We start from the raw sequence: 56445 nt of genomic DNA on the forward strand, positions 1-56445 counted from the left end.
GCCGGCGTCGGCGAGCGCTTTGGCACCGGAGATCAGGGTGCCGTCCGCGCTGAACGCCTCACCTTCCCCGATGGCAACGGCGGCGACGGCGGCAAGTTGAGTCAGGTCCGACGAGCCCACCGAACCTTCACTCGGGATGGCGGGGAACACGCCTCGGTTGAGCATTTCAGCATAGAACTCGGCGGTTCCGGGGCGCACGCCGGAGCCGCCGCGGCTGAACCCAATCAGCCGGGTGAGGATCACGGCCCGGGCGGCAGGACGGTCCAGATACGAGCCCACCCCACTGTTGTGATACCTGATCACCTGGACCTGATAGGCAAGGAGCGACTTCTCCTCCACAGCGGTGTCCCGGCCGGAGCCCAGCAAGGTGTTGAGGCCGTACACGCGCTGTCCGGAGGCCGCGGCCAGCTCCACGACTTCCCTCGACTTTTGCAGCAAAGACAACGCATCCCGGTTGAGTTTCACGTGAAACGCGGGATCCTCGGCGACAAGTGCCACATCCGCAGCCCGCACCGGAGATGTACCAATCACCAAGGTCCGCGGCTTCCCGGACACCATTAGAAGTCCAGGAGGTTCTGCCGGAACCCGCCGTTGCCGTAACTCTTCCTCAACAGGCCGCGACGCCGCAGTTCGGGCGTGAGCTTGTCCAACACGCTGTGCACTGTCACCGGGTCCACAAAGCCGGAGAAGAGGAAACCGTCGCCGCCCACCTCAGACCCTGTCTCTTCGAGGTAGTCAGCGATTTCGCCTGCTGTGCCGATGATTGAGTCGCCCGCGCCGCCGCTTCGTGCTTGGAGGATCTGGCGCAGCGTGGAACCCGGAGGTGCGGCCTTGGCGAAGTGCTCCAGGGTGCCCTGGTTGCTGTTGGTGCTCAATTCAGGCAGTGGAGCGTCCAGGTCGAACTGTTTGAAGTCGATCACAGAGAGGTAGGAGATGGAGTTCAGTTGACTGTCGATGTCGCGTTGAGTGAGTTCCCGCCGCCGGGCCCGCAACTCCTCGGCCTCGGCCGGGGAACCAACGACGGTGGGCTTCAGGACGAAAAGTACCTTGACGTCGTCGGGATTGCGGCCGGCCTTCACAGCTTCTGCGCGAATGGATTCCCGGTAGGACTTCATCCCGTCAACGCCACGGGCCAGCGCAATGGCCACGTCAGCATTGCCGCCGGCAAATGCCTTGCCCCGGGGAGAAGCACCGGCCTGAACCAGCACAGGTTCCTCGGGTAAAGGCGCAGTGTTCAGTGGGCCCCTGACCTTGAAGAAGTCACCCTGGTGATCAATGGGGTGCACTTTGCTGTGGTCCGCGAACACCCCCGCGTCAACATCCTCAAGCACGGCGCCCGGTTCCCAACTGCGCCAAAGCCGCCTGACGACGTCGACGAATTCCTCCGCTTTCTCGTACCGGAGGTCATGCTCAATCTGCTGGTCCAAGCCGTAGTTCTGCGCGGCGAGGTCACTGCCGGACGTGACAACATTCCAGCCAAGCTGCCCTTCGGAGAAGTGCTGCAGCGTTGCCAGGAGCCGGGCGGCAGTGAAGGGCGGGTAGAAAGAGGCGCTGACCGTCGGGACGATGCCAAGGTGCTCAGTGGCGGAAAGAAGGTAGGGGACCAACGCCAGCGGGTCATGTTTCGGGGCGAACGACGCGTGCGCCAGGGACACCTCGGCCGTGCCGCCATAGGTGTCCGGAACCGTGAGGGAATCTTCAATGATGAACAGGTCCAAGCCGGATCGCTCAAACGCCCGGACGGCTTCCTGATACAGGGCGGGTTTCTTCCAGTCGTAGCCCAGGCCATAGCCGGGAGTCCCCCAGCCCTGAACACCAAAACCGTGGCCTACGAACCATCCAAAGTGCAGCATGGGCTTGAGTGTAGAACTGCTTTGTCCGTTCACCGCGACCTGATTTCATGCGAAGTTACAGGGGGTCGTACTGGGTCAATTATGCTCCCGGGACGTCACATTTGGGCCGGACTCATGATGGTGGCATTTTCCACATACAGCGTTCCCCTTGTTCCGCAAACACCATGGGTCCGGAATGATCGCTGTATGAGTTCAGCCACCCGCACTTCTGCCAAGGACCGCCTTTCGGGCGTCTGGGCACTCAAGGGGTACAAACGTGAATGGCTGCGGCACGACGCCGTGGCGGGTGCAGCACTGTTTGCCCTGCTGGTGCCTGCCGGCATGGCGTACGCGCAGGCGGCCGGTTTGCCGCCTGTCACCGGGCTCTACGCCACGGTGATCCCGTTGCTGGTTTACGCCGTGGTGGGGCCGTCCCGCATTCTGGTCTTGGGACCCGACTCATCCCTTGCCCCCATGATCGCCGCAGCCATTGTTCCGCTTGCGGCCGGCAGCAGTGAGAGATCGGTGGCACTCGCCGGGCTGTTGGCTGTGTTGATCGGGGTGATCATGCTCGCGGGCTCCGCCCTGAAACTCGGTGCCATCACCGGTCTGCTGTCCAAACCCATCAGGCTCGGATACCTGAACGGAATCGCCTTGCTGGTGGCGTTGTCCCAGCTCCCGGCGTTCCTGGGGGTAGAGGCCGACGGCGACATCTGGCAAAAGCTCGCGAAGGTCACCACCGGGTTGCTGGGCGGCGGGGTCAACATCACCGCGCTCCTGCTGGGCATAGGTTCACTCGCGCTCATCTGGATCCCCAAACTTCTGAAATGGAAGGTGCCCGGCGTCCTGCTGGCGGTGGTGGTTTCATGCGTTGCGACGGCTGTTTGGGGCCTGAACGACGACGTCAAGGTCACCGGGGTGTTGCCTCAGGGGCTGCCGATGCCCGCACTCGGCGGAATAGGCTGGGCTGACGCGCTTACGTTGCTTCCGGCTGCCGCCGGTATTGCCCTCATGGTCTTCGCCGACACTGGCGTCCTGTCCCAAACCCTGGCAGCCAAGGAAGGGAAGAAAGTCTCGGGCAACAGGGAGATGGCCGCCCTTGGGGCAGCCAATGCAGCCACCGGCTTGCTGGGCGGGTTCCCTATATCCGGCAGTACCTCGCGGACGCCCGTGGCTGTGGACGCCGGCGCCAAATCCCAGATGACCGGGGTGGTTGGAGCGGTGCTGGTTCTGGCTTTCATGCTGTTGGCTCCCGGAGTTACCGGGTACCTCCCTTCGGCGACCTTGGCCGCCGTCGTTATCGCCGCGGCGATTAGTCTGGCAGACCCTGCCGGCGTCAAGCGGCTCCTCAGCCTGAGCCGGAGCGAATCCGTGGTGATGCTGGCGGCGTTCCTGGGCGTCCTTACCGTGGGTGTGCTGCAGGGAATCGTCGTAGCCATAGCCTTGGCACTTCTGGACTTTGTTCGGCGGGCTTGGGATCCCTACCGGACAGAACTCGGAGCGGAAGCTGGGCTCCCCGGCTATCACGACCTCGAGCGGCACCCCGACGGCGAACGAATCCCCGGACTCCTGATCCTCCGTTTTGATGCACCTCTGTTCTTCGGCAACGGGCAGGTTTTGGCGGCCTTTGTCCGGGAGCAATTGGACGAAGCCCCGGAGGAGACTGCGCACCCGATTACGCACGTCATCCTCGCCGCAGAGCCCATCACCGGGATCGACACCACCGCACTGGATGACCTCGTCACGCTGGACGAATGGCTGGCCAGCAAAGGCGTGGACCTCGTGTTCGCCGAACTGAAGGGACCTGTAAAGGACAAATTGATCCGGCTGGGCACGGCAGCCCGGTTTACGCCAGACCATTTCTTCCCCACTGTGGGCGCCGCAGTGCGTGCACTGAAACACGTATAAGGGAAGCTGCCCCCGATTACGCAACATGACGGCCGGACTACAGCCCGCAAGTGCAGCCCGAGGCCCGTGGATGTTACGTTTTTCTTGAGTAATGAGTACCAGCGCAAAGCCCTGACTTGCTGGTCGGCAACCCTCTCTCCGGCGGGGTGCCTCAGGTGACTACTCGGCGTATCGACAATTCGAACTGCAAGCGTGACTGAGGAGCACCAGCTATGCCTGAACCCACTGAAGAAAAACTTTCCTATCGCCTGATTACAGGCCCTGACACCCGTGATTTCTGCGAGCGGATCCACAGTGCCCTCGCCGAGGGCTATGTGCTCCATGGCAGCCCGGCAGCCACCTTCAACGGCACGGACGTCATTGTGGCCCAAGCAATTGTGCTCCCCGCCGCTATCGCCAATGCCGATGCCGCAGTTGCCACTGCAGTGGACCAGCTTGAGAACTACGACGACGAAGCGTTCGAGGGCCACGCATGAGCTACGCAGGTGACCTGACCCCGCAGGATGCGTGGGCCAAGTTGGAAGAAGGCGCCATCCTGGTGGACGTCCGCACTGAGGGCGAGTGGGCCCACATCGGAATTCCGGACACCAAAGCCACGGAGAACGACCCCCTGTTCATTCAGTGGAACCTTGCCGGCGGTATCCCCAACTCCCGCTTCATCGAGGATTTGCGTCAGCAGGCCCCCGAGGACGACGGCGTTGAGCTGGTGTTCCTGTGCCGTTCCGGCCAGCGCTCCATCTCCGCCGCCATCGCCGCAACGCAGGCCGGCTTCACTTCCTACAACGTCCTGGAGGGCTTTGAAGGAGAACCGGACCGCTACGGCGAGCGCACAGTCAACGGCTGGAAGAACCGTGGCCTGCCGACGAATTTGGGGACCGAGTAAGTGACTTTCAATCCCGACGCCGCCGGTTGGAGCCCCGACACCCAGGCCGTCCGCGGTGGCCTTGACCGTACTAATTTTCAGGAAACATCCGAGCCCGTTTTCCTGAACTCCGGTTTCGTCTACGAATCCGCCGCTGCCGCCGAGCGCGCCTTCACTGGTGAGGACGAACGTTTCGTTTACTCCCGCTACGGCAACCCCTCCGTCGCAACGTTCCAGGAGCGGCTGCGGCTGCTCGAAGGAACCGAAGCGTGCTTTGCGACGGCGTCAGGTATGTCCGCGGTCTTTACTGCTTTGGGTGCCCTGCTGGCTGCCGGCGACCGCGTGGTTGCCGCCCGCTCCCTGTTCGGCTCCTGCTTTGTGATCCTCAATGAGATCCTGCCGCGGTGGGGCGTTCACACGGTCTTCGTGGATGGCCCGGATTTGGAGCAGTGGCGCGAAGCCCTCTCCGAGCCCACTACCGCAGTCTTCTTCGAGTCTCCGTCCAACCCCATGCAGGAGATCGTGGACATCGCTGCAGTCAGCGAACTGGCGCATGCTGCCGGGGCCACTGTGGTGGTGGACAACGTCTTTGCCACTCCCCTGCTGCAACGCTGTGGAGAGCTGGGCGCCGACGTGATTGTGTACTCGGGCACCAAACACATCGACGGCCAGGGACGTGTGCTTGGCGGCGCAATCCTGGGCACCAAGGAATTCATCGACGGCCCGGTCAAGCAGCTCATGCGGCACACCGGTCCTTCACTGTCCGCGTTCAATGCCTGGGTGCTGACCAAGGGCTTGGAGACCATCGGACTGCGTGTGAACCACAGCTCGGCATCCGCTCTGAAGATCGCTGAGTGGCTTGAGCAGCAACCCGCCATCAGCTGGGTCAAGTACCCGTTGTTGAAGTCTCACCCGCAGTACGAGCTTGCTGCGAAGCAGATGAAGGCGGGCGGCACCGTCCTGACCTTTGAACTGTCTCCCTCGGCCGGGCGTTCAGCCAAAGAGGCTGCGTTCGCCTTGCTCGACGGCCTCACCGTCATTGATATCTCCAACAACCTGGGCGACTCCAAGTCCCTCATCACCCATCCTGCCACCACCACCCACCGGGCCATGGGACCGGAGGGGCGGGCGGCGATCGGACTTTCCGATGGTGTTGTCCGCCTGTCCGTAGGGCTCGAAGACGTGGACGACCTCATCTCGGATCTGGAGAAGGCCCTCAAACAGGTCTAACCTTGCTGCCATGAGCGGGAACCATCCCTATCGCCGTGCCGGAGCGGTCATCGTTGCCGGCACGGTGGTGTGGTTCGTCGGAATCTCGCCGGTCTCCCGTGTTTACATCACGCCCGATGACGCCGAGCGGCTGCGCATGCTGACAGCTGGCCAGCGCGGATGGATTGTTGGCCAGCACCTGACCGCCGTGGGAACTGTCGCCGTGCCCGTGGGATTCGCCGCATTCGCCCGCGCTGTTCAGGACAAGAGCGCTGTTCGGGACAAGAACACTGTTCGGGACAAGAACACTGTCCCGGAGCAGGACCGTGCACCGGATAAGAGCGCCGGGGCCGGGGCGAGTGATCGTCTCTGGGCGAAACACATTCTCGGGCAGTGCATCGCGCGGGAGAGCGAAGAAGTGGGCTTTCGCTGCATCCGCCGCCTTACTCGCCGGCGCCCCGTTCTTCGTCTCAAGCCTCGCCCGGCGGGCTTCTGACATCGAAGGGTTCGCCTATCGCAGGGGGTCCAGCGCGCCATTCCTGGTGTATTCCGGACTTCACGTCGTGGCGTTGGCCGCGCTCGGAGGGAGTCTTCTTTCCTTGCCCACAAACCGCTGGATCGGTGTCATGGCTGCCGCCAGCGCACCCGTCTACGGCGCCGTCCTTGTGGCTAAGAAGGACATCCCGCCGCTCTTCTTCTACTTGGTGGAGGGGACCATCGGCGCCTACCTGATGACATGGGAAGAGCAGGAAGCTGAAGTCTCCTGACCAGCTCCAGCTCGCCTTGGCCGGCCCCTCCGCCGTTGCGCACCCGTTGCCGCCATCCGCACCAGAGGTAATTGGCGCAGATGGCGGAAACTGGAGCACCACATGGCACAAACGGGCGCGGCTGGCGCGAACGGGCGCGTCGGGCGCGTCCCTCGCGAACGGGCGCGTCGCGTCCCGCAGCGCCAGTGTCAGTCCTGGAAGTACTCGATCTTCGCGCCAATGGTGTTCAGGCGCTCCGCAAGGTCCTCATAGCCGCGCTCGATCACGTAGATGTTGCGCAGCTCGGAGGTTCCCCTGGCGGCCAACATCGCCAGGAGCAGGCAAGCGGCCGGGCGGAGGGCCGGTGGGCAGCCGATTTCCGCGGCACGCCACTTGGTGGGTCCGTTGACGTAGATCCGGTGCGGGTCCAGTAGCTGCACCTGAGCGCCCAGCTTGTTGAGTTCCGTCAGGTAAATGGCACGGTTCTCGTAAACCCAGTCGTGGATCATGGTCTGGCCCTCGGCATTACCTGCGATCACTGCGAAGAACGGCAGGTTGTCGATGTTCAGGCCAGGGAACGGCATGGGGTGGATCTTGTCCTGCGGGGCGCGGAGCTCCGACGGCTTGGTGGTGACGTCCACCAGCCGGGTGCGTCCGTTGCGCGCCATGTACTCGCCGGAAACCTCGAGGTTCTGGCCCATCTGCTCCAAGGTGGCGAGTTCAATTTCCATGAACTCGATGGGAACCCTGCGGATGGTGACCTCGGAATTGGTCACAATGCCGGCGGTGATCAGGCTCATGGCCTCAATCGGGTCTTCAGACGGGAAGTACTCAATGTCCACATCAATGGCCGAGCGTCCGGTGATCTTCAGCGTGGTGGTTCCCACGCCGTCAATCTCCACACCGAGGCCCTGGAGGTAGAAGCAGAGGTCCTGCACCATGTAGTTGGGGCTGGCGTTCCGAATGATGGTGGTGCCTTCACGGTGGGCCGCCGCCATGATGGCATTCTCTGTTACGGTGTCGCCGCGTTCGGTCAGGACGAAGGAGCGATCGAGATCGTCGGCGGGAGGCGCAGTCACGGAGTAAAAACCGGACTTCGCCTCTACCTCCAGGCCGAACTGGCGAAGCGCCTGCATGTGAGGTTCCACCGTGCGCGTTCCGAGGTCACAGCCACCGGCGTAGGGAAGAAGGTATTCGCTGGTTTCATCCAGGAGGGGACCCAGCAGCATGATGACGCTGCGGGTACGCCGGGCGGCGTCAACATCCATGGACTCAAGATCCAGGACCTCGGGGCGCCGGATGCGGAGATCACTGCCGTTGAGCCACGTGCATTCCATGCCGATGGAGGTCAACACCTCAACGATCCTGTTGACTTCCTCGATCCGGGCCAGCCGACGCAGCGTGGTGGTGCCGCGGTTAATAAGGCTCGCGCACAAGAGGGCCACGCCGGCGTTCTTGCTGCTGTTCACGTCCACTTCGCCGGAGAGGGTTCGGCCGCCCTCCACGCGGAGGTGAGTCATCTGCGGTTTGCCCACTTTGACGATGGAGCGCCCAAAAATGGCTTCGAGGCGTTCAATCATTCGGAGGCTGAGATTCTGTTTGCCCTGTTCCATCCGGGCGATTGCGCTCTGGCTGGTTCCCAGCTCAGTAGCCAGCTGCCCCTGCGTCCAGCCTTTTTCGCCACGGGCGTCGCGGAGCAGGAGGCCTACATGTTCGGCGGTAGGTTGCGTCATATATAATAAATATCACAGATGAGCTAGAAGTTTGGCGCAACATGCCAATTCAGCGGTAAACATCACATCGTACCCGTCCTGTGCGATATAGAGCACGACGCCGGCGGCTCGCCGTGGGCGAACGCTTTCCCTCAGTTTCTTCAAGGGTAGAGCTCCCCATTGTGCCCTAACGGGAGTTCGCGAAGGATGTACAGGAAAGCTCAGGGGGAAATATGCCTTTCTACGGCGCCGACGTCGATCAGCTCAAAGCACTATCAAAAGCCCTTGCCAGCGGGGCCTCGCTGCTGACCACCCGCGCCCGGGAGCTCGACTCCCTGATCACGCAGGGCGCCCATTGGCAGGGACAGGATGCCAAACGCTTCGCCTCCGACTGGCAGGGCCACTTACGGCCGCTGCTTGAAAGGACTTCGCGGGGGATAGAAGAAGCGTCCAAGTCTGTGCTCACCAATGCGGACGAGCAGTCGAGCGCGTCCACTGAGGGCGGCGGCAGCTCAGGCAGCGGGAGCGGCGGCAGCGGCACCGGTTCAGGGAACTCCAGTCAAGGAGACTCCGCCAAACCGGCGAATGACGCCACGACCAAGACCACCGACCCCACCCAGCCCACACCCCAGGAAATCCTGGAGAAGTACCAAGTCAGTGACGCGGAGACCACCAATTGGCCGGGCGACTGGGATCCGTTGCGATTCGTGACGGACCAAAGAGTAGTGACCGAGAAGGAAGCTGAACTTCTGAATGGTCTGGGACCTTTCGAGCTGAACGCTTTCAAGGGCATTCACGACGACGCTTTCAGTGTTGCCGATGAGCGTTTTCCCAGCGAAGACCGCAACGATGACCAGAATGACGCTTTCCGCCACGCCTACTGGAACGCCCTCATGGTGAAAGAGTTCGGCGCGGACTGGGCCGAGGACTACGCCACCGCCCACGAGCAGCTCCCTGGAAATCCGGCTCCGCGCGAAGCAATGGATCTATACAACAATGAGGTTGGCCGCAATGTGGCCATTGCCAATCCGGATGCCAGTGCTGAGGAGCTTGCAAACTTGATCGAGGAAGCCGTCAACAACGGAGACACCGTGGTGGTGGGACCTGACCTGTTGCCGCACCCGTCAAACCAGATCCCCGCTGACCAGACGGGCGACGCCGGCAATGCCGAGCCTGCCCCTGGCGAAGATCCGGAGTTCAATGACGAGTCCAGGACTACGTCGTGAGTCTTCCTGCCACCACCAACGTACGACGCCGCACCAAGACTGCGATGCCCCGCGTCGCCCTTAACAGCCTGCTCACCTTAGTGCTGGCCTGCGCCTTGGCCGCTTGTTCCCTTGGAGGATCCGTCATGCCAGAAACGAACGACCACCTCAACAATCAGGTCCTGGAGTCCGCCACGAACGGCACTGCTCTCAAGCTGTCCGATGCCACGGACTTCGAATGGGACCAGGCCGGTTTTGTCACGTCAGGAACCCCGGCCAAGGACATCGAGGAAACCTTTGGGGAACCCCTCACCAAGGAGAGCCGCTACACCGCGTCACCGGCACTCTTCGTCTTCCTGAAAGACGGCAAAGTAACCAAGGCGGTCCGCATCGTGCCGGACGCCTTCTCCGGGGCTGACGCCAGGAAGAAGTATGGCCGTGACGTGGTGCTCACGCCGCCGGAGGGGCAGAAGGGCTTCCTTAACTGGCGCGAGTAACCCGCCAGTCGCTAGACCCGCCAGTACCCCAGCGCATCAATCCGGTGCTTATCCACGCCGAGGTCTTTCCTCAGGTGCTTGACGATTGCCCGCGTACTTGATGCTTCGCACGCGATCCAGAAGAAGTCGTCTCCTACGGAAACAGTGTCTGCCGTGAGCGCAGCGCAGACTTCCTCCACCAGGGCGGCACCGTCACGTTTGCGGGGAATCCAGGTGACGACGTCGGAACCGGAGGTACGCACCTCAAGCGAGGGGTCGGCGTCGTGCTGGTATTCAAGCCAAGCCGTCACGGGAGCCGCGCCTGCAGCAACACGCCGCCGCTCGTCCAGCAGTGAATTGATGGCAGGGATGGATGCGGGATCTCCCACTACCCAGATCCGGCGCGGGGCGGGCTGCGGGAAAGTGAAGGAGCTGCCTTGAACGGTGGCATCGATCGTGTCGCCGGGCTGCACTGTGCGGGCCCAATCCGCGGCAACGCCGTGGTGCATCGCGAAGTCCATGCTGAACGTACCGTCTGCAGGGGCGGCGTTGACCAGGGTGTAGGCGCGCTGGTGGGCCTTCCCGGAATCGTTGAACCAGAGCCGGATCCACATGGTGGGATGCAGGCCGCTGCGCTCCAGGAGTCCGCCGTCCCGCACGTGCACGCGGAGGAAGTCAGGGGTGATCTCTTCACTTCCCGTGACCTCCAGGGTGAAGTCCTTGGCGCCCATGACTTTGAGGACGACGCCTTCCCAATTGCGCTTCAAGCAACACTCCTTCACGAATGTCCACGATTTGTGAACGAGGCCAAAGCCATTTATCTTGAGCTTAAGTAAGCCTAACCTAAGCTCGAAAGCGGCCAGAGATTATGACGCCTGCCCCGACGCACCATACCGCCCCGGCAGGCGGCTCCGGAACCTACCGGGATCAGTGGGGAATCCCGCATTTGTGGGCTGATTCAGCCGACGAACTCGCCTTTCTGCAAGGGCTGAACGCGGCCACGGACCGCTCGTGGCAGATCGAGCTGGAACGGTGGCGTTCGGAAGGCCGCACGGCCGAAATACTGGGTGCAGACGCAGTGATCTGGGACCGATTCGCCCGCCAGGCGCAGCTGGATGACACCGCGCGCCGCTGCTTTGAAAACCTCGACGCCGCCACTCAACGCTGGTGCGGACAGTACGTGGCAGGCATCAATCAAGCACTGACGGACGGCCATCGGGGCGGAACCGAGTTCCAAAAGTCCGGTTGCGAACCTGAGCCGTGGAATCCGTGGACCCCGCTGGGCGTCTTCCTGGTGCACCACATCCTCTTCTCCACGTTCCCCAACAAACTGTTTCGGGCACACGTCGCGCGGACGCTCGGCGATGACGCCGTCAGCCTGTTCAGCATCGAGGCGCCCGTGTGGTCAGGCAGTAACGCCTGGGCCGCCCACGGCTCGACGACGGCAACCGGCCTGCCGCTGATAGCCGGCGACCCCCACCGCCTCATGGAACTTCCCGGCGTCTACCAACAAATCCGGCTGGCCTGCCCCGAGTTCGACGCAATCGGATTCGCCTTCCCCGGTGTTCCCGGCCTTCCACATTTTGCCCACACCGGCAGCACCGCCTGGGCCATCACCAATGCCATGGCCGATTACCAGGACCTCTTCGTGGAGGAGCTTCGACGGATCAGCGATACCTTCGGTGATCGCGTCGAGGCGCGGGGAGCGGAAGGCTGGGAACCCGTCGTCGTGAGTTCCGAAACCATCACCGTCCGCGGCGGTGAGGCGGTGTCCGTTGAGATTATTGAAACGGCGCGCGGTCCGGTCATCTCCGAAACGCCCGACGGCGGCGCGCTCAGTTTGCGTTTCCCGGCCAGGGTGGAGGGGCGGCTGGGTTTCGAGGCCCTCCTGCCGCTGCTGCGGAGCCGGAGTGTCTCCGAGGTGGAAGCCGCGTTCGATGCTTGGGTGGAGCCCGTCAACAGCGTGGTGGCGGCCGAAGTTTCCGGGTCAGTACGGCATTTCGTTGCCGGGTTGGTTCCGCAACGGAATCTGGCCAACCGGCGCTTACCCGCCCCAGCCTTCTCGGCCCGCCACGAGTGGGAGGAACAGTACGTGGTCCTGCCCCGCACCGAGGTCCAGCGGTTTGCCGTGAGCGCGAACGACCGCGAAGCAGGCGGCGGTGATGCCGTAGCCATGGAGTTTGCGCCTGCGCACCGCGCGCTGCGTATCAGGGAGTTGTTGGAATCGACTCCCGGGCCTTTGTCCGTGGACGCGATGCGGGCTATCCACACGGACACCTTGCTGGGTCCGTGGCCGTTGTTCCGGTCCGTGCTCTCAGGCATGGCCGCCGAGGACCTGTCCGGGGAGGCCAAGGCCCTGCGTTCGCTGTTGTTGACGTGGGGTGGCCTGATGGATGCCGGCAGCCACCAAGCTGCTGTCTTTGCAGCCTGGCGTGGAGCCATGGTCCAGCGCCTCGCCCGGCACCCTGCGCTGGCTCCCCTTAAGGAGCCCACCGGGTACTCTCCGCTCTTCGGGCCGTGGTTGTCCGTGGCATCCCGCATTGGTTTCGCGGTGGAGACCTTGCTTGTTCGTGGCAACGAACTCGGCATCAGCGTTGGAGTGGAAGCTGCCGCCGCTCTTGAAGACGTTGCGTTGGAGGAATCCATGCTCAACGGCGCTGCCTGGGGTGACCGCCACAAGCTTCTGGCCGTTCATGTCCTCCCCGGACCGCTCGCATCATCCGCGCCCACGGCCGACCTCAGCGGAGACACCGGATGCGTTCTGTGCACCGAGAGCCTGCCAGGCGTAGATGACCGAAGCTTCCGTGGCCCCGTAGCCCGTTACATCTGGGACCTGGCCGATCGGCGCAACAGCCGTTGGATCGTGCCTTTCGGTGCTTCCGGCACACCGGGACACCAGCACTTCGCCGATCAGCTCCCGCTCTGGACCGCGGGGCAACTCGCCCCGGTGGTCACTGACTGGCCTGAACTGACCAAAGATCGTCCCTGACCCAGCCCGTTCCCCGCATCCCGCATCAAGCTCGAATTACTCCGCATCAACCCGCATCAGCCCGCATCAGCCCCGAAGGAAGCCATGACCACCACCACCCAGGACTTCTCCGTCCGCACTACCATCTACTCCGAAGACCTCGAAGGATGGGGCGCGCTGCGGCTTGTCCCGCTGATTCCTGCCGAGGACATTGACCTCATCTTCGAATGGGTCACCCAGCCCCGCGCCAAGTTCTGGGGCATGACGGAGAACTCCCGGGAAGAAGTCTTGGAGATCTACGAGTTCCTTGACTCCCTGGAAACCCACCACACGTTCCTGGCCATCCTTGATGGCGAGCCGCTGGCCCTCTTCCAGACTTACGAGCCGCTGCACGATCCCGTGGGCGAGGCCTACCCGGCCCGCGAGGCGGATATCGGCATGCACTTGCTCCTGGCCCCCGCCACACGGCCTATCCCGCATTTCACTCCGAAGCTGGGCACGTCCCTGATCAAGTACATGTTCTCCCTGCCGGGCAAGGACCGGATTGTGGTGGAACCGGACTCCCGCAACGCCAAGGCCCTCCGCCGCCTGGAAGCGACGTGCTTTGAGCTGGGTCCCATCATTCAGCTCGCTGAGAAGGAAGCCCAGTTGGGGTTCCTGACCCGCGCAGGCTTCGACGAAATCCAGGAGCAGCAGGCTACGTAGCCACCTCTGAGCAATGTAGCCACCTCTGAGCAGTGAAGTGCCGCCGGCACCCCCAACAGGCCGGCGGCACGCTGGGTGCCCAGCTCACCAACGCCTCCAGCGCTAGCGCCAGACGAAACTCCAAGTTCCGGCCCCTACAGCTGTCAGCACCGCACCGGCCGCTATGACCAGTCCGCCAAGGACCACCCACGCGTCCAGCATCGAGTACGTGGATTCACGTGCCCACGTCCGTTGTCCGCCGCCGAAACCGCGCGCTTCCATGGTCACTGCCAGCCGGGAAGCCCTGCGGACCGCTTGGACCAACAGGCCAAAGCTCTGGCCGAGGGTCGCTTTCAGCCGTTGGAACGGGCTGCCTTGGGAACCCACCCCACGGGCGCGGCGGGCCATTCCGATGGTCTGCCATTCCTCAGCCATAAGCCCCACCAGCCTCATCGCCGCGAGGGAGCCCAGGACAAAGCGGTGCGGCAGCTTCGCCTTCTGCGCCAAGGCATCAGCCAGGTCGGTGGGATCGGTGCAGGTCATCAGAAGGATCGCCGGCAACGCAATCGCCAAACCGCGCAGCATGAAACCCAGCCCCAGCTCCAGGGAACCTTCACTGATGGACCAGAGTCCGACGTCGAGCAATACTGCGCCGCTGTCCGCCGCCACAATCGCGGTGCTCCAGCCGCCGATCGCTGCCGCGATGATCAAGGGCCAGGCCCGCTGCCACAAAAGCCTGAGGGTGAGGCCGGCCAAGGGGAAGAGCGCAAGTTCCGCAAGGAGTGCCGTTGAGGCCGAGACCCAGTCGATGGACAGGGCCAGCACCAGGGAAATCAGGAAGACGGACGCGAACTTGGCCAAAGGGTTGGCCTTGGTCAGGAGGGCGTGGTTCCCGCGCAGGTTCAGGGCGTCCCTCATGCTGCACCCGCTTCCTGGCGCGTGGTTTCAGCCTGTGGGACCGGGCCGAGCCGCAATTCCGTTCCGCCGAGCACAGCACTGAATTCTTGGTCGTGGGTCACAGAGACCACTGCGGTTCCGGCGTCCAGCAGCTCTGAAAGGAACGACGCCAATTCTGCCCAGGTATTAGCGTCCTGACCGAAGGTGGGCTCGTCCAGGACCAGCACTTTCGGGTGCGCCGCGAGAACCGTGGCCACCGAAAGCCGCCGCTTCTCCCCGCCGGACAACGTGTACGGGTTGGCATCCACGAGGTGCGTCAACCGCAACCTCTCCAGCAGTTCATCCACGCGTTCCTCGCCGTGGCCCAGATGCTTCGGACCAAACATGAGCTCATCCAGGACGTTGCCTGTGACGAACTGGTGCTCAGGTTCCTGGAAAACCGTCCCGATGCGGGAGATCAGCTGCTCGGCTTTCCACTTGTACGGGTCAATGCCGGCGCCCTCGGAAAGTTCGACGGCGGCACTGACCTTGCCGTCCACCGGCGCCAGAAGGCCGGCCAACGTGAGCGCGAAAGTGGATTTGCCGGCACCGTTCGGACCCGTAATGGTCAGTGCCTGGCCGGCCCTGACCTGCGCACTGATGCCCGTTTGAACCGGCACGGGCGGGATGGTCTTGAACCTCTTGCGTCGTGGCTTTTCCCGGGAAACTGCGAGGTCCTGCGCCGCGAGGAGGAGCTGCGCGGTGTGGGGTTCGGCGTGGGGTTCGCTGCGCCGTTCCCGGGTCGCCGGGACGTACCCCGGCACCCAGACGCCGGCTGACATGAGCATGGTGCGGGCTTCTGAAAGGACTTGGTCCGGCGGCCCGTCCAAGAGAACGCCCCCCGATGCCCGGCCCGGTACCAAACGGTCTGAGCCCGCCGCCTTTGTGGACCCCGGCTGCAGGACCACAATCCGGTCCACCAGGTCCTTCCACACGGACACGCGGTGTTCCACCACCACAAGGGTGGCACCGGTCTTGTCCAGGCACCGCCCTACCGCATCACGGACCTCCAAAACACCTGCCGGATCCAGGTTGGCTGTTGGTTCGTCCAGCAGGATCAGGCCGGGTCGCATCGCCAAAATGCCTGCCAGCGCCAGGCGCTGCTTCTGGCCTCCGGAGAGTGCCGCCGTCGGGTGATCCAACGCCAAACCGCCGCCTGCCGCGGTACGCAACCCCACGTCGTCGAGCGCTTCATGGACGCGCGCCCAGATTTCGTCCCGCGGGACGGCGAGGTTCTCCGCGCCGAAGGCTACATCGTCCCCCACCCGGGAGAGGACCACCTGTGTTTCCGGGTCCTGTTGCATCAGCCCGGCACGGCCACGCTGCTCGCGGGGAGCAACGCCGTCGATCAGGAGCGAGCCGGTCTCATCCGAGTCGTCTTCCTCATCCCCCAACACCCCGGCGAGGGCATGCAGGAGCGTGGACTTGCCGGCACCGGAAGGACCCAGCAGCAGCACGCGCTCCCCCGGTTCAATCCGAAGGTCGAGGCCCTGAATGGCAGCTTGGGCCCGGCCGGCATGCCGCCATCCCCAGCCCTCGGCTGAGATGGCAGCAGGCCGCACCGCGCCGCTTTGCGTGGCGGACATCAGTTGAAAACTGGCTCCGAAGCGGCCTTGCGCGAGGCGAAGGAACTCAGCACACCGGTCTTGGCCAGCCCGCGCGTCGCAACCCAGGAGAGTGCGCCCGCGATGATCGCCCCGGAAATGGTGGTGAAGGTGATGTACGCCAGCTTGTCCACGGCTTCGTAAGCGATGTTCCAGCCCCAAGGAAGGAAGGAGTCGTTCAAGCCGCAGAAGAGGCCCGCACCGGCACCCGCAAGGAGTGCCGTGGGAAGGTTGAACTTCTTGTACCGGAAGGCAGCGAAGATGAGCTCGGCGCCCAGTCCCTGCAGAACGCCGGAGATGAGCACGGTGGTGCCGTACTGCGAACCCATGATGAGCTCGCCCGTGGCGGCAACAGCTTCGCAGAACAACGCTGCACCCGGCTTGCGGATAATAAGCATGCCCAGGACCGCGGGAATCATCCAACCGCCGGCGATCAGACCGGTAAGCGGCGGATACGTCGCGTTCATGGGGATGGAAACCAGAGCCGCACCCTGGGACCATGCCCAGAAGATCACGCCGCCGGCAATGGCGATCAAAGCCGCCACAACAATGTCTACAACACGCCAGTTATAACTGGTCTTCTTCACGTTTACCGTGGTCATTTTCTGCCTCCTGAGGTTACAGGAGGGGAAAGTGCTCCCCGGAACCCGGTTGGCCTGCGCCGCCCGGATCCGGACACTCTGAGAAGCTCGACTCCCTTGCGCCGGTACTAACCGGATCAGGTTCGAGGGTCTGCGGCTGTCCGCACTCTCAGCGCCCTCGCGTCTTCTGCATCTCTGCAGAGTCCGACGGCGGCGCTCCCCTGTCGTTATCAAATCTGCCCTGATGGGCTGGTTCAGTTTACACCTGAGCCCGTGGCGGTCGCTGCTGTCCAGTCACAATCGCCTTCCGGTCTCCGCGGGGTGCGTTGACGGGGTGCGTTGCGTGGGTGCGTTGCGGGGCCCACTCTGCGCCCCACCTACGTGCACAACCACGCACACCAGGCCCCACAAACCGACCTGAGAGAATGAACCAGCAGACTTCACCGCGGCAAAGGGGCGCATTTCATGACTGACCTTCCTCAGCAGGACCTACCCGGCGCTGAAGGTGCCGTGCCACAACCACGCCTGGCCGCGAGCGTTATCCTGCTCCGTGATGCCCCGGACGGGCTTGAAGCCTTCGTCCAGCACAGGGTCAGCACCATGGACTTCGCCGCTGGCATGGTGGTCTTCCCGGGAGGACGAGTGGACCCGGCGGACAGGTCCGGGTGGGACTACCCTGCGGGACTGCTCGAACGGCACGCGGCAGACTGGGACCAAAGCTCCATCGGCGCGGAGCCGGGCGAAGCAGCGGGAAACGCCGGGACAATACTCACAGCCGCAATCCGCGAGGTCCGTGAAGAAGCAGGACTGAGCATCCACGCCGCTGATCTGCGTCCGTGGGCCAACTGGGTTACCCCGACGGACATGCCCAAGCGCTTCGATACCTATTTCTACGTCGCCAAGCCTGCCCCGGGGGCTGAGCCCCAGCACCAAACCACGGAGGCCTGGAAATCACTGTGGATGCCGGTGGACGGAATTCTCTCCGCCGAGGCGGCTGGCACCCTGAAGCTGATGCCACCCACGTATTACCTGCTCAAGGAAATTTCCGGGTTCCTGACCGTGGACGACGTATGGTCGGCCGAACACAAAGTTGTCCCGGTGTTGGCACCAGTTGGTTCCATGGCCGCGTTCCTCAAGGAACGGGAAAACCGCCGCTGACGGTGTTCGCCCTGCCTTGCAGCTAGGCTGGGGACATGAATCTCTTCCTCAAGCTACTGGGTACCGGAGTGAGCCTCGGAGCGGGCTTCGTCGGAACCAAACTCGTCAACAAAGGGTGGGAAAAAGCCACCGGCAACAAGCCGCCCACAGGCAACGATGACGTGGAGACGAGCCTGCGCTCGGCCCTGACTTTCGCCCTGATTTCGGCGTTCGTGAGCACCCTCATCCAGGTCCTTGCCAACCGCGGAACGCAGCGTGCCATCGCCCGCTTCGCCAAGTCCCAGGACATCGTCTAGATATCAGGACATCGTCCAGATACCAGCCAGCAACAACAAGCGCGGGTCCACCTCAGTGGACCCGCGCTTGTTGTGTTGCCACGCAGTTTAGTTTTCGCTCCGTGGTTCCTGGCCGGCAGCCGCCCTTTGGACCACGGCCTCCAGTTCATCCTTGGTGAGCTTTTCGCGGTGTCCATGTTTGGTGCGGTAGGCGGAGCGGCCCACCATATGGGCAGAGACGGGTGCTGTGAGGAGCTGAAAAATCCATGCCACCAACAGAACCGGCCACACCCACCATGTGCGCATCTGGAGTCCGATCGCGGCCAACATGAGGAACAACCCCAGGACCTGCGGTTTGGTGGCTGCGTGCATGCGGCTCATGAGGTCCGGGAATCTCAGCAGACCAATGGCTGCGCCAAGGGACATCAAGGCTCCCACTACCAGGAACACGGCGGTGACAGCATCAATAACAACGTCAAGGCCGGAGGCGTCAGGACTCATTGTTCTGCTCCCTCCGCTCGGCCACGAACCGGGCAACAGTCACCGAGCCAATAAATCCGATCACCGCCAGGGCTACCAGAAGCATCAGGTTGTTCAGGTGTTTGTTCAGTGCCATGTCGATCGCCAGGGCAGCACCGAGGATGGCCAGCAAAACATCTGATGCCAGAACGCGGTCCAGAAGGGACGGACCGATGGCGATGCGGACAATCGCTCCTGCGGCGGCCAGGCTGAGAATCACGGCGGTAACCACCAGGACTACTTCCTTCACAGCGGTGCCCCTTCCAACCCGGGACGCTGTTCGGCCCTGAGTGCCTCGACTTCTTCGCGCGTACCCATAATGCGGATCAGTCCTGCCTCAATTTCTTGGGTTTCCTGACGAATCTTGTCGATGTCCGCCTCTTCGTAAATGTTGAGCGCGTGCAGGTAGAGCGTGGATGTGGAGCGGTCCACCTCCACCACCAGGGAGCCCGGGATCAGCGAGATGACGTGACCGGTGGCCGTCACCATGAGGTCGGAATGGCTCCGCAACGGGACGGCGACGACGGCGCTGCGGACCCTGGGTCCTTTGGCTACAGCCAGGTACAGCACCAGGAAGCTCGCTGCCACCACTTTGGCGAGGAACATCAGGGCAAAAGGTATGGCGCGCAGGACGTTGAACCTGCCGCTGAGCTCCACCGGCGGAAGGTAGAAAAACTTGGCCACCAGCACAGCAATCAAGGCGCCGAACAGGAGGTTGCCCGGGCTGAAGTCCCGCCACAACGCACCCCACACAATCACCAGCCAGATGAGCAGCGGCAGTTCCGTGCGGAAAGAGATTGGTTTACGGCTCATTTGGCATCCCCCGTCCGCGCGTCATCCGCTGGGCTTTGATCCTTCTGCGCTTCATCCTTCTGGGCCAGCGGCGGCACCACCACCGAATCTCCCAGAACCGAGTGAATATAAGCGGAACGGTCCAACATGATCCCGGCGGAGCCGTCAGCAACCCTGAACAACGGACCTGCGAAGACCGTCAGTGCAACGCCGAACACCACCAGTCCAGCCGTGGATCCCACCATGGTCCGTGGAAGTACTCCCACGTTCCCTGGGGTTTTCAACACGGGGTCCGGGTACTCAGCGTCCTCCGGCTTGCGCCAGAACGCCCTGTTCCAGACGCGGGCGATCGCCAGCAGTGTCAGCAGGCTGGTGACCACGCCACCCACCACCAACGTGATCGCCAACGGTGTTCCCAACTCCACACCCGCTTGCAACAGCCCCAGCTTTCCAAGGAAACCGGAGAACGGCGGAATGCCTGCCAAGTTCATTGCGGGGATAAAGAACAGCAAGGCCAGCAGCGGTGAGAGCTTCGCCAAGCCACCCAAGCGGTCTATGGAGGAGCTTCCACCGCGCCGCTCAATGAGACCCGTGACCAGGAACAAACTGGTCTGGACGGTGATGTGGTGGGCTACATAGAACACGGCGGCGCCCAGTCCGGCCACGGAACTCATGGCGAGGCCAAACACCATGTAGCCGATATGGCTCACCAGGGTAAAGGACAAGAGACGTTTAATGTCGCTCTGGGCCAAGGCACCCAGAATTCCGACAATCATGGTCAATAACGCCACCACCATCAGCGGGACGTTGAGCGTGTCCCCCGGGAACAGAAGAGTTTCCGTGCGGACCATAGCGTAGACGCCCACTTTGGTCAGCAAGCCCGCGAACACAGCGGTCACAGGAGCGGGGGCGGTGGGATAAGAGTCCGGAAGCCAGAAGGACAGGGGAAAGACTGCTGCCTTGATGCCGAACGCCACCAGCAGCATCACGTGCAGCAGGTTCTGGGTGCCCTGATCCAATTCGGCCAGCTTGATGGCCAGGTCCGCCATGGTGATGGTTCCGGTGGCTCCGTAAATCATGGCGATCGCAATGAGGAACAACACGGACGACACCACTGAAACCACCACGTACGTGACGCCCGCACGGATGCGCGGACCCGTTCCGCCCAGCGTCATCAAGACGTAGCTTGCCGTCAGCAGGATCTCGAAACCGACGTAAAGGTTGAAGAGGTCACCGGTCAGGAACGCGTTGGATACGCCCGCCACCAGGATCAGATAGGTGGGGTGGAAGATCGAGACCGGGGCTTCCTGGTCGCCGTCGGCCATACCCTGCCCCGTCGCGTAGATCAACACCGCAAGGCTCACCACGGTGGAGACCACCAGCATGAGCGAGGAGAACTGGTCCACCACCAGGACCACGCCCCACGGCGGCAGCCATCCGCCCAAAGTGACCGAGGTGGTGCCCCCGTCCCAGACCGAGATCAGGAGCAGGCATTCGAGCAGGAGGGTTGCACTGAGGATGCCAATGCTCACCACCCGCTGGGCGCTGTGGTGGCGGATCAGCAGGAACGCGAGGGCAGCACCCAGAATTGGCAGGAGGACAGCTAGCGGCGACAGGTTCGCGAGGTTCACGCGCTGCCTCCTTCCTGGGTTGTTGCCGTGTTGGGGGTCTCGGTGGCGTCCGGTTTTTCGCGATCCGCCGGGCTTGCAGGAGTGACCGCGAACTCCGAGGTTTCCAGCGGGACAATGGCGTCGTCCTCGGCGTCGAAGCTCGGTGTCTTAGCCACGCGCACGTCTTCGAGGTCATCTTGGATCTCGTCCTGTCGGGCCAGGACCCAGGTGCGGTAGATGATCCCCAGCATGAAGGCTGTCACGGCGAAGGAAATGACGATTGACGTCAGGATCAGCGCCTGGGGCAGGGGATCGTTGTAGGTCTCCGGGTTCGTTTCCTTGCTGAACAGCGGCGCCAGGCCGGCATAACCTCCGGTGCTCAGGATGAGGATGTTGGTGGCGTTGGCCAGCAGCATCAGCCCCAACAGCACTCGCGTCAGGCTGCGTTCAAGGATCAGGTAGATGCCGCAGGCGTACAGCACGCCCATGACAATCAACAGGGTCAGGTTGATGCTCATGCGTTACCCTTCCCGAGCGCAGCGGACTCGGCGGCTTCGTGGGCAAGTTCCGGATGCTCGGCGGCATCTTCCTCCGCCAGCGGCGCGCCTTTACCTTCAAAATGCTCATCGATTTCGGCTCCGAGGCTGCGGAGGACGTCCAGCGCCAACCCCACCACCACGATGTACACGCCGATGTCGAAAATCGTGGACGTGACAAACTTGACGTCGCCAAACACCGGCAGCCAGAACTCGATGATCGCGCTCTGGAATACCTGTCCTCCAAGGAAGAGCGGAACAACACCGGAGGCTGCCGCCGTCGCAAGTCCCGTCCCCAAAAGCGTGCCGGCACTGATGGTCGCTGCCTCGCTCAACTCGAATCGGCCACCAGCCAGATACCGGATGGTGAGGGCCAGGCCCGCGGTGAGGCCGCCCGCGAAGCCGCCGCCTGGCAGGTTATGTCCGGCCAGGAGAAGGTAAATGGAGAAGACGATCATCGAGTGGAAGATCAGCCTCGTCACTACTTCAAAGATGATCGAGCGTCGCTCAGGTGCGAGCGTGCGTCCCGCCACCAGCCACGCGTCGCGGGTGACGTCGGTGAACTTCTTGGCAACGGCCAGAGTGGCGCCGTCGCGTGAATCACGGTCGACGCCGGTGCGGCGCCCCACACTGCCTTCCGGCACGGCCTCCGAGGCCTTGATCCGGTCACCGCGGCTGCGGACGAAGATCAAACTCGCTACACCAGTGGCGGCAATCGCCAGCACGGAAATCTCGCCAAAGGTATCCCATGCGCGGATATCCACCAGGGTCACGTTGACCACGTTCAGACCGCCGCCGCCTTCATAGGCCAACCGCGGGAAATCAAGGGAAATGGGAGTAGCCACGCGGGCGCCCATGGCGTAAATGGCCACGAAGATCATGGTGATACCGAATGCCGCCCCAATGATCACGCGGATCACCCTGAGCCTGCCTCCGGTCCGGTCCCTGAGCTCTGCTGGCAGGCTGCGCATGGCCAGCACGAACGCCACCAGCACAATGGTTTCCACCAGCATTTGGGTGAGGGCGAGGTCCGGAGCGCCCTGCAAAGCGAACATCAGGGCAATGCCATAACCGGTGACGGACACCATGAGAACGGCGAGGAAACGCTTGTTGGCACGGACTGCGGCCAGCGCACCCACAACGATTCCGGCACCTGCCACAAGCTGCAGTGGAGAGTTGGGGTCGATGAAGTAGATGCCATCGGGCAATGGCTTGTTGGCCATGATCAACGCGGTCGCCGGCACAGCGAACGCAACCGTCAGAATTACTGCCAGATAGAAGTACAGGGAACCACGCTGCGTGCGGCCGGTGACCCAGACCGCGACATCGTCCAAGGCCCCGATGGTGTTTTGGTAGGCGCGGTCGCCGTCCACCCAGTCCGGGACCAAGCCTTGAGCGCGGGAGACAAGGTTGCGCCCGTAGAACATCGCGGCGCCAGCCGCGAAAGTTATCGCTGTCAGGCCCAGTGCGGGGGTGACGCCATGCCACAAAGCCAAGTGTCCGGCGTCGACCGCGTCCGGACGGTCGGCGAACAACGCCGCGTAAGGCTGGATCCACGTGTCCACGGGGGCCGGCCAGAGGCCGTACACGATGGTGAGCAGGCTGAGGATGGCCGGGGCGGCAAGGAACGCGGGCTTGATGGGTTTGAAAGGTGTGGGTTCAACACCCGGCTTGACCGCAAACGCGCCCCACATGAAGCGGGCACTGTAGGCGAAAGTGAGGATGGAGCCGATGACCAGCCCCATAAGGATCCAGACGCCCCACGCCGGAGCATGATCGCCGGTGCCGTAGTGGACGAAGGCCTCGAAGACCGACTCCTTGGCTACGAAACCAGCCAACGGCGGCACGCCGGCCATGGACGCAGCCGCAATACCGGCCACCACTCCCAGGGCACGCGAAGAACGGAAAACTCCGGATAGCTTACGGATATCGCGGGTGCCGGATTGGTGGTCGATGATGCCCACCACCAGGAACAGGGCCGCTTTGAACAGGCCATGGGCGAGCAGCAATCCGAGCCCGGCGAGAGCAGCGTCAGGACGGCCCAGTCCCACCACCATGGTGAGGAATCCGAGCTGACTGACGGTGCCGTAAGCGAGGATGAGCTTAATGTCGGTTTGGCGAAGTGCCCGGTAGCCGCCAACCAGCATGGTGGCCAGGCCCAGCCCCAGAACCACCGGAAGCCAGAACTCCGACGTCGAAAAGCCCGGCGCCAGACGCGCGACAAGGTAAATGCCGGCCTTGACCATCGCCGCCGCATGCAAGTAAGCGCTGACGGGCGTGGGAGCGGCCATCGCGCCCGGCAGCCAGAAGTGGAACGGAACAAGCGCCGATTTGGTCACCGCGCCAGCCAGGACAAGGACGACGGCGGCAGCCACCGCTCCTTGCATCGGTCCGCTCATGAGCGTCCCGGCTTGGTCCAGAATCGCTGAAATCCGGTATGTTCCTGCAGCTTGGCCCATGATGATGAGGCCTACGAGCATGGCCAGCCCACCCGCGGTGGTGACCATGAGGGCCTGCAACGCCGATCGGCGTGCAGCCAAACGGGTGCGCGCATAGCCGATCAGCAGGTAGGACAGGATGGTGGTGAGCTCCCAGAAGATGAACAGCATCAGGAGGTCATCGGAGGTCACCAAACCGAACATTGCCCCGGCGAAAGCAAGGAGCTGAGCTCCGAATCCGCCGAGGTCCGCGTCCTTGTTCTTGAAGTAACGGGCGCAATAAACCAACACCAACGATCCGACGCCGAGGATCAGGAGGGACATGATCCAAGCCAAAGGATCCATGCGGAAGGCGAGCTCAAGCTTCAGGCTGGGGATCCACGGAAGGACCTCTTCTATGCCGCCGCCGGAATATACGGCGTTGTACTGGAAGAGCAGCCAGATAAAGGCGCCTGCCGGCACCGCTGCAAGGGCGTAGAACGCGTTCCTGCCGAGTTTGCCGAAGATCATGGGCGCCACAGTTGCCGCTACAAAGGTGATGGCGAGAACTGTGATCACTGTTATCTCCGCAAAGTCAGGAACATATTGTCAAAAGTTGGAGCAGGCGGTCATACGTTGGGTTCGGTTTACCTAGTTTATCAAGGCGGACTGACAGATTTCGGCATCGGAACCCGTCTGCGCGCACGGCTTAAAGCGGCGTTGTCCACAACCCGGTCTGTCATGCGTCCACCTGTATCCCCGCCCCTATAGCATTCAAGCTATGAACGCGGCCGCAGTTCCCGAAGCCTCCCACCCAACGTCTGAGCTTGCCTCCGGACCCGTCGCCTCAAAAAAGGCGCAAATACTCGCTTGGGCATCCTGGGACTGGGGGTCGGCTGCCTTCCAAGCAGTCATGACCACCTTCGTTTTCACCGTGTACCTGACGTCAAATGCCTTCGGCGGGGAAGACGCCGCCTCGGCAGCCCTCGGTGCCGCCCTGGCCATTGCAGGCCTCGCCATTGCGCTGCTCGCTCCCGTCACCGGTCAACGTTCGGACGCCGGAGGGCGCCGCAAGCTCTGGCTGGGCGTCAACACCGCCGCCACGGCTGTCCTGACTGCGCTGTGCTTCTTCGTTTTCCCGCAACCTGAGTTCCTGCTCCTCGGCGTCTGCCTGATCGCGGCCGGCAACATCTTCTTCGAGTTCGCAGGTGTGAACTACAACGCCATGCTGGCCCAGATCTCAACCCCCAAGAACATTGGCAGGGTCAGTGGCTTTGGCTGGGCCATGGGATATCTCGGCGGAATCGTGGCGCTCCTCCTTGTCCTGCAGTTATTTGTTCAGCCCTCCTTTGACTGGTTCGGCTCGTCCACTCAGGACTCCCTCAACATCCGCCTCGTTGCCATCTTCTCCGCCCTGTGGTTCTTCATCTTTGCCCTCCCCGTGATGTTCGCCGTGCCGGAAGTTTCCGTGAAGAAGGACACCGCATCGCTTGGATTTGTGGCCTCGTACAAGTTGCTGTTCCGCCGCATCAGGGCAATCTACAAAACCAGTCCCCACACCATCTACTTCCTGTTGTCCAGCGCCATCTTCCGCGACGGCCTGGCGGCCGTGTTTACCTTTGGCGGCGTCATTGCCGCCGGTACCTTCGGCTTCGAACTCAAGGACGTCATCTTCTTCGCCATCTTCGGAAATGTAGTAGCGGCTGTCGGCGCAATCGTCGGAGGCTTCCTGGATGACAGGATCGGGCCCAAGGCCGTCATCATCCTCTCCTTGGTTGGGCTCCTTATCGCTGGCACAGCCATCCTGGTTCTCGGCAACGGCGATTACGTCTTCTTCGGAAACGATTGGCCCGGAACCTCCACGTTCTGGGTCTTCGGCCTGCTGCTCTGCTTGTTCGTGGGACCAGCCCAATCGTCTTCACGGGCCTACCTGGCAAGGCTCGCCCCCGCTGGGGAATCCGGTGAACTCTTTGGCCTGTACGCCACAACGGGCAGGGCAGTCAGCTTCCTCGCTCCCACCCTCTTCACCCTGTGCATCACCATCGCCTCGCCGCTTGTTGCAGAAGGTGAAGCCCAACGCTGGGGCATCCTGGGAATTATGGTGGTGCTGCTTGCAGGCCTGCTGGTGATCCTGCCGGTGAAACCACCGGCCAAGGTGGAAATAGCCGTGGTCCCAGAGCGTTAACTACATAGGACTGGCTGGGCATAAACGCCGTACCGGACCCGTACAACAGAGTTAGGGTGGAGCTATGAACGTGGATGAGACAGAACTCCCGGGCCTCGGGATCCGCAAGGATTTCGTCACGGCCTCGGGCCGTCGCATCGGTGTCGTGGAACTTCGTGAGGGCGAGACAGAACTTTTCGTGTCCACCTGGGATGATCCTGACACGTGCCAGGCATCCATCCCGCTGACAGCCGATGAAGCATCGACGCTGGGGAACCTCCTGGGTGGCCAACACATCGCCATGCGCTTGGCCGAGGAGCATCGCGAGATACCGGGCATCGTCACCCGCCAGTTCTCCATCACCCCTGAATCGCCCTTCGCGAACCAGCCCATGGGCAAGGCACAGATACGCACGCGCAGCGGTGTGTCCATCGTGGCGATCATGCGCGAAGGCGAGGTGGTCCCGTCGCCGGCACCCGACGTCGTACTTCACACCGGCGATTTGCTCGTAGCGGTCGGCACGCAGGAAGGTCTTGACTCGGCAGCCGACATCCTGCGCAACGGCTAACCGGAATGGATCCGCTCGCATTAGCCCTCGTTGAACTGGGGGCCGTCGTCTTCTGCCTCGGTCTCCTTGCTCGACTAGCGGGCCGGATAGGCATGTCCCCCATTCCTCTCTATCTGGTGGGGGGCCTGGCTTTCGGAGCCGGCGGGTTCGTCAAGCTCGATGGCATGCACGAGTTCGCCCATCTCTCAGGAGAAATTGGCGTCATCCTCCTGCTGCTGATGCTCGGACTGGAATATACGGCCTCGGAGCTCGTCACGGGCCTCCGGCGGTCGTGGCAGGCCGGAGTCATGGACTTTGTCCTCAACTTCATCCCGGGCGCGGGTTTGGCCTTGCTTCTGGGCTGGGGGCTCGTGGGCGCAATCGTCATGGGTGGCGTCACCTACATCTCGTCGTCCGGTATCGCCGCCAAGGTGATCACCGACCTCGGCCGTATCGGTAACCGCGAGACTCCCGTAGTGCTTTCCATCTTGGTCTTTGAAGACCTCGCCATGGCCATCTACCTTCCCATCCTGACCGCCATCCTTGCCGGTGTAGGGTTCCTGGGCGGATTGCAGACCGTGGGCATTGCCCTGGCGGTGGTCACGGTGGTGTTGGTCATCGCCCTCAAGCACGGTCACCGCGTCTCGCAAGCGGTGCACAGTGAGAACTCTGAGGTCTTCCTGCTCAACGTGCTGGGCCTCGCACTCCTCGTGGCAGGCATTGCCTCCGCCCTCCAAGTGTCGGCCGCAGTGGGGGCCTTCATGTTGGGCATCGCCATCTCAGGCGCTACAGCTCACAACGCCACCAGGATTCTGGAACCGTTGCGGGACCTCTTTGCTGCGATCTTCTTTGTAGCGTTCGGGCTCAACACGGATCCCACTTCCATTCCGCCGGTCCTTGGGTGGGCTCTGGTGTTGGCAGTCATCACCGCCGCAACCAAGATGCTCACGGGAATATGGGCCGCCAAGCGCGCCGGCATCGCTGTGCCGGGCCGCTTCCGCGCAGGAGCGGCCTTGATCGCGCGTGGTGAGTTCTCCATTGTCATTGCGGGGCTGGCAGTTGCTTCCGGCGCAGTGCCCGACGAACTCGCAGCACTCGCCACGGCTTACGTCCTCATCATGGCAATTCTCGGTCCACTTGCGGCCCGCTTCGTGGAACCGGTGGTCAAGGCCATCAGGAAGACACCGGGAGCCCCACCGCGTACGCCTGAGCGCGCCCCGGCGTAGCGAGCGCGTCACCTCTCCTCGCCGAGGGGCGGGATCTAACCCCTCGGCAACAAGGAGAGACGCTAGATGGACGTCCGGTGGAAGTTCTGGTGGCTGCGGCTCGCGGTGGGTCCACGTTGGCCTTGGTAGCGGTTGCCGTATTCGCCGGAACCGTAGGGGTGCTCCGCTGAGGAGGTCAGCCGGAAGAAGCACAGCTGGCCGATCTTCATGCCCGGCCACAGCTTGATGGGCAACGTGGCAACGTTGGAGAGCTCCAAGGTCACGTGACCCGAGAACCCGGGATCGATGAAGCCGGCCGTGGAGTGCGTCAGCAGCCCGAGGCGCCCCAGGGATGACTTCCCCTCGAGGCGCGCGGCGATGTCGTCGGCCAGGCTGACAGTTTCGTACGTGGAGCCGAGCACGAATTCTCCCGGGTGAAGGATGAACGGCTCGTCGCCCTCCACTTCCACCAACCGGGTCAGTTCCGGCTGTTCCTCGGCGGGGTCGATGTGGGCGTATTTATGGTTGTCGAAGAGCCGGAAGAACCGGTCAATCCGCACGTCCACGGAGGACGGCTGAACCATCGCGGGGTCGTACGGTTCAAGAACAATCCGTTGGGAGTCTATTTCGGCACGAATATCGCGGTCAGAGATCAGCACAGCATCAAAAATACCCCATGCATTGTCCGCGCCGCCCCATGGGACTATAGTTCCCGGACATGTAGAACCGCGCCCGTACTTGGGGGCAACGAGCATTCGCGGGGTAATTGTGAGAAAACTGGCTGCGCCTGCCGCTATTGTGCTGGCCTGCACGCTGGCTCTCGGGGTGGTCGCTTCCAGCCAGATTCTTCCTTCAACGCAGACCATTCCCGGCCCCACTTCCACCCCTTCGGCGGCTGTCCCGTCAGGACTGACGGCATCGAAGGAAAGCTCGACGGCGGACCCCGCACCTTCCGTGCCCCTCCCGGCGGCCGGCAACGCACCCCAGCCGGCCCCGGTGCCCACCCCGGACGCCGGGCCCTTGGAGCCGACACCAGGGGTCTCCACGGGAACCGATTCGGACAGCGGACCCGTCGCAGTGGATCCCGTCTTTGAAACTCCACCGCCTTTGCCCAGCATCGGGCCCTCGTGGGGTCCGGACAACCCCTCGAACGCTGGTACCACCGGACCACCAGCCACGGAACCGGCTCCACAGGGGACCACTGGCGCCGTCCCGGGTGAAGTCCCGGGTGAAGTCCCGCCGACCGCCCCGGCCGCAGGACCGAACCCATCAGACTCACCTACAGACCCGGCCTCCCCAAGCGAAACCCCTTCACCCTCCCCGAGCGAAACCGCCTCATCCGAACCGACCGCAAGCGCGCCATCCACAGCACCGGCGGCACCCACAGCACCGGCGGCAACTCCGACGCCCACGGCAAACGCCAACCCAGCCCCTTCATCAGCACCGGCCACGCCCTTCCCAGGCAAGAGCCCCAGCGGCGACGTCAATCCCGACAATGGCGCCCTGGCTCTCCTCCCTGACAGCAACGCGGCAGCAATCCTGACGGTGTTCAACGCGATCAACAGCTACCGTGCCTCGCTTGGCCTGGCCCCGGTGAAGTACCACGCAACGGTGGCCAGCCTGGCCCAGGATTGGTCCAACAACATCGCCACGCGTGAGGTGATCCAGCACCGTGCCAATTTCTGGACAGATCCCCGGGCGCTTAATCCAAACAATGGCGCGGGTGAGGTCATCGCTGTCCGCTGGGACCGTGACGCGGCACAGCTTGTGGAGTGGTGGAAGGGTTCCCCTGGTCATGATGCCCTTTTGCGTGATCCCCGGTTCAACGTCATGGGCATCGGTATCACGTACACGGATGGCAATTGGCAGACCACCCCGAACCGTTTCACGCTCTGGGGCGTGGTGAATTTCTTCGGCTACACATCGTTGCCGGCGGGGACCACCACAAGCCCGGGCGGCACTGTCCAACCGCCTACCGACCCCGTGGGCGTCTGCGAACCGAGCGACAAACACCAACCGCCAACACTGGACTTGAGTGCTGCGTCAATCGGTAGTGCTGCCGATCTTGTGTCCATCGGCCCCGACGGTACCGTGTACTCCTATCCATCCTTGGGCAGCGCCAAGTACGGCGGGGCCCGCAAGATCGGCATCGGCTTCACCGGGTTGAAGGAACTCTTCGTCTCCGATTGGGACCGTGACGGCGTCTTCGACCTCATAGCCCAACGCTCAGACGGTGCCCTTCTTGTCTATCCGGGCAGACAGTCAGGTGGCTTCGGATCGCCCGGGGTCCTGGGCCACGGATGGCAGTCGCTGAACATCGCAGTGGGCAATTGGTGTGCCAACAACCGGCTCCCGCAGATTGTGGCCATGGACGCTTCCGGAGGGCTCTGGCTCTATAGGAATTCGGGGATGACGTACATCCGCACCCAGGCTGCCATTGGCACAGGCAACAGGGCTGTCCGGCTCAGCATGGTGGATTACAACGCAGATGGATTCCAGGACCTGCTGACCGTTGAACCCAATGGATACCTGCGCCTTTACCGCGGCAGCGGCCTGGGTACTCCCAAACAGGAGGCCCGGCCGGTGGTAGGCGCGGCGTGGACGGACTACTCCGGACTGCGTGCTCTGCAAGGAGTCGATGGGGCGGGGACCACCGGCGTTGCCGGGTTGGGCGCCAACGGTGTCCTGGAGTATTGGGACCTAACCTCAGGAAAGCTCACTACGCCTGTGGCAGTGGGTGGCGGGTGGGGCGGCTTCAAACTGGCCCAGTAGGGCTCAAGCCGCCGACCGCGATTCCATGACGGTCTTCAGCTGCTCCAACTGCACCACTTCCTGCTCCATGCTTTTCTGAATCATGGGGTTCATCAGCTTCTGCAACCCCTTGGGGTGGTACTCCAAAGCGAACCGTAGGCGCGTGCTCTGGCCTTCGGTGCTGAGGTAGTAGCCGCCGGTTGGCCGCGCGGGTCCTGCGACCACGGCGAACCGCACTTCGGCGCCGGGCCGTGCTTCGGTGATCTGGAAGTCCGCGGCCACGGGTCGGCCGCCGGGTCCGTTGATGGTCTGCTGGTACAGGGCGCCCTTTTGCCCGCGGCCGCCGGATCGGAGGGAAATGCTGCGGATCCCTGAGCGCCACAATGAGTTGTTCAGTCCGTCCATCAGGAAGGCATAAATGGTCATGGCATCCCGGTGAATCACCACTTCATGGTCTGCGAAGGCCATGGAAACCTCTTTCGGCGTACGGATCAGTTACGTAGCCCGGTTCCCCCTACTCAGCAGCTAACACTTTCAGCGTAGCCAGCAGAACTTCGCTTGGGTCCTCTGGAGGCGAGCCTTGACCGAATGGTTATCTGACGTACCAATAAAGTCACCACTGACACCTGCCCTGTCAGACGGTAGAGTGCCCCACGTTGACACAATCGAGATGGGGGACGTCATGCAGGTTCAGGATCGCCAAGGTCTTAGAGGTAAGTTCAGACGGCGGGTGGCTGCTTGTGCGGTCTTCCTGGCTGTTGCAGTGGCTGGCGGCGCTGTTTCGGCGGTCCCGGCCATGGCAGCTGCCGTTCCTGCCACGGTGAATCCTCTTCCCAGCGTGGACCCCATTGGTGACCCCACCAGCTACTCGGTGCTGGTCAACAAGTCCCGGCCTTTGAACCCTGCCAGCTACGCGCCGTCGGACCTTGTCAACGCACGCGGCTCGGGCCAGTACATGCGTGCAGAAGCGGCGGCCTGGCTTAACGGCCTGTTCCAGGGTGCGGCGGACGCCGGGACCGGCGGCTTGTCGATCGTGAGCGGCTACCGTTCCTACGCCCAGCAGCAACAGGTCTACGCGTACTACGTCAGCATTTACGGCCAGGCGTACGCGGACACTATTTCTGCCCGCCCCGGCTACAGCGAGCACCAGACCGGCTTGGCTATGGACATCGGCAACGCGGCAGGTTCCTGCGGCCTCAGCACATGTTTTGGTGACACCGCCGCGGGCAAATGGGTGGCGGCCAATGCCCACAAGTACGGCTTCATCGTCCGGTATCCCGACGGCTATACCGGAATCACGGGCTACAGCTACGAGCCATGGCACTTGCGCTATGTGGGCGTGGCCCTGGCCACTGACATGAATCGGCGCGGCTTCCCCACCCTGGAGCAGTACTTTGCCGGCAATACCGCGGTGTCCGCCAGCATCAAATCAGGCGCAGACCTGGTGGCGGCGGACGCCTCCGGCCGCCTGTTGAGGTACCCGTCGACGGCGGCAGGCGGCTACATGGATGCGGTCCAGATCGGTTCGGGGTGGACGGGTTTAAAGCAGGCGTTCGTTGTGGACTGGGACATCGATGGCGTCTATGACCTCTTGGCACAGTGGAACAACGGCACTCTGGGCGTGTTCCGGGGCCTTCCCGGCGGGGGCTTCGCAGGCCAAGTGATTGTAGGGAACGGCGGGTGGGACCAGATGACCATCACCGTGGGCAAGTGGACCCACGCGGACGGCCGGCCCGGCGTCGTCGGATACTTCCCGGACGGTGTGCTCCGCTACTACCCCAACACGTTTGGTGGCGCGCTGAGCAGCCCGCGCACAATCGGCAGCGGCTGGCAAGGCATGGAGCTGACCATCGCAGACTGGGAAGGCGACGGCGCCAACGACATCCTGGCCCGGACTTCCTCCGGGGCTTTGATCAATTACCGCGGCGACGGCTGGGCAGGTTTCTACGGCCCTGCCACAACAGTAGGTACCGGCTGGCAGTACATGCGTGTCATGGCTCCGAGCTTTGGACTGACGGGCGCAGGCACCCGTGGTATTACCGCCCAGACGTCAGCTGGGAACCTCTACAACTACGGCTTGGGCCGGGGGCAGTGGACAACGTACAGTCAGGTCGGTTCCGGGTGGAACGGCCTGAAACTGTTCAAGTAGGCCTGCTCAGCGCCCGCGGTGCGCCGGTCATGAGGAGTCCCGCAACTGCGCTAAGCTAGGACTCGCTCGGGGGATTTTTCCCGGGCAACGCGGGCGTAGCTCAATGGTAGAGCGCTAGCTTCCCAAGCTCGATACGCGGGTTCGATTCCCGTCGCCCGCTCCAAGAAAACCCCGGATCCAGTGATCCGGGGTTTCTTTTTGTCTCAAGACTGAACGCTCGACGCCGGCACTCACCTAAGGGACCACCCGCGCCGTCGCTAAACGGCCCAGCCCTGGTGACTCCGGCCACAACGCCTTCCGGGGAGGTGTATCGTCAGGAGTCAGGAGCCATCGCGGCTCCGCTCTAAGGGAGCCATCATGGGCGACAAATCACCGCGCCAAACTGCATCGAAGAAATCCAGCAAATCCATCAAGGAAAAACGCGCGGATAAGCGGGCTTCCGAGTCTTCCGCCACCGAGGCGGCAAAGCCTTCCACCGGAAACAAGAAGTGACAGCACCAACCGGCCAGCTGAGCGTTGGCGTCCTCGCTTCCTCACTGAAGCCCAATGAGCGCCGCTTGCCCATCCACCCGCAGCATTTGGAGCGCATCGCTCCTGAAGTTCGCCGGCAGCTTCGTTTTGAGCACGGCTACGGCGAGCGGTTCGGTGTGCCGGACAGCAAACTTGAGTCTCTGGTGGGCGGTCTCGGGACACGGGAGGAATTGATCGCCAACAGCGACGTCATCCTCCTGCCCAAGCCGCAGGCTCAGGATTTGGCCGAACTCCGTGACGGTCAAACGTTGTGGGGGTGGCCCCACTGCGTGCAGGACCGGGCCATCACTCAGTTGGCAATTGACAAGAAGCTCACGCTCATCGCCTTTGAGGCCATGAATCATTGGGCGGGCGACGGCGGCTTCGGCCTGCATGTCTTCCACAAGAACAACGAGCTCGCCGGATACTGCTCCGTGCTGCATGCTTTGGCCCTCACTGGTTCCACGGGCGATTACGGACGCCGGCTCAGCGCCGTCGTTATTGGATTCGGTGCCACGGCCCGCGGTGCCGTCACGGCGCTGAATGCCCATGGCATTCACGACGTCCAGGTCCTGACCAACAGGGGCGTCGCCGCCGTCGGGTCTCCGATCCATTCAGTACGGATCGTGCAATTCGACCATGACAGCAAGGCGCCGTTCCTCAGTGAAGTCATTACGGACAAGGGACGCAAGCCCTTGGCGCCGTTCCTGGCCGCTGCGGACATCGTGGTGAACTGCACCCTGCAGGACCCGAACGCCCCGCTGACGTACCTTCGCACTGAAGACCTGACGGAATTCCAACCGGACAGCCTGATTGTGGATGTATCCTGCGACGAAGGTATGGGCTTCAGCTGGGCGCGGACCACCACGTTCGACGAGCCCATGTTCCGCGTGGGCGGGCACGTCAATTACTACGCCGTGGACCACAGCCCGTCCTACCTCTGGAATTCGGCAAGCTGGGAAATCAGCGAGGCCCTGCTTCCGTTCCTGGACACCGTGGTGGCGGGACCGGACGGATGGGATGCCAACGAGACCGTCTCCCGCGCAATCGAGATTCGTGATGGTGTGATTCGCAATCCGGACGTTCTGGAGTTCCAGGGACGCTCAGCGGATTACCCGCACTTGCCAGTGGCCTAGCCACTAGCTCGACGCACCATGAAGCGCCCCCGGTTCACCGAGGGCGCTTCACTCTTTAAGCCGTTTGAGGCTCCCGCACGATCCGCAGCACCCGCCGCCGATCCCGCAGGTCCACTTTGATATGCAGGGATGACTTCCGGGCAAGGACGACGGCGACTACCACCGCCGCGATGGCTGGCACACCTCCGGAGATCAGGATGGCCAGGTGGGGGCCGAGGTGCTCGGCGAGCCAACCCATCATGGGTCCGCCGATTGCCTGTCCACCGATCAGCACCACCAGGTACAGGCTCATGACGCGTCCGCGGATGCTCATGTTGGAGCTGGTCTGCACCATTTGGTTGGCCGCGGTGAGGAACATGAGGCACCAGAATCCGGCGAGGACCATGGTGACGCTGAACCACACCATGGTTGGCATGAGCGAGGACGCACAGAGCATCAGGCCATACAGCCCGGCAGAGGTCACTACCGACCGCAACCGCAGCTGACGACGGCGGGTGGAGGCCACCGCGCCGGTCAGCGCACCGAGCGCAACCATCGCGTTCAGCAGGCCGTAGCCTCCGGCACCGGCGTCGTACACGTGGTCCGCAAACGCGGCCAGCAGCACGGGCAAGCTCATGGCGAAAACTGCCACGAAGCCGGCCATCAACCATGGCCAGTAGATGGTGGGCTTGCTGAGCGCATAGTTGAGACCTTCGCGCAGCATTCCCTTCTTGCGGGGAGTCGGCTGGCTCAGGTGCAACTGGTCCTTGCGGAGGATCAGCAGCATGGCCACCGTGGAGCAGCATGCCACTGCGTTCGCGGCGAAGGCCCAGCCGGCACCTACGGCGGTGAGCAGCACACCGGCCAAGGCGGGACCGATCAGCCCGCCCAGCTGGAAGGTGGTGGAGTTCACGCTGATGGCGTTCCGCAGGTACTTGGGGCCTACCAGCTCGTTGACGAACACTTGCCGGGCCGGCTGGTCCAGAACGGTTACGAAGCCCAGGGCCAAGGCAATGACATAGACGTGCCACACTTCAACGCGACCGCTCAGGGAGAGCACTGCCAACGCTGCGGCCAGTACGGCCGCCGCAGACTGGCAGATGATGAGGATCTTTCGTTTTGCGAAGCGGTCGGCAATCATGCCGCCCCATGGGCCAAGGAAGAGTGACGGCATGAACTGCAGCGCCACCGTAATTCCGACTGCGGTGACGGACCCGGAAAGCTGGAGCACCATCCAGTCCTGGGCAATGCGCTGCATCCAGATGGCGATCACGGCAATGAAGTGGCCGATCGCGAAGATTCGGAAGTTCGGAACCTTCAAGGAGATGAAGGTGTGCCGCCAGGGCAGCTTTTCGCTCACGACGGCGAGTGGCTGGGTGACGGTGTCCACGGGCGGAGGTGCGGACAGGGAATCGATGACGGGCTGGCTGACGTTTGCCGCTGCAGGCGGTGGGGGTGCCAAAAGTAGTCCTCGGATCGAGAGTTTCGGTGGGATGCTTTTAACGCTATGGTTGCCAGCAGCAATTATGGAAGCGTATTGCGCCTATAACTAGCATTGCGGAACGCAATGAGCTGCTTGCAGCACCAAGGGAAGCGGCGCAATACTCCGGCCCGGCGCTGACCTGCTCTTGAGGAGTTTCGTGTTCGAACCTGTCCAGCTCCGCTCCTTCCTTGCCGTGGCCGAAACCCTGAGTTTCACCAAAGCGGCGGAACGCCTGGGGCTCGCCCAACCCACCGTCAGCCAGCACGTCCGCAAGCTGGAAGCCGCCGCCAAGCGGGTACTCGTGGCCCGCGATACGCGCGAAGTCAGGCTCACCGACAACGGCGATGCCATGGCTGGCTTCGCCCGCAGCATCCTGGCCGCCCACGATTCGGCTGCCCGCTACTTTTCCGGTTCTGCCATGCGCGGGCGGCTCCGTTTCGGCACCGCCGATGACCTCGCCATTACAGGACTCCCCCGGATCCTCCGCGAGTTCCGGCAGCTGTACCCGCAAATCAACCTGGAGCTCACCGTCAGCCAAAGCGACCAGCTCTACAAACGCCTGAACGCCGGGCAACTGGACCTGGTATTCGTGAAGTGGGTGGCCGGAGCCAAGGAGGGCACAGTGGTCCGGCACGACAACTTCGCCTGGGTGGGTGTGGAGCAGACCGTGCTGGAACCCGGAGCGCCGGTCCCACTCATCGCGTACCCCGCGCCCAGCCTCAGCCGGAAGCTGGCCATCGACGCACTGGAAGCCGAGGGCCGGACCTGGCGGATCACGTGCAGCACCAAGCAGATCAGCGGGGTGCTCGCGGCTGTGCGCGCCGGCATCGGAGTTGCTGTGATGCCGGCGTCCTTGGTGCCTGAGGACCTGAAGGTCATCACGCAGAGGTTCGGTCTGCCGCCCGTGGGGGACGTCGACTTCACCCTGATCCGCAACCCGCTGGCCAACGCTGAGGTGATCGATGCCCTCACCCAGGCCATCATGGGCCGGACGCTGAGCAAGTCGAACTAGTGGACAAGTCGAACTAGTGGACCGGGTGGCTTGGCCGTCTGCGGTCCATGCGCGCATTCCACCACCTCACTACCCGTAGGTCGTCCAAGGCGAAGCGGCCTTCCGGTACGGCGGCCCGGATGCGTTCGTCGTCGAAAGGAAGCCTGGGACGCAGCTCCACGGGAAGCCACGGCGCATACGGTGAGGGCTCACTGACCCCCTCGGTGAGCATCTGCGCCTGGGCTTTGGCAACGAGGGGCACCACCATGGTCCACTCTGTCAGCTGCGCCAGCGCGCGAATGGACCAGATGGGGGCGCGGACGTAAACAGGATGGCCACCCGCCATCCGGGCGATCCTGCGGACAGCCGCTCCAAGTTCGAGCTCTTCGGCCCCGACAACCGCGACGGTCGGGGTGGGCACGCGACCTTCGAGGGCTGCAATCAGGGTGTTAACGGCCTCTTCCACCGGTATGGGTCGAACGGTCCGCTCCCGATATCCGACCGTTGCGAAAACCGGGAAGCTGCGCACCGCACGCGTCACATGGTCCACCATGTGGTCTCCCTTGCCGTAGATCATCCCCGCCTTGAGAATCGTGTGCTCGATGCCCGACTGCCGCAGGAGTTCCTCGGCAGCCCATTTGGTCTCGTGATAGGCGGAGCCACAATCCGGACGGGCGCGAAGGAAGCTCAGCATGACGATTCTTTGGACGCCCGCCCTCCGGGCAGCTTCAATGACGGCGCGGGTGCCTTCAACGTGAACCCGCTGGAAAGTCTGGTCACCGATCTCCCGGTTGATCCCCGCGCAGTGGGCTACGACGTCGCAACCTCTGAAGGCCTTCGTCAAGGCCTCGACGTCGGTGACTGCCACTCCCGTCCGCCTGGAGATGACCACAGTGTCCTCGCTGTCGAGTCGTTCCGCGAGGTGACGCCCCACAAAGCCGGTACCGCCGGTAATAGCCACACGCATGATCTAGCTCCTTCGCTTATTAGCAATGAAGCTAAACTGTATATAGCTATTGTGCTATATTGCAAACATGGCAGATGCAGCATCGGATATCTTCGCAGCGTTGGCGCACCCTACCAGGCGGCAAATTCTTCAAGACCTCAAGGACGGCGAGTTGGCTGCCGGTGAGATAGCTGCGCGATTCAACGCCACGGGACCCACCATTTCCCGACACTTGAGCGTGCTGCGCCAAGCAGGCCTGGTTGCGGAACGCCGGGACGCCAACCGTATTCTCTACTCGCTCGTGGGTGAGCGCCTGGCTCTATCGGTTGGAGATTTCCTTTCCACGGTTTGCCCAGAGCAGATCGTGCTGCGGGAGGTCCGGAAGCGGACCCCGTCCCGCCCCTCGACCAGGACGCCGAAAACGACCAAGACATCTGAAGCCTGAACCGACAGCCGTAGTACGCTCGCCCAATGATTCACGCCGAGCTCACACGCCCGTCCGCCAGCTTCCATGCGTCCTGGCTTGAAAGCTGGGACGAGTGGGGAACCCTTGACCAAGATGGCTCCGCGGCTTTTCTGGCAGCCCGCTACGAGCTGGATCTCCGCGACAGCAGCGACTTCGCCCAGTGGATTGAACTGTTGCACCACATGCCCCTGGAAGAATTCCAGCCTCCCGAAGGCTTGGTCAACCAGAGCACCATCTGGGTAGTGGAGGGCAATTCTTATCTGGGTTCCAGCAGCCTCAGGCACTCATTGGTCAATGAGTATCTGAGCGAAGTGGGTGGACATATCGGTTACGGAATCCGGCCAAGCGCCCGGGGCCGGGGACTCGCCAAGCTTGCCCTCAACGGCGCCCTCCAGGAAGGGCGCGCCCTGGGGATGGAGCGCGTCATGGTGACCTGCAAGCAGTCCAACCCTGCTTCCGCCCGAACCATCGAGGCCTGCGGTGGCATCCTTGAAGGCGTCCGCCCACCGGAGAGTTTTAGTCCGGACCTGGGTATCGCTGAGCCCATCCGTCGCTACTGGATAGATCTATAGCGTTTGCATGCGCTCGGCCAGGGTCGTCGCTGACGTGGTTCCGGCGGCCTGCCGCACCCGTTTCCGCCATTTGCACCCGTAACCTCTGGTGCGTGAGGCGCGAGCGGGTGCGACGCTGGCGCTCAAGGGGTGCGCCCGGCGGGTGCGGGTGCGGTGCTGGAGAGTTCAACAGCGATACGCCCTTACCGGGTAAGCGCATTCCCGCTATCCTAGGAGGATGATCGACCTCACCACGCTGGCTGACCTCACGCCGGGCATTTGTTCCGTCACTCTTCGCGCGCACGGGATCGACGAGGTGGTCCGAATTTCCTCGAGTGCGGGCCTGGCCGGCATCGAGTGGGGCACTGACGTCCACGTGAGCGATGGGGATTCAGCCGCGCACGCCAAGGACGCCACAGAAGCCGCCGGACTGACAGTCCTATCGCTCGGCTCGTACTACCGTTGCGGGGCCTTTGGGGACTTCGGCAGGCCACTGGACCTTGCCGCAGCCTTGGGTGCTCCAAGAATTCGGGTGTGGGCCGGGGAACTGGGCTCGGCCGGCGCGAGCCAGGAGCACTGGGACGCAGTGGTGAAGGACACGCAACGCATTGCTGATCTGGCCGCCGAACGCGGGGTAGCCATTGCTTTCGAGTATCACGGGAACACTCTCACCGACTCCCCCGCCACCACCCTCGACCTCCTGAACCGGGTCAACCACGCCAACGTCGGCACTTACTGGCAGCCCGCCGTCGGACTTTCAGACCAGCAGGCGCTGGAGTCCCTCCACCAGGTCCTGCCGCATGTAGTGGGCGTGCATTGTTTCTCGTGGGGGCCGGAGGCCGAGCGCTTCCCGCTGCGCAACCGGAAACTGCTGTGGCAGACCGTCACGGACGTCCTCCGGGGCAACGGCAAGGACATGGACATCATGCTGGAATTCGTAGAGGAAGACCTTCCGGAGAATGTCCTCAACGACGCCGCTTTCCTGCACACCATCACCCTGGGCGAGGACTAACTCTTTCGGCGAGGACCAGACCCGGCTACGCAGCCCAACCCCTCCGGCGAAGCCACGCGGCACAGAGCGCGGTCCACTGCTCGGCACCGGGTGTTCCCAGGGCCAAACCAATCCCGTGAATACCGCTGGGGAAGACGTGAAGCTCCACCGGAACACCGGCCCGGCTCAGCGCGTCCGCATATGCAAGGCTGTGGCTGACAGGGACAGATTGGTCGTCAGCCGTGTGCCAGAGGAACGCCGGGGGCGTAGCCGGCGTGACGTGCAGTTCCGTTGAGAGCTGCCGCAGGATTTCCGGCCCTGCTCCCTCACCGGCCAGGTTGTCCACTGACCCTTGGTGCGCCGAATCCACGAAGGAAATGACCGGATAGCAGAGGATGCTGAGGTCCGGAACTGACTCGCTGCCGTCCAGCGCAGGATCGTCCGGCGGCACCTGCACCGACAAAGTAGCGGCAAGATGCCCACCGGCCGAAAACCCAAGGACGCCCACACGCGAGGGATCAACCTTCAGCCCATGCCCTCCGTTGCGGATCCAGATCATTGCTTGCTTGGCTGCGCGCAACGGCGCGGGATGCCGTTGCGGTGCCACTGGATATCGCAGCACGAACGAGTGGATTCCCAGCGAAGCGAGCCACTCCGCCACAGGTTCGGCCTCGTGATCGGCCGTTTTCGCGTAGCCTCCGCCGGGCAGAACCAGGACTGCTGGCGCCGCCACATCGGAAGGCCCGACGGCGGGAATCACCGTGAGCGCGCGGGGCGCCTCAGCTTCCGCCTGCGCCTCCGCCTCCGCCTCCGCCTGCGCCTCTGCCTCTGCCTCTGCCTCCGCGGCGGTCATACCTGCGATTCCACCGGAGTTTCAGTGCTGCGACGGAGCTTGACCGCGCCGCTGACGGGCGGGGTGTCAGGATCTCCTGCGGCGAGGCGTCCAATGTCCTCGAGCGGCAAATGCACGGTTGAAAGAGCGGGCCGGAAGTCGCGGAGGGTTTCAATGTCATCGAAACCAGTAATGGTGGCATCCCGGGGAATCCACACGCCTTCGGGTCGGAGCGCGGCGGTAACGCCGATGGCCATGACGTCGTTCACGGCGAAGATGCAGAGCCTTTCCGGGGACTCCTTGATCCGGTCTGCGAGCGCCAGGCCGGCTTCGTATCCCCCGGCGCGGTTGAATCCGGTGCGGATGATTTCCGCTGCGGGCCTGCCGGCGTCCGCGAGTCCGCGCTGGAATCCGCGGACCCGGTCGTCGGAGGTGTAGAGCCCTTCAGGGCCGGCCACGATCAGGAATTCGCCGTCGTGGGTGGCGGCCAGTTCGGCGGCCAGGCCGGCAGCAAGTTCTTCATTGGGGACCTTCACTACGTGATAGCCCTCGGTGGTGGATGCGCCAACTACCGGGTGGCCCACCACTCCCACGTGCCCGCCATTGCGGCAGTAGCGGTCCAACTCGGCCGCCAGCTCAATGTTGCCTTGCTTGTCCTCGGCCCGGACGGAGCGCGAGCCGGCGATCACGATGGAGTCGGCACGGCGGGCAGCGAACGCGGCTACTGCCTCTTTTTCGTCGTGCGGGGCGCCGGAGGTGCTGGCCAGCAGCACCATACGGTTCTGTTGGCGGGCGGCTTCCTGGACGCCGCGGGCGATGGCGGAGAAGTAGGGATCGGCAATGTCGTGGACTATCAGGCCGATCAGTCCTGAGCTGGACTTTGCGAGCGCCTGTGCCTGCGCATTGGGAACATATCCCAGCTTGTCGGCGGCCTCGCGGACGCGCTCGGCGATGTCCTCGGCGGGCTTGCGGGTGGAGCCGTTAAGGACCCGGGATGCTGTGGCCAGGGAGACCCCGGCCAAACGGGCAACTTCACTCAATGTGCTGGCGGCCACGGGGCCCTCCTTTTCTGCAAGCGTCGGGACTGGCGCTAAGGAAATTATGGCAGTTCTCTTGGAATTTTGGGAAAGCGCTTGCCAACACGGCGCGCCATGGTGCATGATCGATTGCAACGGGAATGCGCTTTCCCACAAGACATGCGTAAGCACCGGCAACGCTCAGCGGCCGGCACACAAGGCACTGGAGAAAACATGGGCTTCGAAACAAAGACGATCCGTATCGCCATGAACGGCATCACCGGCCGTATGGGCTACCGCCAGCACTTGCTGCGGTCCATCCTCCCCATCCGCGATGCCGGCGGCTTCACCCTCGAAGACGGCACCAAGGTTCAGGTGGAACCGATCCTGGTTGGCCGCAATGAAGCCAAGATCCGCGAGCTCGCCGAGCTCCACAAGGTCTCCGAATGGTCCACTGACCTGGACGCCGTCATCAACGATCCCACTGTGGACATCGTGTTCGACGCTTCCATGACCAGCCTCCGCGCCGCCACCTTGAAGAAGGCCATGCGCGCCGGCAAGCACATCTTCACCGAGAAGCCCACGGCCGAGACCCTGGAAGAGGCAATCGAGCTCGCCCAGATCGGCAAGGAATCCGGCGTCACCGCAGGCGTTGTGCATGACAAGCTCTACCTCCCAGGCCTGGTCAAACTCCGCCGCCTCGTGGACGAAGGCTTCTTCGGCCGCATCCTCTCCATCCGTGGCGAATTCGGCTACTGGGTCTTCGAAGGCGACGTCCAGGCTGCACAGCGTCCGTCCTGGAACTACCGCAAGGAAGACGGCGGCGGAATGACCACGGACATGTTCTGCCACTGGAACTACGTCCTTGAAGGCATCATCGGCAAGGTCAAGAGCGTCAACGCCAAGACCGCCACGCACATCCCCGCACGTTGGGACGAGGCCGGCAAGGAATACAAGGCCACCGCCGACGACGCTTCCTACGGCATCTTCGAACTCGAAACCCCGGGCGGCGACGACGTCATCGGCCAGATCAACTCCTCCTGGGCAGTTCGCGTCTACCGCGACGAACTGGTTGAGTTCCAGATCGACGGCACGCACGGTTCCGCCGTCGCCGGTTTGAACAAGTGCGTTGCGCAGCAGCGCGCCCACACCCCCAAGCCCGTCTGGAACCCGGACCTGCCCGTCACGGAATCCTTCCGCAGCCAGTGGCAGGAAGTTCCCGCCAACGCCGAACTGGACAACGGCTTCAAGCTCCAGTGGGAAGAATTCCTGCGCGACGTCGTCGCCGGCCGCGAGCACCGCTTCGGCCTGCTCTCCGCAGCCCGCGGCGTGCAGCTGGCCGAACTCGGCCTGCAGTCCTCGGCTGAGCGCCGCACCATCGACATCCCGGAGATCACCCTCTAATGACGTCACTGATACTTCCCACCAACGACGGCGGCACCCGCGAGTACCGCCTTCAGGCAGCCACATCATGGGCCAAGCCGACCGCTCCCTTGACGGCCCGCCGCGCCTACGCCGCAGCACACGTCATCCCTGAGGTCTCCGCGGACAACACCCCCGGCGCCCCGGCGCAGCTCGACTGGGACGCCACCCTGGCGTACCGGCACGAGCTGTGGTCCTATGGCTTGGGCGTTGCCGACGCCATGGACACCGCACAGCGTGGCATGGGCTTGGACTGGGCCGCGACCCAGCAGCTCATCAAGCGCACCGGCGCCGAGGCCGCTTCCGTCGTGGCAGCGGGCAACGCCGCCATCGCCGGCAAGTCCGTCCGGGACCTCGTTTCCTGCGGCGCGGGCACTGACCAGCTGGACATCGCCACCCTCCCTGAGGGCGCGGCAGGCATCCAGGCCGTCATCGACGCTTACCGTGAGCAGATCGCCGTCGTCAGTGAGGCTGGCCCCAAAGTCATCCTCATGGCATCGCGCGCCCTGGCCAAGGTTGCCAATGGTGCCGACGACTACCTGCACGTCTACTCCACGCTGCTTCAGGAAGTGGACCAGCCCGTCATCCTGCACTGGCTCGGCACCATGTTTGACCCCGCACTGGCTGGCTACTGGGGCTCCGACGACGTCTCCGTCGCCACCGAAACGTTCCTCAGCCTGATCCGCGAACACTCGGACAAGGTTGACGGCGTGAAGGTTTCGCTGCTGGACGCTTCACATGAGGTGGCCCTCCGCGCCAACCTGCCCGAGGGCGTCCGCCTCTACACCGGCGACGACTTCAACTACCCGGAACTGATCGACGGCGACCAAACGCACCACTCGGACGCCCTGCTGGGCATCTTCGCTGCCATCTACCCGGCCGCTTCGGTCGCGTTGCAGAAGTACGACGCCGGCCAAGGCGCCGAAGGGCGCGCCATCCTGGACTCCACCCGCGAGCTCGGAAAGCACATCTTCAGCGCACCCACCTTCTACTACAAGACCGGCATCGCGTTCATGTCCTGGCTCAACGGCAAGCAGCCCGGCTTCCAGATGGTGGGTGGCCTGCACTCGGGCCGCTCAGTCCTCCACTTGGCCAAGACGTTCGAACTGGCAGACCAGGCCGGTCTGCTGAAGGATCCCTCGCTGGCAGCCTTCCGGATGTCGGACTTCCTGCGGATCAACGGGGTGGGCGCATGAGCTCCGATTTCTCTCGACTCTCCCTGAACAGCGCCACCACCAAAAAGTGGACGCTCGCCGAAGCCGTTGACGGTTGCGCCCGCGCCGGCATCCCCGCGATCGGGCCGTGGCGTGACCGCGTGGCCGAGGCAGGCTTGGACAAAGCAGCCAAGCTCATCAAGGACGCCGGACTCCGCGTTTCCTCGCTGTGCCGCGGCGGATTCCTCACGGCGGCCGACCCTGAAGGCCAGGCTGCCGCACTCGCTGACAACTTCGATGCCGTCCGCGAAGCAGTAGCGCTGGACACCCAGGAGCTGTTCCTGGTGGTCGGCGGGCTCGCTCCGGGTGAGAAGGACGTCGTCGCTGCCCGCCAGCGCGTGGCCGACCGCCTCGAGGAACTCGTTCCTTTCGCTTCCGAAAACGGCGTACGGCTGGTGCTGGAACCCCTGCACCCCATGTACGCCGCTGACCGCGCACTCATCTCCACCCTTGGCCAGGCACTGGATCTCGCCGCGCCGTACGACGCAAAGGCTGTTGGCGTCGCCGTCGACACCTTCCACGTCTGGTGGGATCCGGAACTGAAGGCGCAGATCGACCGCGCCGGCCGCGAGAACCGCATTGCCTCCTACCAGGTGTGCGACTTCAACCTGCCCATCGCTGCGGACGCACTGTTGTCCCGCGGCATGATGGGCGACGGCGTCATTGACTTCGCCACCATCGGCACCTGGGTCAGGGACGCCGGATACAAGGGCGACATTGAAGTTGAGATCTTCAACCAGGAAATCTGGGATGCCGATGGGGACAGCGTCCTGGAAACCATGAAGCAGCGCTACGCGGAGCTCGTCCTCCCGTTCGCCTAACAACGTGATCCTCCCGCGGATGCCCTAAGCGCCGCGGGAGGATCGCTCCAAAACCAGCGGGTTCTTGCCAAGGTCACGGCAGGGGCCCGCTTTTTGCTGTCCTGTGCCACCCATATTTCAGCGTGGCTGGCTCGGGGAGGGTGCGGCTACCACCCACTTTGATTTCTGGCATCGGTGGACACGCCGCATTGTGGGCGTGTCCGCGGAGCTTTAAGTTTCAAAGAAGGTGGTGACCGCACGCTCGCCTTTTGTGTCAGCTGTAAGTCCTGACCTCCAGCGCCTTGGAGGGCTGGTGGGATGACGCCGATCAAGGTTTCCCCGCCGAGGCCTGAGCCTTCAGAACCCTATGCGTCCGTCCCAGGACCACTTGGTAAGGCGGAGACCGGCCGGGACCTCGTCCGCTGAACGCTCATAGCGCGCCATGGTGTTGGTAGTAACCCAGGCAAAGTAATCATGCAGGACTGCGCGGAGCGGATCATCCACCACCTCCACGTCCGTCAGCGCATGGTCAAAGCACTCGATAGCCCGTAGGTTCATCTCTTGATGCGGACCGTTCCCGCTGTGCATCCTCACCACGGATGTTTCGTCACCGTAGGCGCCCGAGTACAGCGGCGGGCCACCCAAGGCCTCGCTCCAGTAGGCGGCCAGCCGCTGCGTGTGCTCGGGGTGAACCCCGTGCCGGAACGCGTGCCCCACCACCTCATCCTCGACCACCCTGACATGCCAAGCCGTGGCCAGAGCCAGGAAGAAGTCCGCACCGCCCGCCGCCTCATACACCGTTTGCATGGTGAAACCATGGCACGAGTGCGGCCGGACCGGAAGTGAAACCCTAGGATTGGCCGGATTGACGAGGCCCGGATTCAGGAGGCTCGCGCAGCGAGTTGCACCTTGGCTTTCGGCAACCCGATAAAGGTGACCGAACCGCCGTCGTGCGCTTGCAGTTCCAGGCTGATGTTCCGTGAGCCCTCTTGGGGTTCCACGGCTCGGACCTGAAAAACTTCACCGTTGATCTGTACCGTGTCGCCATTCTTGATGGACTTGAGCTTGGCGTTCCGGGCACTGTCGCCCACTGCTGAGTCGTCCACTACGGAGATATCCATTTCGGCTACTTATCCTTATGCGGTTCGTCGCCGTGGGTTTCACGGATTTCTTCGCCGTCGCGAATGACTTGGTCTTCCTTTTCCTGCACCTTGTCGCTCTTCTTAGTGTCGCGCGGGGGCAATTGGATGGTCTCTTCGGCCTCAATACCGCCCTGCAGCTGGCGGCCCCGCTCCATTTCGGCGTCGAATTCGGCGCCGAACAGCAAGGACATATTCAGGATCCAAAGCCACAGCAGCATGATGATCACGCCAGCCAGGGCGCCGTAGGTCTTGTTGTAATTGCTGAAGTTCGCCACATAGAAGCCGAACCCCAGCGATGCTAGGGCGAAAATCACCAGTGCAATGAGCGAACCCATGCTCATCCAGCGGAACTTGGGCTGTTTGACGTTAGGCGTGAAGTAATAGAGCACAGCGATGATGGCCACCACCAGCACCAGGAGGACCGGCCACTTGGCGATGTTCCAGACGGTCAGGAACGTTTCCGACAATCCGATGGCACCACCTATGGCTTCCGCCACCGGCCCGCTCAGGACCAGCATGGCTGCGGCGAGCGCTGCCCCCACGACGGCGACGACGGTGACGGCCAGCATGGTGCCGCGCAACTTGATGAAGCCACGGCCCTCGTCTACCTCGTAGACACGGTTCATGGCCCGGCTGAAAGCGTTCACGTAGCCGGAGGCGGACCATAGCGCCACGAGAATTCCGATGATCAGCGTGAAGCCGGCGGCGCTGGACTGCGTCAGCTCCTGGATGGGTTGGCGCATTGCGTCCACACCCGGCCCAGGCGCGAACTGCTGCACGATGTCCAGCAGGGACGAGGTGGTTTTCCCTGCATCGCCGAAGATTCCGATGAGTGAAACCAGCGCCAGGAGCGCGGGAAACAGCGAGAGGACGGCGTAGTAGGTGAGACCGGCCGCGGCGTCGGGGCATTGATCCTTGATGAATTCGCGCAGGGTCCGCTTGGCGATATACATCCATGTGGGTTTTGCGAGATCGTTGGGATTGTCCGGCTTACGCGACTCTTCCGGGGAAGGAGCGGTCTGCGCCTTGGCTGTGCTGCTTTGGGCTGAGTCTTGTGTAGTCATGGGGCACTCGTCCGTGGGGGTAGTTTTCGCGAAGAACTGATCATCAATAGTAAGCATACTGATGATTACTTCGGAAGGACCCACGCAGATTTAACGCCCACGACTCCGGAAGATTATCGCGGATCCAAGTCCCACTCAGGCCAGCTTGCTTGCCAGCAGGAACTCGAACGGCGACTCAATCACGGACCGGATCACCTGGCCCGCAGCGCCGAGGAGCGTTCCGGAATGCTCCAGAACGGAAACTGTCAGATTAGCCGGATCAAGCAGACCAGGGGCGTAGCGTTCCAAACTGCTCAACAACGACGGCCTGAGCCACTCAGCCAGAACAGCAAAGTGCCCGCCGAGGACTACGGCCTCAATGTCCATCAAGCGGGCCGACGAGGCCAGCGCGACGCCCAAGTACCTCCCGGCGTCGTGAACCGCCTGAGTGGCCCGCGGCTCCTGAGCAGCCAAGGCCGCCAGAAGTAGTTCCGTGCGCACGCCGAGTGAGCCTTCCGGGATCCCTGCCGCCTCGAAAATGGCCTCCTGGCCCGCGAAGGTTTCCAAGCACCCCGCCCCGCCGCAGGAACAGGCAGGCCCATCCGGGTGGACAACAATATGGCCGAGTTCGCCCGCCGTACCGCCTGGCCCGGTATAAAGCTCGGAGCCGATAATAACGCCGCCGCCCACGCCGACCTCGCCTGAAACATAGAGGAAGTCGGGTTGTCCTTTGCCGTACCAAAGCTCTCCGAGGGCGGCACTGTTGGCTTCGTTGGACAGCCTGACGCCCAGTGGCGCGTCTTCCAGCAGGGACCGCGGGTTCAGTTCCTCATGCTCCCAGTGGAGGTTGGGAGCGGAGAGGACCACGTTGCGCTGCTCATCCACGAGGCCCGGCACCGCCAGGCCGCCGCCCAGGATTGAGATGTCCGCTGCGGCCGCGGCAGCGATGGCTTCGGCAGCCAGGCTGCCCAAGCGTTCCATGACCTTTTCGGGCGCCAGTCCACGGTTGCGCGATTCGACTGTTGAGTGGAAGCGGAGGTTACCACCCAGGTCCACGAGCCCAACGGCCAGATAGTCCACGTTGATCTCCATGCCCACCACGCCGCGACGCGAGCTTAGTTCCAAGCCCTGGCCGGGGCGCCCCCGCTCGCCGTCGCGGTAAAGGCCCACTTCGGATACCAGCCCGGACTCCACAAGATCGGCAACCAGGCTGGAAACCGCGGCCTTGGTGAGCCCGGTTCCGGCGGCCAATTGGGCGCGGCTTGGCTTGGCATCCCCGGTCCGCGCGATGGAGTCCATCACCAAGGAAAGATTCCGACGGCGGACGTCCCCTACGCGCCCGGGCGCGGCTTGCTCATTCACTGGCGTGGGACCTTCCTGCAGATTCGAAGAAATTTTCCGGCTTCCATTGACCATGATCCATCATCCCCCATATAGTTCAGATTGAAAACTAATTGGAATGCACTTCTTCAAGTTCTTCCCCAGTGCTTTGCAAAGGAGCAAAAATGACCCCGCAGCCCACCCCGCAGGACCGCTTCACCTTTGGCCTCTGGACTGTCGGCTGGACCGGCGCCGATCCCTTCGGCGTAGCTACGCGTCCGGCATTGGATCCCGTGGAGGCTGTCCACAAGCTTGCTGAGCTTGGTGCTTACGGCATCACGTTCCATGACAACGACCTCATCCCTTTCGATGCCACGGCCTCCGAGCGCGACCTCATCCTGAAGAACTTCAAGGCAGCCCTGGCCGAGACCGGCCTGAAGACGCCCATGGTCACCACCAACCTCTTCAGCCACCCCGTGTTCAAGGATGGCGGATTCACCTCGAACGACCGCTCCGTCCGCCGCTTTGCACTGAGCAAAATCCTCCGGAACATTGACCTTGCCGCTGAACTGGATGCCGAGACCTTCGTGATGTGGGGCGGCCGTGAAGGCAGCGAATACGACGGCTCCAAGGACCTCTCCGCAGCGCTGGACCGCATGAAGGAAGGCGTGGACACCGCAGCCGGTTACATCAAGGAGAAGGGCTACAACCTTCGGATTGCCCTCGAGCCCAAGCCGAACGAACCCCGCGGCGACATCTTCCTCCCCACCGTCGGCCATGGCTTGGCGTTCATCGCGCAGCTGGAACACGGCGACATCGTGGGCCTCAACCCGGAAACTGGCCACGAGCAGATGGCTGGGCTGAACTTCACCCACGGCATCGCCCAAGCCCTGTGGGCGGGCAAGCTCTTCCACATCGACCTCAACGGCCAGCGCGGCATTAAGTACGACCAAGACCTCGTTTTCGGCCACGGAGACCTCACCAGCGCCTTCTTCACGGTGGACCTGCTGGAGAACGGCTTCCCCAACGGCGGCCCCAAGTACGACGGCCCCCGCCACTTCGACTACAAGCCCTCCCGCACCGATGGTTACGACGGCGTGTGGGAGTCGGCCAAGTCCAACATGTCCATGTACCTCCTGCTGAAGGAACGCGCCCTGGCCTTCCGAGCAGACGCGGACGTGCAGGAAGCACTCGCTACCTCAGGCGTGTTCGAACTCGGCGAGTCAACGCTCAGCGCCGGAGAGACCACTGCGGATCTGCTGGCTGACGCCACCGCCTACGACACGTTCGACGCCGATAAGGCCGCCGAGCGCTCGTTCGCTTTCGTCCGCCTTAACCAGCTGGCCATCGAGCACCTGCTCGGCGCCCGCTAGGACACTCCACCCACCGCAACCCCGCCGCCGGGCCCAAGGATTTCTTTCAGAGATTCCTTGCCAGCCCGGCGGCGGTCCTCCTAAGGAACAGACGCATGCCTCTCGTAGCCGGGATCGATAGCTCCACCCAGTCCTGCAAAGTGGTCATCCGGGACTCAGTCACCGGCGCCCTGGTACGTCAAGGCCGGGCAACGCACCCCGAAGGCACGGAAGTCCATCCGGAGCATTGGTGGTCGGCCCTGCAGGAAGCAATCGCACAGGCAGGCGGCTTGCAAGACGTAGACGCCGTGTCAGTCGGCGGCCAGCAGCACGGCATGGTGTGCCTGGACGAGTCTGGAGACGTCGTCCGCCCGGCTTTATTGTGGAACGACGTTCGCTCTGCGCCTGACGCGGAAGATCTGATCATCGAAGCCGGCAAGGGCGATGCCTCAGCCGGAGCTTCCTTCTGGGCATCGACCACCGGAACCGTGCCTGTTGCATCATTGACGGCTACCAAGCTCCGATGGTTGGCACGGAACGAACCCGCGAACGCACGACGGACCGCAGCCGTGTGCCTTCCCCACGATTGGCTGTCCTGGCGCTTGGCCGGGAACGGACCCGGCAGTGGTCCTTCTTCCTTGGAACTCCTGCGCACGGACCGCTCGGACGCTTCCGGCACGGGCTATTTCTCGGCCGGCAGCGGCGAATATCTGCCGGAGGTCCTCAAGAACACCCTTGGACACGTTCCCGTGCTGCCCGTCGTCGTCGGGCCCCTGGAAGCTGCGGGCAAGACACCTGGCGGTGCGCTGATCGGGCCTGGTGCTGGCGACAATGCGGCAGCCGGATTGGGTGTGAGTGCCGACGTCGGGGATGTTGTTATCTCGATCGGAACATCGGGGACAGTATTCGCGGTATCTGATGTTCCTCCTCAGGACGCCACCGGACTCGTGGCAGGCTTCGCGGACGCCACCGGAAACTACCTTCCACTGGCCTGCACGCTCAATGCGACCCGGATCTTCGACGCCACAGCTGCACTATTGGGGGTGACGCTGGCAGAACTGGGCACCCTGGCCTTGTCAGCGCCCGAAGGCGCCGAAGGGCTGACCCTCGTCCCCTACTTCGAGGGCGAACGGACACCCAACCTGCCGGACGCCACCGGCTCCCTCCACGGCATCACGGTTTCCAACTACACTCCTGCCAACCTGGCCCGGGCCGCCATCGAGGGCGTGCTGTGTTCACTGGCAGACGGCCTTGCAGCATTGCAGGCACAGGGCGTCTCAGCCCAGCGCATCATCCTGGTGGGCGGCGGTGCGCAATCGGCGGCAGTTCAGCAGATCGCAGCCGCAGCCTTTGGTTTGCCGGTGTTCGTCCCCGAACCCGGAGAATATGTGGCGGACGGGGCCGCCCGGCAAGCTGCAGGCATTCTGTCTGGCACGTTGCCGTCATGGCCTCTTGAGGGAATCGACGTTCACCACCAGAATGGCGCCGGAAATCCGGAGTTCCTCACGAGGTACCGCCATTACGCCGCCAAGGTGGCCAAGGGCTGATCAACGTTGCGGGTGCTCTATCGTGACAGGGTGAGCACTGAACATTCCGCATCCACCCGGCCTCCCGTGATGGAGGACGTTGCCCGCGTGGCAGGTGTCTCCCACCAGACCGTCTCCCGGGTCCTGAACAACCACCCCAACGTGAGCTCCAAGACCCGCGAGCGCGTGGAGCAGGCCATCACCGAGCTGGGGTACCGTCGGAACACCGCCGCCCGCAGCCTGGTCACACGCCGATCCCAGACCATTGGCGTGCTCGGCAGTGAAATGGCGCAGTACGGGCCGTCCCACACGCTCCTCGGGGTGCAACAGGCAGCAAGGGATGCGGGCTACTTCGTGAGCGTTGCCGGCCTGCGGGAAGTAACACCGGAAACCATCAAGGACGCCATAGCGCACTTCATGGACCAAGGCGTAGACGGCATCGTAGTAACGGTGCCCCATCCGGGGACTTTTGACGTCCTCAAAGACATCACCGCACAAGTACCTTTGGTTGCCGTGGGATCCATCGGCGATGAACACCTAACCGGTGCCACCGTTGACCAGCGGCACGGTGCGCAGCTCGCCGTCGAGCATCTATTGGAACTTGGGCACGAGCGGATCGGCCACCTGTCCGGGCCCGCTGATTGGATTGACGCCGCTGCCCGCATTGAAGGGTGGCGGGATGCCCTGGGCGAGGCCGGGATTGAGCCTGCGACTCTCATCGAGGGCGACTGGAGCGCCGAATGCGGATACCGGGAGGGACTGAAGATTGCTACTGACCGGTCCGTGACAGCGCTCTTCGTCGCCAATGACCAGATGGCGCTCGGGGTCCTCAGGGCGTTCAATGAAGTGGGCGTCCAGGTTCCGGAGGACATTAGCGTGGTGGGCTTTGACGACCAACCGGAATCGGCCTACTTTATACCGCCATTGACCACCGTGGCGCAGGACTTCGAGGAACTCGGCCGGCGCTGCATCGGCTTGCTGTTGGATCGGCTTGAGAGCGGCTCAACCGGCACGCCTGCCACGGTGGCGCCGCGTCTGGTGGTCCGATCCACCACGGCCCCCGCCCCCAACTGAGTAGCAGCAGATGCCGTTTTGAGTGCTCAGAACGGCATCTGCTGCGACCTACTTGGTTGCGGCAGAGGCTGATCCCGTCATAACTACCCGTTCCATGCGGCCTGCTCTTGACATCAAAGTTGTGAGCGCTAACAATTGCATCAGACCTTCTTCACTTTTCCACCCCGACCCCCGGCAATGAGGCCTTGGCCAGCCGGATGGAGACCCCATGAATACCTCTGAAAACATCCCGCTGGACGAGCAGTTCGTCATTGGCGTGGACTATGGAACCCTGTCCGGCCGCGCCGTCGTGGTGCGTGTATCTGACGGAGCCGAGATCGGCAGCGGAGTCTTCGAATACCCGCACGCTGTGGTGACAGAAAAACTCCCGGGCTCCGACCAACGCCTTCCCGCCGATTGGGCACTCCAGGTGCCCAACGACTACCGCGACGTCCTGCGCAATGCTGTACCGGCCGCCGTCGCTGACGCCGGTATCAACCCGGCCAACGTAGTGGGCATCGCCACTGACTTCACCGCGTGCACCATGGTTCCGACGACGGCAGACGGCACGCCGCTGAACGAGTTGGAACGCTTCGCGGACCGGCCGCACGCCTTCGTCAAGCTGTGGCGCCACCACGCGGCCCAGCCACAGGCGGACCGCATCAACCAGCTCGCCGAAGAACGCGGCGAGTCCTGGCTTCCCCGCTACGGTGGCCTGATCTCCTCCGAATGGGAGTTCGCCAAGGGGCTGCAGCTCCTCGAAGAAGATCCGGAAGTCTACGGGGCCATGGATCACTGGGTGGAGGCTGCTGACTGGATTGTCTGGCAGCTCTGCGGCAGCTACGTCCGCAACGCCTGCACGGCTGGATACAAAGGCATCTTCCAGGACGGAAAGTACCCGTCCGAGGACTTCCTTGCAGCGCTCAACCCCGAATTCAAGGGCTTCGTGTCCGAAAAGCTGGAACACACCATCGGGCGCCTGGGCGACGCCGCGGGGTACCTCACCGACGAAGCGGCGGCCTGGACCGGACTTCCAGCGGGCATCGCCGTGGCCGTGGGCAACGTGGACGCCCACGTCAGCGCACCGGCCGCGAATGCTGTTGAACCGGGACAGCTCGTCGCGATCATGGGTACGTCCACGTGCCACGTCATGAACGGCGACGTCCTCCGTGAAGTCCCGGGCATGTGCGGAGTAGTGGACGGCGGCATCGTGGACGGGCTGTGGGGTTACGAAGCAGGCCAGTCCGGAGTGGGCGACATCTTCGGTTGGTTCACTAAGAACGGCGTCCCACCCGAATACCACCAGGCCGCCAAGGATAAAGGCCTGGGCATCCACGAATACCTCACCGAACTCGCGGAGAAGCAAGCCATTGGCGAGCACGGCCTGATCGCCTTGGACTGGCACTCGGGCAACCGCTCGGTACTGGTGGACCACGAACTTTCCGGGGTTGTGGTGGGCCAAACGCTGGCCACCAAGCCCGAAGACAGCTACCGGGCACTGCTGGAAGCCACGGCCTTCGGAACCCGCACCATCGTGGATGCTTTCCGCGGTTCCGGCGTCCCCGTCAAGGAGTTCATCGTGGCCGGCGGGCTCCTGAAGAACACGTTCCTGATGCAGGTCTACGCAGACATCACCGGCCTCCAACTCTCCACCATCGGATCCGAACAGGGCCCCGCGTTGGGCTCGGCCATCCACGCCGCTGTTGCTGCAGGTAAATACAAGGACATCCGTGAAGCGGCGGCGTCCATGGCAGCAGCCCCCGGAGCTGTTTACACCCCCATCCCCGAAAACGTGGCCGCCTACGAGGTCCTGTTCCAGGAATACAAGACACTTCACGACTACTTCGGCCGGGGCACCAATAACGTGATGCACCGCCTCAAGGCCATCCAACGAGCCGCAATTCGGGGCTCAGGAGAGCAGGGTTCAGGACCGCAGGGCCCAGGAACCCAGGGCTCGCCCACCCAGTCCAGCACCCTGGAAGGAGCCTCCGCATGAGCGCCCTTTTGGAAACCATCGCGCGGGTCCGCAAGGAAGTCTGCGAACTCCACGCCGAACTGACCCGCTACGAACTGGTGGTGTGGACCGCTGGCAATGTCTCGGGCCGCATCCCCGGGCACGATCTCATGGTCATCAAGCCCTCGGGCGTCTCCTACGACGAGCTCACACCGGAGCTCATGGTGGTCACCGATCTTTATGGCACACCTGTGCGGGGGATGAACACCGGCAGTGCAGGCACCTTAGATTGGGGCAACCCGGATCTCTCCCCTTCCTCGGATACCGCCGCGCATGCGTATGTCTACCGGCACATGCCCGAGGTAGGCGGTGTAGTCCACACCCACTCCACCTACGCAACGGCTTGGGCTGCGCGCGGTGAGGAAATCCCCTGCGTACTGACCATGATGGGCGACGAATTCGGCGGATCCATTCCCGTGGGACCGTTCGCGCTGATCGGCGACGACTCCATCGGCCAGGGCATCGTGGAGACGCTCAAGAACTCCAACTCGCCGGCGGTCCTCATGCAGAACCATGGCCCCTTCACTATCGGCAAGGACGCTCGCAGCGCAGTCAAAGCCGCAGTGATGTGTGAGGAAGTTGCCAGGACGGTCCATATCTCCCGCCAACTGGGCGAGCCGTTGCCCATCGACCAAGCGAAGATCGACTCCCTCTATCACCGCTACCAGAACGTTTACGGCCGCTAACGCGGTCAGTCCGGCCGTTTCTCCGGACAACGTCGCCGCCAGCGCGGACAACCAGAAGCCACTCGAAACTCAAAGCACCCCAGGAGCCACGAAATGCCCAGCGCCACCAACACTTCCGCAAATAACACTTCCCTGGGTCAGTACGAGGTCTGGTTCCTCACCGGCAGCCAGCACCTCTACGGGGAGGACGTCCTCAAGCAGGTCGCAGCGCAGTCACAGGAGATCGCCAACGCCCTGAACGCCAACAGCGACGTCCCCGTCAAACTCGTCTGGAAGCCGGTCCTCACCGATTCCGACGCCATCCGCCGCACCGCACTGGAAGCCAACGCCGATGATTCCGTGATCGGCGTGACCGCGTGGATGCACACGTTCAGCCCAGCCAAAATGTGGATCCAAGGCCTGGACCTGCTCCGCAAACCGCTGCTGCACCTCCACACCCAGGCCAACCGGGACCTGCCGTGGGCTGACATCGACTTCGACTTCATGAACCTCAATCAGGCAGCCCACGGCGACCGCGAATTCGGGTACATCCAGTCGCGCCTCGGCGTGCCGCGGAAGACCGTCGTCGGGCATGTCAGCAACCCCGAGGTCGCCCGCCAGGTTGGTGCGTGGCAGCGCGCCTCGGCCGGTTGGGCCGCCGTCCGCACGCTGAAACTGACCCGCTTCGGCGACAACATGCGCAACGTCGCCGTCACCGAAGGCGACAAGACCGAAGCCGAGCTTCGCTTCGGCGTATCGGTGAACACGTGGTCCGTCAACGAGCTCGCCGAGGCTGTCCATGGGGCCGCGGAGTCCGACGTCGACGCCTTGGTTGCCGAGTACGAGCGCCTTTACGAGGTGGCCGAGGAGCTGAAAGCAGGCGGTGCCCGCCACGAATCATTGCGGTACAGCGCCAAGATCGAACTGGGACTGCGCAGCTTCCTGGAATCCAACGGTTCCGCGGCCTTCACCACCTCCTTCGAGGATTTGGGCGCCCTGCGCCAGCTGCCGGGCATGGCCGTCCAGCGCCTCATGGCCGACGGTTACGGCTTCGGCGCCGAGGGCGACTGGAAGACCGCCATCTTGGTCCGCGCCGCCAAAGTCATGGGCGGGGACCTGCCCGGCGGCGCCTCGCTCATGGAGGACT

General features: G+C 63.3%; 55 protein-coding genes, 1 tRNA gene and 2 riboswitches (2 of these 58 only partly in view). Of the genes, 33 read left to right on the forward strand and 23 right to left on the reverse strand.

Annotated elements, in window-relative coordinates; all coding sequences use genetic code 11:
• On the reverse strand, window positions 1-558 hold the start of the coding sequence (locus CQ020_RS12905; protein WP_105692209.1) for an aromatic amino acid ammonia-lyase. It extends 1008 nt beyond the left edge of the window; 558 of the gene's 1566 nt are visible here — the first part of the coding sequence; it begins with the start codon at window positions 556-558; its stop codon lies off the left edge, out of view.
• Window positions 558-1886, reverse strand: coding sequence for an NtaA/DmoA family FMN-dependent monooxygenase (locus CQ020_RS12910; protein ID WP_105692210.1), 1329 nt, complete (start codon window positions 1884-1886; stop codon window positions 558-560). Before CQ020_RS12910 ends, CQ020_RS12905 begins: the two co-directional genes overlap by 1 nt.
• Before the next feature lie 153 nt (window positions 1887-2039).
• Here CQ020_RS12910 and CQ020_RS12915 point away from each other — a divergent pair, with 153 nt between their 5' ends.
• The 6 genes from CQ020_RS12915 (at window position 2040) to CQ020_RS24500 (ending at window position 6578) form a co-directional block, all read left to right on the forward strand.
• A complete protein-coding gene (locus CQ020_RS12915) occupies window positions 2040-3740 on the forward strand; it encodes a SulP family inorganic anion transporter (RefSeq protein WP_105692211.1) in 1701 nt (566 codons plus the stop codon).
• 87 nt (window positions 3741-3827) lie between these two features.
• Window positions 3828-3939: riboswitch (SAM riboswitch) on the forward strand.
• Between the two features lie 13 nt (window positions 3940-3952).
• Complete coding sequence (locus CQ020_RS12920; RefSeq protein ID WP_105692212.1) at window positions 3953-4216, forward strand: DUF1737 domain-containing protein; 264 nt, start codon at window positions 3953-3955, stop codon at window positions 4214-4216.
• Complete coding sequence (locus tag CQ020_RS12925; protein ID WP_105692213.1) at window positions 4213-4623, forward strand: rhodanese-like domain-containing protein; 411 nt, start codon at window positions 4213-4215, stop codon at window positions 4621-4623. The genes CQ020_RS12920 and CQ020_RS12925 overlap by 4 nt, the downstream gene beginning before the upstream one ends.
• Complete coding sequence (locus tag CQ020_RS12930; RefSeq protein ID WP_024818334.1) at window positions 4624-5832, forward strand: O-succinylhomoserine sulfhydrylase; 1209 nt, start codon at window positions 4624-4626, stop codon at window positions 5830-5832.
• A gap of 10 nt (window positions 5833-5842) precedes the next feature.
• Window positions 5843-6307: a hypothetical protein gene (locus CQ020_RS24495; protein WP_258141874.1), complete on the forward strand. Its 465-nt coding sequence runs from the start codon at window positions 5843-5845 to the stop codon at window positions 6305-6307.
• A 103-nt stretch (window positions 6308-6410) separates the two neighbouring features.
• Window positions 6411-6578 carry a hypothetical protein gene (locus CQ020_RS24500; protein ID WP_258141875.1) on the forward strand — a complete coding sequence of 56 codons (168 nt, stop codon included), beginning with the start codon at window positions 6411-6413 and terminating at the stop codon, window positions 6576-6578.
• 188 nt (window positions 6579-6766) lie between these two features.
• Here CQ020_RS24500 and CQ020_RS12945 read toward each other — a convergent pair whose 3' ends face one another.
• On the reverse strand, window positions 6767-8290 hold the full coding sequence (locus tag CQ020_RS12945; RefSeq protein ID WP_105692214.1) for a UDP-N-acetylglucosamine 1-carboxyvinyltransferase: 1524 nt from the start codon (window positions 8288-8290) through the stop codon (window positions 6767-6769).
• Window positions 8291-8502: 212 nt separating this feature from the next.
• On the opposite strand from CQ020_RS12945, the gene CQ020_RS12950 reads away from it, so the two are divergent.
• Together CQ020_RS12950 and CQ020_RS12955 are read left to right on the forward strand one after the other, a co-directional pair.
• Window positions 8503-9495, forward strand: coding sequence for a WXG100 family type VII secretion target (locus CQ020_RS12950; protein WP_105692215.1), 993 nt, complete (start codon window positions 8503-8505; stop codon window positions 9493-9495).
• A complete protein-coding gene (locus CQ020_RS12955; protein WP_105692216.1) occupies window positions 9492-9971 on the forward strand; it encodes a hypothetical protein in 480 nt (159 codons plus the stop codon). Before CQ020_RS12950 ends, CQ020_RS12955 begins: the two co-directional genes overlap by 4 nt.
• Before the next feature lie 11 nt (window positions 9972-9982).
• Here CQ020_RS12955 and CQ020_RS12960 read toward each other — a convergent pair whose 3' ends face one another.
• Window positions 9983-10717: a siderophore-interacting protein gene (locus CQ020_RS12960; RefSeq protein ID WP_105692217.1), complete on the reverse strand. Its 735-nt coding sequence runs from the start codon at window positions 10715-10717 to the stop codon at window positions 9983-9985.
• A 101-nt stretch (window positions 10718-10818) separates the two neighbouring features.
• Between CQ020_RS12960 and CQ020_RS12965 the strand changes: the two genes are divergently transcribed.
• Window positions 10819-12939: a penicillin acylase family protein gene (locus CQ020_RS12965; protein WP_105692218.1), complete on the forward strand. Its 2121-nt coding sequence runs from the start codon at window positions 10819-10821 to the stop codon at window positions 12937-12939.
• An 84-nt stretch (window positions 12940-13023) separates the two neighbouring features.
• Complete coding sequence (locus CQ020_RS12970) at window positions 13024-13623, forward strand: GNAT family N-acetyltransferase (protein WP_105692219.1); 600 nt, start codon at window positions 13024-13026, stop codon at window positions 13621-13623.
• 102 nt (window positions 13624-13725) lie between these two features.
• Here the strand turns inward: CQ020_RS12970 and CQ020_RS12975 are convergent, their stop codons facing one another.
• From CQ020_RS12975 to CQ020_RS12985, 3 genes are read right to left on the reverse strand one after another with little or no spacing between them, the layout of a single operon-like run.
• The gene (locus CQ020_RS12975) at window positions 13726-14520 is read right to left on the reverse strand and encodes an energy-coupling factor transporter transmembrane protein EcfT (protein WP_062068399.1); all 795 of its coding nucleotides are present in this window, start codon (window positions 14518-14520) and stop codon (window positions 13726-13728) included.
• Window positions 14517-16124, reverse strand: coding sequence for an ABC transporter ATP-binding protein (locus tag CQ020_RS12980; RefSeq protein WP_105692220.1), 1608 nt, complete (start codon window positions 16122-16124; stop codon window positions 14517-14519). The genes CQ020_RS12975 and CQ020_RS12980 overlap by 4 nt, the downstream gene beginning before the upstream one ends.
• Window positions 16124-16744, reverse strand: a complete 621-nt coding sequence (locus CQ020_RS12985; RefSeq protein ID WP_024818345.1) for an ECF transporter S component — start codon at window positions 16742-16744, stop codon at window positions 16124-16126. The genes CQ020_RS12980 and CQ020_RS12985 overlap by 1 nt, the downstream gene beginning before the upstream one ends.
• A 75-nt stretch (window positions 16745-16819) precedes the next feature.
• A riboswitch (TPP riboswitch) is annotated at window positions 16820-16956 on the reverse strand.
• A 232-nt stretch (window positions 16957-17188) separates the two neighbouring features.
• Here CQ020_RS12985 and CQ020_RS12990 point away from each other — a divergent pair.
• Together CQ020_RS12990 and CQ020_RS12995 are read left to right on the forward strand one after the other, a co-directional pair.
• The gene (locus CQ020_RS12990) at window positions 17189-17881 is read left to right on the forward strand and encodes an NUDIX domain-containing protein (RefSeq protein ID WP_105692221.1); all 693 of its coding nucleotides are present in this window, start codon (window positions 17189-17191) and stop codon (window positions 17879-17881) included.
• Between the two features lie 35 nt (window positions 17882-17916).
• Complete coding sequence (locus tag CQ020_RS12995; RefSeq protein ID WP_024818347.1) at window positions 17917-18177, forward strand: DUF4235 domain-containing protein; 261 nt, start codon at window positions 17917-17919, stop codon at window positions 18175-18177.
• 87 nt (window positions 18178-18264) lie between these two features.
• Here the strand turns inward: CQ020_RS12995 and mnhG are convergent, their stop codons facing one another.
• Genes mnhG through CQ020_RS13025 form a run of 6 tightly spaced genes read right to left on the reverse strand, consistent with a single transcriptional unit; the run spans window position 18265 to window position 24609 of the window.
• The gene (gene mnhG / locus CQ020_RS13000) at window positions 18265-18657 is read right to left on the reverse strand and encodes a monovalent cation/H(+) antiporter subunit G (RefSeq protein WP_105692222.1); all 393 of its coding nucleotides are present in this window, start codon (window positions 18655-18657) and stop codon (window positions 18265-18267) included.
• Entirely contained in the window at window positions 18647-18925 is a 279-nt protein-coding gene (locus CQ020_RS13005) for a monovalent cation/H+ antiporter complex subunit F (protein WP_105692223.1), read from the reverse strand. Before CQ020_RS13005 ends, mnhG begins: the two co-directional genes overlap by 11 nt.
• Complete coding sequence (locus tag CQ020_RS13010) at window positions 18922-19488, reverse strand: Na+/H+ antiporter subunit E (protein WP_105692224.1); 567 nt, start codon at window positions 19486-19488, stop codon at window positions 18922-18924. The genes CQ020_RS13005 and CQ020_RS13010 overlap by 4 nt, the downstream gene beginning before the upstream one ends.
• Window positions 19485-21098 carry a Na+/H+ antiporter subunit D gene (locus CQ020_RS13015; RefSeq protein WP_105692225.1) on the reverse strand — a complete coding sequence of 538 codons (1614 nt, stop codon included), beginning with the start codon at window positions 21096-21098 and terminating at the stop codon, window positions 19485-19487. The genes CQ020_RS13010 and CQ020_RS13015 overlap by 4 nt, the downstream gene beginning before the upstream one ends.
• On the reverse strand, window positions 21095-21595 hold the full coding sequence (locus tag CQ020_RS13020) for a Na(+)/H(+) antiporter subunit C (RefSeq protein ID WP_105692226.1): 501 nt from the start codon (window positions 21593-21595) through the stop codon (window positions 21095-21097). Before CQ020_RS13020 ends, CQ020_RS13015 begins: the two co-directional genes overlap by 4 nt.
• On the reverse strand, window positions 21592-24609 hold the full coding sequence (locus CQ020_RS13025; RefSeq protein WP_105692227.1) for a Na+/H+ antiporter subunit A: 3018 nt from the start codon (window positions 24607-24609) through the stop codon (window positions 21592-21594). The genes CQ020_RS13020 and CQ020_RS13025 overlap by 4 nt, the downstream gene beginning before the upstream one ends.
• Before the next feature lie 202 nt (window positions 24610-24811).
• Between CQ020_RS13025 and CQ020_RS13030 the strand changes: the two genes are divergently transcribed.
• The 3 genes from CQ020_RS13030 to CQ020_RS13040 all read left to right on the forward strand — a co-directional run bounded on the left by CQ020_RS13030 (window position 24812) and on the right by CQ020_RS13040 (window position 27967).
• A complete protein-coding gene (locus tag CQ020_RS13030) occupies window positions 24812-26215 on the forward strand; it encodes an MFS transporter (RefSeq protein ID WP_105692228.1) in 1404 nt (467 codons plus the stop codon).
• 64 nt (window positions 26216-26279) lie between these two features.
• Complete coding sequence (locus CQ020_RS13035) at window positions 26280-26762, forward strand: cation:proton antiporter regulatory subunit (RefSeq protein WP_024818355.1); 483 nt, start codon at window positions 26280-26282, stop codon at window positions 26760-26762.
• 5 nt (window positions 26763-26767) lie between these two features.
• Window positions 26768-27967, forward strand: coding sequence for a cation:proton antiporter (locus CQ020_RS13040; RefSeq protein WP_024818356.1), 1200 nt, complete (start codon window positions 26768-26770; stop codon window positions 27965-27967).
• 62 nt (window positions 27968-28029) lie between these two features.
• On the opposite strand, the gene dcd is transcribed toward CQ020_RS13040, so the two are convergent.
• On the reverse strand, window positions 28030-28605 hold the full coding sequence (gene dcd / locus CQ020_RS13045; protein WP_011776299.1) for a dCTP deaminase: 576 nt from the start codon (window positions 28603-28605) through the stop codon (window positions 28030-28032).
• Between the two features lie 109 nt (window positions 28606-28714).
• On the opposite strand from dcd, the gene CQ020_RS24505 reads away from it, so the two are divergent.
• A complete protein-coding gene (locus tag CQ020_RS24505) occupies window positions 28715-30718 on the forward strand; it encodes a CAP domain-containing protein (RefSeq protein WP_258141876.1) in 2004 nt (667 codons plus the stop codon).
• A 3-nt stretch (window positions 30719-30721) separates the two neighbouring features.
• Here the strand turns inward: CQ020_RS24505 and CQ020_RS13055 are convergent, their stop codons facing one another.
• The gene (locus CQ020_RS13055; protein ID WP_105692229.1) at window positions 30722-31165 is read right to left on the reverse strand and encodes an SRPBCC family protein; all 444 of its coding nucleotides are present in this window, start codon (window positions 31163-31165) and stop codon (window positions 30722-30724) included.
• 214 nt (window positions 31166-31379) lie between these two features.
• Between CQ020_RS13055 and CQ020_RS13060 the strand changes: the two genes are divergently transcribed.
• From CQ020_RS13060 to CQ020_RS13070, 4 genes are all read left to right on the forward strand, one after another.
• On the forward strand, window positions 31380-32846 hold the full coding sequence (locus CQ020_RS13060) for a D-alanyl-D-alanine carboxypeptidase family protein (protein ID WP_105692230.1): 1467 nt from the start codon (window positions 31380-31382) through the stop codon (window positions 32844-32846).
• An 89-nt stretch (window positions 32847-32935) separates the two neighbouring features.
• A tRNA-Gly gene (locus CQ020_RS13065) sits at window positions 32936-33009 on the forward strand.
• A 194-nt stretch (window positions 33010-33203) separates the two neighbouring features.
• The gene (locus CQ020_RS24510) at window positions 33204-33338 is read left to right on the forward strand and encodes a hypothetical protein (RefSeq protein ID WP_011776304.1); all 135 of its coding nucleotides are present in this window, start codon (window positions 33204-33206) and stop codon (window positions 33336-33338) included.
• Window positions 33335-34492, forward strand: a complete 1158-nt coding sequence (locus CQ020_RS13070) for a N(5)-(carboxyethyl)ornithine synthase (protein ID WP_105692231.1) — start codon at window positions 33335-33337, stop codon at window positions 34490-34492. The genes CQ020_RS24510 and CQ020_RS13070 overlap by 4 nt, the downstream gene beginning before the upstream one ends.
• A gap of 55 nt (window positions 34493-34547) precedes the next feature.
• Here CQ020_RS13070 and CQ020_RS13075 read toward each other — a convergent pair whose 3' ends face one another.
• A complete protein-coding gene (locus CQ020_RS13075; protein ID WP_105692232.1) occupies window positions 34548-35933 on the reverse strand; it encodes an MFS transporter in 1386 nt (461 codons plus the stop codon).
• A 178-nt stretch (window positions 35934-36111) separates the two neighbouring features.
• On the opposite strand from CQ020_RS13075, the gene CQ020_RS13080 reads away from it, so the two are divergent.
• Window positions 36112-36966, forward strand: a complete 855-nt coding sequence (locus CQ020_RS13080; protein ID WP_024818365.1) for a LysR substrate-binding domain-containing protein — start codon at window positions 36112-36114, stop codon at window positions 36964-36966.
• Window positions 36967-36979: 13 nt separating this feature from the next.
• Here CQ020_RS13080 and CQ020_RS13085 read toward each other — a convergent pair whose 3' ends face one another.
• Window positions 36980-37912, reverse strand: coding sequence for an SDR family oxidoreductase (locus CQ020_RS13085; protein ID WP_105692233.1), 933 nt, complete (start codon window positions 37910-37912; stop codon window positions 36980-36982).
• A 67-nt stretch (window positions 37913-37979) separates the two neighbouring features.
• Here CQ020_RS13085 and CQ020_RS13090 point away from each other — a divergent pair, with 67 nt between their 5' ends.
• The 3 genes from CQ020_RS13090 to CQ020_RS13100 all read left to right on the forward strand — a co-directional run bounded on the left by CQ020_RS13090 (window position 37980) and on the right by CQ020_RS13100 (window position 39920).
• Entirely contained in the window at window positions 37980-38336 is a 357-nt protein-coding gene (locus tag CQ020_RS13090) for a metalloregulator ArsR/SmtB family transcription factor (protein WP_105692274.1), read from the forward strand.
• A 26-nt stretch (window positions 38337-38362) separates the two neighbouring features.
• Entirely contained in the window at window positions 38363-38929 is a 567-nt protein-coding gene (locus CQ020_RS13095; protein ID WP_105692234.1) for a GNAT family N-acetyltransferase, read from the forward strand.
• A 217-nt stretch (window positions 38930-39146) separates the two neighbouring features.
• Complete coding sequence (locus CQ020_RS13100) at window positions 39147-39920, forward strand: sugar phosphate isomerase/epimerase (RefSeq protein ID WP_105692235.1); 774 nt, start codon at window positions 39147-39149, stop codon at window positions 39918-39920.
• A gap of 25 nt (window positions 39921-39945) precedes the next feature.
• Here CQ020_RS13100 and CQ020_RS13105 read toward each other — a convergent pair whose 3' ends face one another.
• Entirely contained in the window at window positions 39946-40752 is an 807-nt protein-coding gene (locus tag CQ020_RS13105) for an alpha/beta hydrolase (RefSeq protein ID WP_105692236.1), read from the reverse strand.
• On the reverse strand, window positions 40749-41786 hold the full coding sequence (locus tag CQ020_RS13110) for a LacI family DNA-binding transcriptional regulator (protein WP_105692237.1): 1038 nt from the start codon (window positions 41784-41786) through the stop codon (window positions 40749-40751). Before CQ020_RS13110 ends, CQ020_RS13105 begins: the two co-directional genes overlap by 4 nt.
• Before the next feature lie 195 nt (window positions 41787-41981).
• On the opposite strand from CQ020_RS13110, the gene CQ020_RS13115 reads away from it, so the two are divergent.
• From CQ020_RS13115 to CQ020_RS13125, 3 genes are read left to right on the forward strand one after another with little or no spacing between them, the layout of a single operon-like run.
• A complete protein-coding gene (locus CQ020_RS13115; RefSeq protein ID WP_024818371.1) occupies window positions 41982-43151 on the forward strand; it encodes a Gfo/Idh/MocA family protein in 1170 nt (389 codons plus the stop codon).
• A complete protein-coding gene (locus CQ020_RS13120; RefSeq protein ID WP_105692238.1) occupies window positions 43151-44365 on the forward strand; it encodes a dihydrodipicolinate synthase family protein in 1215 nt (404 codons plus the stop codon). The genes CQ020_RS13115 and CQ020_RS13120 overlap by 1 nt, the downstream gene beginning before the upstream one ends.
• Window positions 44362-45204 (forward strand): sugar phosphate isomerase/epimerase, encoded by an 843-nt coding sequence (locus CQ020_RS13125; RefSeq protein ID WP_105692239.1) that lies wholly within the window; start codon window positions 44362-44364, stop codon window positions 45202-45204. Before CQ020_RS13120 ends, CQ020_RS13125 begins: the two co-directional genes overlap by 4 nt.
• 336 nt (window positions 45205-45540) lie before the next feature.
• Here CQ020_RS13125 and CQ020_RS13130 read toward each other — a convergent pair whose 3' ends face one another.
• The 4 genes from CQ020_RS13130 to CQ020_RS13145 all read right to left on the reverse strand — a co-directional run bounded on the left by CQ020_RS13130 (window position 45541) and on the right by CQ020_RS13145 (window position 48730).
• Entirely contained in the window at window positions 45541-45990 is a 450-nt protein-coding gene (locus CQ020_RS13130; RefSeq protein ID WP_105692240.1) for an oxidoreductase, read from the reverse strand.
• Window positions 45991-46064: 74 nt separating this feature from the next.
• Window positions 46065-46304, reverse strand: a complete 240-nt coding sequence (locus CQ020_RS13135; RefSeq protein ID WP_105692241.1) for a hypothetical protein — start codon at window positions 46302-46304, stop codon at window positions 46065-46067.
• Between the two features lie 5 nt (window positions 46305-46309).
• A complete protein-coding gene (locus tag CQ020_RS13140) occupies window positions 46310-47389 on the reverse strand; it encodes a YihY/virulence factor BrkB family protein (protein WP_105692242.1) in 1080 nt (359 codons plus the stop codon).
• 135 nt (window positions 47390-47524) lie between these two features.
• The gene (locus CQ020_RS13145) at window positions 47525-48730 is read right to left on the reverse strand and encodes an ROK family transcriptional regulator (protein ID WP_181151874.1); all 1206 of its coding nucleotides are present in this window, start codon (window positions 48728-48730) and stop codon (window positions 47525-47527) included.
• Between the two features lie 143 nt (window positions 48731-48873).
• Here CQ020_RS13145 and xylA point away from each other — a divergent pair, with 143 nt between their 5' ends.
• The 6 genes from xylA to araA form a co-directional block, all read left to right on the forward strand.
• Window positions 48874-50061, forward strand: coding sequence for a xylose isomerase (xylA, locus tag CQ020_RS13150; RefSeq protein ID WP_105692243.1), 1188 nt, complete (start codon window positions 48874-48876; stop codon window positions 50059-50061).
• A 95-nt stretch (window positions 50062-50156) separates the two neighbouring features.
• Window positions 50157-51587, forward strand: coding sequence for a xylulokinase (locus CQ020_RS13155; protein WP_105692244.1), 1431 nt, complete (start codon window positions 50157-50159; stop codon window positions 51585-51587).
• Between the two features lie 69 nt (window positions 51588-51656).
• Window positions 51657-52640 (forward strand): LacI family DNA-binding transcriptional regulator, encoded by a 984-nt coding sequence (locus CQ020_RS13160; protein ID WP_105692245.1) that lies wholly within the window; start codon window positions 51657-51659, stop codon window positions 52638-52640.
• Window positions 52641-52848: 208 nt separating this feature from the next.
• Window positions 52849-54615 (forward strand): ribulokinase, encoded by a 1767-nt coding sequence (araB, locus tag CQ020_RS13165; RefSeq protein WP_105692246.1) that lies wholly within the window; start codon window positions 52849-52851, stop codon window positions 54613-54615.
• On the forward strand, window positions 54612-55319 hold the full coding sequence (locus tag CQ020_RS13170) for an L-ribulose-5-phosphate 4-epimerase (protein WP_105692247.1): 708 nt from the start codon (window positions 54612-54614) through the stop codon (window positions 55317-55319). Before araB ends, CQ020_RS13170 begins: the two co-directional genes overlap by 4 nt.
• A gap of 93 nt (window positions 55320-55412) precedes the next feature.
• On the forward strand, window positions 55413-56445 hold the 5' portion of the coding sequence (gene araA / locus CQ020_RS13175) for an L-arabinose isomerase (protein WP_105692248.1). It continues 503 nt past the right edge of the window; the window shows 1033 of its 1536 coding nt (coding positions 1-1033); it begins with the start codon at window positions 55413-55415; its stop codon lies beyond the right edge, outside the window.

It is taken from the genome of Arthrobacter sp. MYb23 (assembly GCF_002979775.1).
Taxonomy (GTDB): domain Bacteria; phylum Actinomycetota; class Actinomycetes; order Actinomycetales; family Micrococcaceae; genus Arthrobacter.

What these genes read in the sequence shown, in the direction of transcription:
- xylA (WP_105692243.1), top strand. Translation starts at nt 48,874, where the DNA reads ATGACCCCGCAGCCCACCCCGCAGGACCGCTTCACCTTTGGCCTCTGG.
- CQ020_RS12925 (WP_105692213.1), top strand. Translation starts at nt 4,213, where the DNA reads ATGAGCTACGCAGGTGACCTGACCCCGCAGGATGCGTGGGCCAAGTTG.
- CQ020_RS12985 (WP_024818345.1), bottom strand. Translation starts at nt 16,744, where the DNA reads ATGACCACGGTAAACGTGAAGAAGACCAGTTATAACTGGCGTGTTGTA.
- CQ020_RS13055 (WP_105692229.1), bottom strand. Translation starts at nt 31,165, where the DNA reads ATGGCCTTCGCAGACCATGAAGTGGTGATTCACCGGGATGCCATGACC.
- CQ020_RS13155 (WP_105692244.1), top strand. Translation starts at nt 50,157, where the DNA reads ATGCCTCTCGTAGCCGGGATCGATAGCTCCACCCAGTCCTGCAAAGTG.
- CQ020_RS13090 (WP_105692274.1), top strand. Translation starts at nt 37,980, where the DNA reads ATGGCAGATGCAGCATCGGATATCTTCGCAGCGTTGGCGCACCCTACC.
- CQ020_RS13085 (WP_105692233.1), bottom strand. Translation starts at nt 37,912, where the DNA reads ATGCGTGTGGCTATTACCGGCGGTACCGGCTTTGTGGGGCGTCACCTC.
- CQ020_RS13020 (WP_105692226.1), bottom strand. Translation starts at nt 21,595, where the DNA reads ATGAGCATCAACCTGACCCTGTTGATTGTCATGGGCGTGCTGTACGCC.
- CQ020_RS13130 (WP_105692240.1), bottom strand. Translation starts at nt 45,990, where the DNA reads ATGCAAACGGTGTATGAGGCGGCGGGCGGTGCGGACTTCTTCCTGGCT.
- CQ020_RS13010 (WP_105692224.1), bottom strand. Translation starts at nt 19,488, where the DNA reads ATGAGCCGTAAACCAATCTCTTTCCGCACGGAACTGCCGCTGCTCATC.
- CQ020_RS13140 (WP_105692242.1), bottom strand. Translation starts at nt 47,389, where the DNA reads ATGACTACACAAGACTCAGCCCAAAGCAGCACAGCCAAGGCGCAGACC.
- CQ020_RS12950 (WP_105692215.1), top strand. Translation starts at nt 8,503, where the DNA reads ATGCCTTTCTACGGCGCCGACGTCGATCAGCTCAAAGCACTATCAAAA.
- CQ020_RS24510 (WP_011776304.1), top strand. Translation starts at nt 33,204, where the DNA reads ATGGGCGACAAATCACCGCGCCAAACTGCATCGAAGAAATCCAGCAAA.
- CQ020_RS13060 (WP_105692230.1), top strand. Translation starts at nt 31,380, where the DNA reads ATGCAGGTTCAGGATCGCCAAGGTCTTAGAGGTAAGTTCAGACGGCGG.
- CQ020_RS13095 (WP_105692234.1), top strand. Translation starts at nt 38,363, where the DNA reads ATGATTCACGCCGAGCTCACACGCCCGTCCGCCAGCTTCCATGCGTCC.
- CQ020_RS12920 (WP_105692212.1), top strand. Translation starts at nt 3,953, where the DNA reads ATGCCTGAACCCACTGAAGAAAAACTTTCCTATCGCCTGATTACAGGC.
- CQ020_RS13170 (WP_105692247.1), top strand. Translation starts at nt 54,612, where the DNA reads ATGAGCGCCCTTTTGGAAACCATCGCGCGGGTCCGCAAGGAAGTCTGC.
- CQ020_RS13100 (WP_105692235.1), top strand. Translation starts at nt 39,147, where the DNA reads ATGATCGACCTCACCACGCTGGCTGACCTCACGCCGGGCATTTGTTCC.
- CQ020_RS12995 (WP_024818347.1), top strand. Translation starts at nt 17,917, where the DNA reads ATGAATCTCTTCCTCAAGCTACTGGGTACCGGAGTGAGCCTCGGAGCG.
- CQ020_RS12990 (WP_105692221.1), top strand. Translation starts at nt 17,189, where the DNA reads ATGACTGACCTTCCTCAGCAGGACCTACCCGGCGCTGAAGGTGCCGTG.
- CQ020_RS24495 (WP_258141874.1), top strand. Translation starts at nt 5,843, where the DNA reads ATGAGCGGGAACCATCCCTATCGCCGTGCCGGAGCGGTCATCGTTGCC.
- mnhG (WP_105692222.1), bottom strand. Translation starts at nt 18,657, where the DNA reads ATGAGTCCTGACGCCTCCGGCCTTGACGTTGTTATTGATGCTGTCACC.
- araB (WP_105692246.1), top strand. Translation starts at nt 52,849, where the DNA reads ATGAATACCTCTGAAAACATCCCGCTGGACGAGCAGTTCGTCATTGGC.
- CQ020_RS13120 (WP_105692238.1), top strand. Translation starts at nt 43,151, where the DNA reads ATGACGTCACTGATACTTCCCACCAACGACGGCGGCACCCGCGAGTAC.
- CQ020_RS13035 (WP_024818355.1), top strand. Translation starts at nt 26,280, where the DNA reads ATGAACGTGGATGAGACAGAACTCCCGGGCCTCGGGATCCGCAAGGAT.
- CQ020_RS13160 (WP_105692245.1), top strand. Translation starts at nt 51,657, where the DNA reads ATGGAGGACGTTGCCCGCGTGGCAGGTGTCTCCCACCAGACCGTCTCC.
- CQ020_RS12915 (WP_105692211.1), top strand. Translation starts at nt 2,040, where the DNA reads ATGAGTTCAGCCACCCGCACTTCTGCCAAGGACCGCCTTTCGGGCGTC.
- CQ020_RS12970 (WP_105692219.1), top strand. Translation starts at nt 13,024, where the DNA reads ATGACCACCACCACCCAGGACTTCTCCGTCCGCACTACCATCTACTCC.
- CQ020_RS13125 (WP_105692239.1), top strand. Translation starts at nt 44,362, where the DNA reads ATGAGCTCCGATTTCTCTCGACTCTCCCTGAACAGCGCCACCACCAAA.
- CQ020_RS12975 (WP_062068399.1), bottom strand. Translation starts at nt 14,520, where the DNA reads ATGAGGGACGCCCTGAACCTGCGCGGGAACCACGCCCTCCTGACCAAG.
- CQ020_RS13105 (WP_105692236.1), bottom strand. Translation starts at nt 40,752, where the DNA reads ATGACCGCCGCGGAGGCAGAGGCAGAGGCAGAGGCGCAGGCGGAGGCG.
- CQ020_RS13115 (WP_024818371.1), top strand. Translation starts at nt 41,982, where the DNA reads ATGGGCTTCGAAACAAAGACGATCCGTATCGCCATGAACGGCATCACC.
- CQ020_RS13040 (WP_024818356.1), top strand. Translation starts at nt 26,768, where the DNA reads ATGGATCCGCTCGCATTAGCCCTCGTTGAACTGGGGGCCGTCGTCTTC.
- CQ020_RS13030 (WP_105692228.1), top strand. Translation starts at nt 24,812, where the DNA reads ATGAACGCGGCCGCAGTTCCCGAAGCCTCCCACCCAACGTCTGAGCTT.
- CQ020_RS12980 (WP_105692220.1), bottom strand. Translation starts at nt 16,124, where the DNA reads ATGTCCGCCACGCAAAGCGGCGCGGTGCGGCCTGCTGCCATCTCAGCC.
- CQ020_RS12945 (WP_105692214.1), bottom strand. Translation starts at nt 8,290, where the DNA reads ATGACGCAACCTACCGCCGAACATGTAGGCCTCCTGCTCCGCGACGCC.
- CQ020_RS13135 (WP_105692241.1), bottom strand. Translation starts at nt 46,304, where the DNA reads ATGGATATCTCCGTAGTGGACGACTCAGCAGTGGGCGACAGTGCCCGG.
- CQ020_RS12965 (WP_105692218.1), top strand. Translation starts at nt 10,819, where the DNA reads ATGACGCCTGCCCCGACGCACCATACCGCCCCGGCAGGCGGCTCCGGA.